The organism is Candidatus Baltobacteraceae bacterium, from assembly GCA_036489885.1.
In the GTDB taxonomy this organism is placed as follows: domain Bacteria; phylum Vulcanimicrobiota; class Vulcanimicrobiia; order Vulcanimicrobiales; family Vulcanimicrobiaceae; genus JAFAMS01.
In genome coordinates, this window is record DASXEW010000003.1 from 1,260,966 (window position 1) to 1,318,636 (window position 57,671).

The 57,671-nt window shown below is 59.4% G+C and carries 54 protein-coding genes (2 of these 54 cut by a window edge); 25 read left to right on the plus strand and 29 right to left on the minus strand.

Annotated features, from left to right (window positions below; genetic code table 11):
- Together VGG22_12125 and VGG22_12130 are read left to right on the plus strand one after the other, a co-directional pair.
- Positions 1-857, plus strand: partial view of a hypothetical protein gene (locus tag VGG22_12125; GenBank protein ID HEY1729115.1) — the 3' portion only. It extends 238 nt beyond the left edge of the window; only the last 857 of its 1,095 coding nucleotides appear in the window; its start codon lies off the left edge, out of view; it ends in the stop codon at positions 855-857.
- 4 nt (positions 858-861) lie between these two features.
- On the plus strand, positions 862-1,254 hold the full coding sequence (locus VGG22_12130; GenBank protein ID HEY1729116.1) for a carboxymuconolactone decarboxylase family protein: 393 nt from the start codon (positions 862-864) through the stop codon (positions 1,252-1,254).
- Positions 1,255-1,660: 406 nt separating this feature from the next.
- Here the strand turns inward: VGG22_12130 and VGG22_12135 are convergent, their stop codons facing one another.
- From VGG22_12135 to VGG22_12150, 4 genes are all read right to left on the minus strand, one after another.
- Entirely contained in the window at positions 1,661-2,263 is a 603-nt protein-coding gene (locus tag VGG22_12135; protein HEY1729117.1) for an N-acyl homoserine lactonase family protein, read from the minus strand.
- Positions 2,264-2,366: 103 nt separating this feature from the next.
- Entirely contained in the window at positions 2,367-3,743 is a 1,377-nt protein-coding gene (locus VGG22_12140) for an MFS transporter (protein HEY1729118.1), read from the minus strand.
- Positions 3,743-4,630 (minus strand): amidohydrolase family protein, encoded by an 888-nt coding sequence (locus tag VGG22_12145; GenBank protein HEY1729119.1) that lies wholly within the window; start codon positions 4,628-4,630, stop codon positions 3,743-3,745. The genes VGG22_12140 and VGG22_12145 overlap by 1 nt, the downstream gene beginning before the upstream one ends.
- Positions 4,627-5,292, minus strand: coding sequence for a GntR family transcriptional regulator (locus VGG22_12150; GenBank protein ID HEY1729120.1), 666 nt, complete (start codon positions 5,290-5,292; stop codon positions 4,627-4,629). The genes VGG22_12145 and VGG22_12150 overlap by 4 nt, the downstream gene beginning before the upstream one ends.
- Positions 5,293-5,389: 97 nt before the next feature.
- Here VGG22_12150 and VGG22_12155 point away from each other — a divergent pair, with 97 nt between their 5' ends.
- From VGG22_12155 to VGG22_12200, 10 genes are all read left to right on the plus strand, one after another.
- The gene (locus VGG22_12155) at positions 5,390-6,271 is read left to right on the plus strand and encodes an NAD(P)-dependent oxidoreductase (protein HEY1729121.1); all 882 of its coding nucleotides are present in this window, start codon (positions 5,390-5,392) and stop codon (positions 6,269-6,271) included.
- Complete coding sequence (locus VGG22_12160) at positions 6,268-7,161, plus strand: NAD(P)-dependent oxidoreductase (GenBank protein ID HEY1729122.1); 894 nt, start codon at positions 6,268-6,270, stop codon at positions 7,159-7,161. Before VGG22_12155 ends, VGG22_12160 begins: the two co-directional genes overlap by 4 nt.
- Positions 7,158-7,673, plus strand: a complete 516-nt coding sequence (locus VGG22_12165) for a MaoC family dehydratase (GenBank protein ID HEY1729123.1) — start codon at positions 7,158-7,160, stop codon at positions 7,671-7,673. The genes VGG22_12160 and VGG22_12165 overlap by 4 nt, the downstream gene beginning before the upstream one ends.
- Positions 7,673-8,089, plus strand: coding sequence for a MaoC family dehydratase (locus VGG22_12170; GenBank protein HEY1729124.1), 417 nt, complete (start codon positions 7,673-7,675; stop codon positions 8,087-8,089). Before VGG22_12165 ends, VGG22_12170 begins: the two co-directional genes overlap by 1 nt.
- Positions 8,086-9,132 (plus strand): CoA transferase, encoded by a 1,047-nt coding sequence (locus VGG22_12175; protein HEY1729125.1) that lies wholly within the window; start codon positions 8,086-8,088, stop codon positions 9,130-9,132. The genes VGG22_12170 and VGG22_12175 overlap by 4 nt, the downstream gene beginning before the upstream one ends.
- Positions 9,129-10,244 (plus strand): CoA transferase, encoded by a 1,116-nt coding sequence (locus VGG22_12180; protein ID HEY1729126.1) that lies wholly within the window; start codon positions 9,129-9,131, stop codon positions 10,242-10,244. Before VGG22_12175 ends, VGG22_12180 begins: the two co-directional genes overlap by 4 nt.
- The gene (locus VGG22_12185; GenBank protein ID HEY1729127.1) at positions 10,241-11,248 is read left to right on the plus strand and encodes a TRAP transporter substrate-binding protein; all 1,008 of its coding nucleotides are present in this window, start codon (positions 10,241-10,243) and stop codon (positions 11,246-11,248) included. Before VGG22_12180 ends, VGG22_12185 begins: the two co-directional genes overlap by 4 nt.
- Positions 11,249-11,259: 11 nt before the next feature.
- Positions 11,260-11,838: an isochorismatase family cysteine hydrolase gene (locus tag VGG22_12190; protein ID HEY1729128.1), complete on the plus strand. Its 579-nt coding sequence runs from the start codon at positions 11,260-11,262 to the stop codon at positions 11,836-11,838.
- Between the two features lie 151 nt (positions 11,839-11,989).
- Complete coding sequence (locus VGG22_12195) at positions 11,990-12,625, plus strand: GntR family transcriptional regulator (GenBank protein HEY1729129.1); 636 nt, start codon at positions 11,990-11,992, stop codon at positions 12,623-12,625.
- Positions 12,622-13,440, plus strand: coding sequence for a MaoC family dehydratase N-terminal domain-containing protein (locus tag VGG22_12200; GenBank protein HEY1729130.1), 819 nt, complete (start codon positions 12,622-12,624; stop codon positions 13,438-13,440). Before VGG22_12195 ends, VGG22_12200 begins: the two co-directional genes overlap by 4 nt.
- Positions 13,441-13,452: 12 nt before the next feature.
- On the opposite strand, the gene VGG22_12205 is transcribed toward VGG22_12200, so the two are convergent.
- The 5 genes from VGG22_12205 to VGG22_12225 are packed head-to-tail and all read right to left on the minus strand — an operon-like array spanning position 13,453 to position 18,926.
- The gene (locus VGG22_12205) at positions 13,453-15,183 is read right to left on the minus strand and encodes a sulfoacetaldehyde acetyltransferase (GenBank protein HEY1729131.1); all 1,731 of its coding nucleotides are present in this window, start codon (positions 15,181-15,183) and stop codon (positions 13,453-13,455) included.
- A 14-nt stretch (positions 15,184-15,197) separates the two neighbouring features.
- The gene (locus VGG22_12210; protein HEY1729132.1) at positions 15,198-16,718 is read right to left on the minus strand and encodes a tripartite tricarboxylate transporter permease; all 1,521 of its coding nucleotides are present in this window, start codon (positions 16,716-16,718) and stop codon (positions 15,198-15,200) included.
- A 1-nt stretch (position 16,719) separates the two neighbouring features.
- Entirely contained in the window at positions 16,720-17,193 is a 474-nt protein-coding gene (locus VGG22_12215; GenBank protein ID HEY1729133.1) for a tripartite tricarboxylate transporter TctB family protein, read from the minus strand.
- Positions 17,193-18,158, minus strand: coding sequence for a tripartite tricarboxylate transporter substrate binding protein (locus VGG22_12220; GenBank protein HEY1729134.1), 966 nt, complete (start codon positions 18,156-18,158; stop codon positions 17,193-17,195). The genes VGG22_12215 and VGG22_12220 overlap by 1 nt, the downstream gene beginning before the upstream one ends.
- Before the next feature lie 27 nt (positions 18,159-18,185).
- Positions 18,186-18,926, minus strand: a complete 741-nt coding sequence (locus VGG22_12225) for a GntR family transcriptional regulator (protein ID HEY1729135.1) — start codon at positions 18,924-18,926, stop codon at positions 18,186-18,188.
- A 103-nt stretch (positions 18,927-19,029) separates the two neighbouring features.
- Here VGG22_12225 and VGG22_12230 point away from each other — a divergent pair, with 103 nt between their 5' ends.
- Both VGG22_12230 and VGG22_12235 read left to right on the plus strand, forming a co-directional pair.
- On the plus strand, positions 19,030-20,412 hold the full coding sequence (locus VGG22_12230) for a radical SAM protein (GenBank protein ID HEY1729136.1): 1,383 nt from the start codon (positions 19,030-19,032) through the stop codon (positions 20,410-20,412).
- Between the two features lie 7 nt (positions 20,413-20,419).
- Positions 20,420-20,755, plus strand: a complete 336-nt coding sequence (locus VGG22_12235; protein ID HEY1729137.1) for a ferredoxin family protein — start codon at positions 20,420-20,422, stop codon at positions 20,753-20,755.
- On the opposite strand, the gene VGG22_12240 is transcribed toward VGG22_12235, so the two are convergent.
- Positions 20,745-21,248, minus strand: a complete 504-nt coding sequence (locus VGG22_12240) for a hypothetical protein (GenBank protein ID HEY1729138.1) — start codon at positions 21,246-21,248, stop codon at positions 20,745-20,747. The two genes, VGG22_12235 and VGG22_12240, sit on opposite strands and share 11 nt — an antisense overlap.
- Positions 21,249-21,254: 6 nt before the next feature.
- Complete coding sequence (locus VGG22_12245; GenBank protein HEY1729139.1) at positions 21,255-22,466, minus strand: CoA transferase; 1,212 nt, start codon at positions 22,464-22,466, stop codon at positions 21,255-21,257.
- A 43-nt stretch (positions 22,467-22,509) separates the two neighbouring features.
- Here VGG22_12245 and VGG22_12250 point away from each other — a divergent pair, with 43 nt between their 5' ends.
- Together VGG22_12250 and VGG22_12255 are read left to right on the plus strand one after the other, a co-directional pair.
- Positions 22,510-23,250 (plus strand): glucose 1-dehydrogenase, encoded by a 741-nt coding sequence (locus tag VGG22_12250; GenBank protein HEY1729140.1) that lies wholly within the window; start codon positions 22,510-22,512, stop codon positions 23,248-23,250.
- Positions 23,251-23,515: 265 nt separating this feature from the next.
- Positions 23,516-24,331, plus strand: coding sequence for a dienelactone hydrolase family protein (locus tag VGG22_12255; GenBank protein HEY1729141.1), 816 nt, complete (start codon positions 23,516-23,518; stop codon positions 24,329-24,331).
- Positions 24,332-24,338: 7 nt separating this feature from the next.
- Here VGG22_12255 and VGG22_12260 read toward each other — a convergent pair whose 3' ends face one another.
- Positions 24,339-25,385, minus strand: coding sequence for a hypothetical protein (locus VGG22_12260; protein ID HEY1729142.1), 1,047 nt, complete (start codon positions 25,383-25,385; stop codon positions 24,339-24,341).
- 74 nt (positions 25,386-25,459) lie between these two features.
- Positions 25,460-25,876: a PIN domain-containing protein gene (locus tag VGG22_12265; GenBank protein HEY1729143.1), complete on the minus strand. Its 417-nt coding sequence runs from the start codon at positions 25,874-25,876 to the stop codon at positions 25,460-25,462.
- Between the two features lie 279 nt (positions 25,877-26,155).
- Here VGG22_12265 and dinB point away from each other — a divergent pair, with 279 nt between their 5' ends.
- Entirely contained in the window at positions 26,156-27,196 is a 1,041-nt protein-coding gene (gene dinB / locus VGG22_12270) for a DNA polymerase IV (protein HEY1729144.1), read from the plus strand.
- Here the strand turns inward: dinB and VGG22_12275 are convergent.
- Positions 27,193-27,423: a hypothetical protein gene (locus VGG22_12275; GenBank protein HEY1729145.1), complete on the minus strand. Its 231-nt coding sequence runs from the start codon at positions 27,421-27,423 to the stop codon at positions 27,193-27,195. The genes dinB and VGG22_12275 overlap by 4 nt on opposite strands.
- 99 nt (positions 27,424-27,522) lie before the next feature.
- On the opposite strand from VGG22_12275, the gene VGG22_12280 reads away from it, so the two are divergent.
- Entirely contained in the window at positions 27,523-29,055 is a 1,533-nt protein-coding gene (locus VGG22_12280) for a hypothetical protein (protein ID HEY1729146.1), read from the plus strand.
- Between the two features lie 61 nt (positions 29,056-29,116).
- On the opposite strand, the gene VGG22_12285 is transcribed toward VGG22_12280, so the two are convergent.
- From VGG22_12285 to VGG22_12295, 3 genes are read right to left on the minus strand one after another with little or no spacing between them, the layout of a single operon-like run.
- Positions 29,117-30,616, minus strand: coding sequence for a class I SAM-dependent DNA methyltransferase (locus VGG22_12285; GenBank protein HEY1729147.1), 1,500 nt, complete (start codon positions 30,614-30,616; stop codon positions 29,117-29,119).
- Entirely contained in the window at positions 30,606-31,922 is a 1,317-nt protein-coding gene (locus VGG22_12290) for a restriction endonuclease subunit S (protein HEY1729148.1), read from the minus strand. The genes VGG22_12285 and VGG22_12290 overlap by 11 nt, the downstream gene beginning before the upstream one ends.
- Positions 31,919-34,654 carry a type I restriction-modification enzyme R subunit C-terminal domain-containing protein gene (locus VGG22_12295; protein HEY1729149.1) on the minus strand — a complete coding sequence of 912 codons (2,736 nt, stop codon included), beginning with the start codon at positions 34,652-34,654 and terminating at the stop codon, positions 31,919-31,921. The genes VGG22_12290 and VGG22_12295 overlap by 4 nt, the downstream gene beginning before the upstream one ends.
- Positions 34,655-36,332: 1,678 nt before the next feature.
- Between VGG22_12295 and VGG22_12300 the strand changes: the two genes are divergently transcribed.
- Both VGG22_12300 and VGG22_12305 read left to right on the plus strand, forming a co-directional pair.
- Positions 36,333-39,260 carry an ATP-binding protein gene (locus VGG22_12300; GenBank protein HEY1729150.1) on the plus strand — a complete coding sequence of 976 codons (2,928 nt, stop codon included), beginning with the start codon at positions 36,333-36,335 and terminating at the stop codon, positions 39,258-39,260.
- Positions 39,257-41,017, plus strand: a complete 1,761-nt coding sequence (locus tag VGG22_12305) for a response regulator receiver domain (GenBank protein ID HEY1729151.1) — start codon at positions 39,257-39,259, stop codon at positions 41,015-41,017. The genes VGG22_12300 and VGG22_12305 overlap by 4 nt, the downstream gene beginning before the upstream one ends.
- 1,636 nt (positions 41,018-42,653) lie before the next feature.
- Here VGG22_12305 and VGG22_12310 read toward each other — a convergent pair.
- Positions 42,654-44,450, minus strand: coding sequence for a restriction endonuclease (locus VGG22_12310; GenBank protein ID HEY1729152.1), 1,797 nt, complete (start codon positions 44,448-44,450; stop codon positions 42,654-42,656).
- Between the two features lie 166 nt (positions 44,451-44,616).
- Here VGG22_12310 and VGG22_12315 point away from each other — a divergent pair, with 166 nt between their 5' ends.
- On the plus strand, positions 44,617-44,928 hold the full coding sequence (locus VGG22_12315) for a hypothetical protein (protein ID HEY1729153.1): 312 nt from the start codon (positions 44,617-44,619) through the stop codon (positions 44,926-44,928).
- Here the strand turns inward: VGG22_12315 and VGG22_12320 are convergent.
- From VGG22_12320 to VGG22_12360, 9 genes are all read right to left on the minus strand, one after another.
- Positions 44,925-46,115 carry a Xaa-Pro peptidase family protein gene (locus VGG22_12320; protein HEY1729154.1) on the minus strand — a complete coding sequence of 397 codons (1,191 nt, stop codon included), beginning with the start codon at positions 46,113-46,115 and terminating at the stop codon, positions 44,925-44,927. The two genes, VGG22_12315 and VGG22_12320, sit on opposite strands and share 4 nt — an antisense overlap.
- On the minus strand, positions 46,105-46,827 hold the full coding sequence (locus VGG22_12325; GenBank protein HEY1729155.1) for an ABC transporter ATP-binding protein: 723 nt from the start codon (positions 46,825-46,827) through the stop codon (positions 46,105-46,107). Before VGG22_12325 ends, VGG22_12320 begins: the two co-directional genes overlap by 11 nt.
- Entirely contained in the window at positions 46,805-47,581 is a 777-nt protein-coding gene (locus VGG22_12330; protein HEY1729156.1) for an ATP-binding cassette domain-containing protein, read from the minus strand. The genes VGG22_12325 and VGG22_12330 overlap by 23 nt, the downstream gene beginning before the upstream one ends.
- Entirely contained in the window at positions 47,578-48,495 is a 918-nt protein-coding gene (locus VGG22_12335) for a branched-chain amino acid ABC transporter permease (protein ID HEY1729157.1), read from the minus strand. The genes VGG22_12330 and VGG22_12335 overlap by 4 nt, the downstream gene beginning before the upstream one ends.
- 3 nt (positions 48,496-48,498) lie before the next feature.
- Positions 48,499-49,356, minus strand: coding sequence for a branched-chain amino acid ABC transporter permease (locus tag VGG22_12340; protein ID HEY1729158.1), 858 nt, complete (start codon positions 49,354-49,356; stop codon positions 48,499-48,501).
- Positions 49,356-50,552, minus strand: a complete 1,197-nt coding sequence (locus VGG22_12345) for an ABC transporter substrate-binding protein (GenBank protein HEY1729159.1) — start codon at positions 50,550-50,552, stop codon at positions 49,356-49,358. Before VGG22_12345 ends, VGG22_12340 begins: the two co-directional genes overlap by 1 nt.
- Before the next feature lie 105 nt (positions 50,553-50,657).
- A complete protein-coding gene (locus VGG22_12350; protein ID HEY1729160.1) occupies positions 50,658-51,167 on the minus strand; it encodes a 3'-5' exonuclease in 510 nt (169 codons plus the stop codon).
- A 47-nt stretch (positions 51,168-51,214) separates the two neighbouring features.
- A complete protein-coding gene (locus VGG22_12355; protein HEY1729161.1) occupies positions 51,215-51,517 on the minus strand; it encodes a hypothetical protein in 303 nt (100 codons plus the stop codon).
- A gap of 24 nt (positions 51,518-51,541) precedes the next feature.
- On the minus strand, positions 51,542-51,880 hold the full coding sequence (locus VGG22_12360; protein HEY1729162.1) for a hypothetical protein: 339 nt from the start codon (positions 51,878-51,880) through the stop codon (positions 51,542-51,544).
- On the opposite strand from VGG22_12360, the gene VGG22_12365 reads away from it, so the two are divergent.
- The gene (locus tag VGG22_12365) at positions 51,872-55,285 is read left to right on the plus strand and encodes a TM0106 family RecB-like putative nuclease (protein ID HEY1729163.1); all 3,414 of its coding nucleotides are present in this window, start codon (positions 51,872-51,874) and stop codon (positions 55,283-55,285) included. The two genes, VGG22_12360 and VGG22_12365, sit on opposite strands and share 9 nt — an antisense overlap.
- Before the next feature lie 139 nt (positions 55,286-55,424).
- Positions 55,425-55,613 carry a PLDc N-terminal domain-containing protein gene (locus tag VGG22_12370; protein ID HEY1729164.1) on the plus strand — a complete coding sequence of 63 codons (189 nt, stop codon included), beginning with the start codon at positions 55,425-55,427 and terminating at the stop codon, positions 55,611-55,613.
- On the opposite strand, the gene VGG22_12375 is transcribed toward VGG22_12370, so the two are convergent.
- Positions 55,587-56,165: a TetR/AcrR family transcriptional regulator gene (locus VGG22_12375; protein ID HEY1729165.1), complete on the minus strand. Its 579-nt coding sequence runs from the start codon at positions 56,163-56,165 to the stop codon at positions 55,587-55,589. The two genes, VGG22_12370 and VGG22_12375, sit on opposite strands and share 27 nt — an antisense overlap.
- 74 nt (positions 56,166-56,239) lie before the next feature.
- Here VGG22_12375 and VGG22_12380 point away from each other — a divergent pair, with 74 nt between their 5' ends.
- Positions 56,240-56,923, plus strand: coding sequence for a hypothetical protein (locus VGG22_12380; GenBank protein HEY1729166.1), 684 nt, complete (start codon positions 56,240-56,242; stop codon positions 56,921-56,923).
- Between the two features lie 9 nt (positions 56,924-56,932).
- Positions 56,933-57,247: an antibiotic biosynthesis monooxygenase gene (locus tag VGG22_12385; protein ID HEY1729167.1), complete on the plus strand. Its 315-nt coding sequence runs from the start codon at positions 56,933-56,935 to the stop codon at positions 57,245-57,247.
- Here the strand turns inward: VGG22_12385 and VGG22_12390 are convergent.
- Positions 57,244-57,671, minus strand: partial view of an amidohydrolase family protein gene (locus VGG22_12390; GenBank protein HEY1729168.1) — the end only. The gene runs 475 nt beyond the window's last position; the window shows 428 of its 903 coding nt (coding positions 476-903); its start codon lies beyond the right edge, outside the window; it ends in the stop codon at positions 57,244-57,246. The genes VGG22_12385 and VGG22_12390 overlap by 4 nt on opposite strands.

Below are 57,671 nucleotides of genomic sequence, written 5' to 3' on the forward strand. Positions count from 1 at the left end.
GGCCCGAGTATATGCCGGTGCTGATCACCGCGATCGAGTGCATGCTCGATCCGAAATACAATCTCTACGGCCGTCAGACGACGACGCATCCCGGCGCGCATCTGTTGATCGTGCACGGCCCGGCGCGGGCGGAGCTCGACGTGAACTGCAAGTTCAACGTGCTCGGTCACGGCTGGCGCGCAAACGCGACGATGGGGCGCGCACTGCGTTTGATGATGATCAACATCGGCGGCAACAAGCCGGGCGTCACCGACATGGCGACGCACGGACATCCCGGCCGCTATTCGTATTGCATCGGCGAAGACGAAGAAGGCAGTCCGTGGACACCGTTCCACGTCGACCGCGGTATCGAAAAGGACGTGTGTGCCGTGACCGTCGTTTGTGCGGAAGCGCCGCACAACGTCAACGATCAGGTCAGCAAGACGCCCGAGCGGTATCTGGGCTCCGCAGCATCCGCGATGGCGCACCTCGGTGCCAACGGCATCTATCGCGGCGGCCTGCAGAGCGAGCAAATTCTCGTGGTCACGTCGGAGAGCGCTAACTGGTTTCAGGGCTTCGGCTGGGGCAAAGCCGACGTGCAAAAGTACATCTTCGAGCACGCGCGGCAGCCGGTTCGCGAGCTGCGCGATCGCGGCGGCTGGAACACGGCGCCACTTCCGTCCTACGTTAATAAGGATGACGACGACGCTATGGTCGGCATCGTCGAGCGTCCGGAAGATATTCTGGTGCTCGTTGCAGGCGGTCATCTGCGCCACATGAACGCGATCTTGACCTCGGCGTACAACCTCAGCGTTACGCGGCCCGTCACGCGCAAAGACGGAACTCCCGTCCATTCCGTGAAAGAGCTTTTCCGCTAAATCGATGGACGAGAACGAGCTCAAGAAGCTGACGCAGGAAACTGCGAAGCGGCTCTTTGGAACGCCGAAAGACGGCGAAGGCGTCTACGCGCTGTGGAAAGAGTTCGATCCCGAGCTGGCGCGGCAGTTCTCGATGTTCGTCACTGGCCGCTTGTACGCGCGCGAGATCCTCACGCAGAAAGAGCGCGAGCTATGCGCGGTTGCGGCGCTCGCTGTGCTGAATTTCTGGGACGAATTGCGCATTCACTGCGGCGCGGCGCTCAACGCCGGTGCGAACGCAAAAGAAGTTGCCGAAGTGATCTTTCAAATGTCGACGTACGGCGGCGTGCCGTGCATGGTCGAGGGCCTGCGCACGCTCAAAAGCGTTCTGCAAGAACGCGGCGAGTGGCCTAGCTAACCGGCGCACGACGCGAGGATTACCGGGCGCGCGACGCGAGGATTACCGGGCGCGCGACGCGAGGATTACCGGGCGCACGACGCGAGGATTACCGGGCGCGCGACGCGAGGATTACCGGGCGCACGTACGATGACCGCAGTTAAGCGATTTGCGCGCAAAGGGCCGCCTCAATACCTGTCATCCCGAGCGTAGCGCTCCGCAGGGGCGCGTAGTCGAGGGACCGCGACAACCTGTGCCCTCGACCTTTTCACATCGTTTCGCCGCCTGCATCATCGGAACGGTCCTTCGACTTCGCGACGCTGCGCGTCGCTACGCTCAGGATGACAAGGGTGGCTGCGAGCGCTACGCTCAGGATGACAAGGGTGGCTGCGAGCGCTACGCTCGGGATGACAAGAAGGGCGGCGTGCTACAGGAGGCTGAGCGCGGCTTCGGGGTCGTGACCGGTGAAAAGTGTCGCTGGTCGAATCATGTCGATGCGCTCGAGCGCGCCGATCGCTTGCAGTAGATTGATGTGGATGCCGGTGGGAATGCGCTCGACGTAGCTGCGGTTCATCGGAATCGCATCGCCCGCGATGACCGATTGGCCGTTGTGTCCGTCGACGACGACCATCTGCGAACCCGGCGTGTGGCCGCCGACTTTGAGCGCTTCGATCCCGGGCACGATCGTCTCGTCGCCGTCGAGCAAACGAAAGCGTCCGGCATCGGCCATCTTCGTAAACGTGTTGATGTCGCTGTAAAAACGGCCGATCGTTTTCTCGCCGAGCAGCGGGCTCGTGAGCCATTCGAGCTCGGCGCGTTGCGCTACGAACGTCGCTTTCGGAAAGCGCACGGCGTTTGAAGCGTGATCCCAGTGCAGATGCGTGAGCACGACCATGCGAACCGCATCCGCGTCGACGCCGATTTCGCTCAGCGCTGCGGCGACGTCTTTCGCATCGGTGATCCCGCGCCGCAAAGCTTCGTCGGGCGGGAGCCCGCTATCGACGACGATCGTCGAATCCCGGCCTCTCACGACCCACAAACGATAGTGGATCGTGAGCTGCTGATGGGGTTCGGTGAGATAGTAGAAGAGCGAGCTGTCCGCGCGACGTGAGCCAACGTGGACGGGAATGACCTCAAACGTAGGCTGCCTGCTCGATCGGAGCGATTTCCGTGAAGCCTTCGAGCGACGTGTCCTTCGATTCGGTTCCGAGGAGCAGCATGAGGATGAACGCGACCGTCGATACCGCCGCGAACACGTACACCGTGATCGAAAGCCCGAATGATGCAAGCAGCGTCGGCAGCATCAGAATGCCCGCGATTGCACCAACCCGTCCCGCAGCCGACCCGAGACCGACGCCGAGCGAACGCAGTCGCGTCGGGAACATCTCGGGCGCAGTGACGACGACGACCGCGCCCGGTCCCCAGAACGCCGCAAACTGGAAGAGACAGAAGAGCGTGAGCAAGAGCGGGAACGCGATCTCTTTTCCGATCGTACCGACGGTCGCGATGATGGCAGCCATGACGAGGAATCCGCCGGCCGCGAGCGTCTTTCGACCCCACTTGTCGACCGTGACCGTCATCAAGAACGCACCGACCGTTGCGCACAATCCGACGAACACGCCGCCCAGAAGTGCGCGTTGATCCGTGTAGCCGAGATGTTTGAACACGATCGGTGTGAAGAAACTTATTCCATATGTTGAAACGGTGACAAGCCCCCACATCGCGACGATATAGAGCGTGCGTTTGGCTTGCACCGGATTGCTGAAGAGATCTTTGAACGCCGGAAGCTGCACTTTCGGCGTGGGTCCGATGACGCGCGTATCGAGCGGTGCTTCGTTCGTCGCGCCGGATAGCGTGTGATCCATCGCCTCTTTCGCTTGCGAGGTGAGTCCGTGCTGGAGCAGCCAGCGTGGCGTCTCCGGAAGTGCCCGCCGTCCGATCAAAACGAGCAGTGCGGGAATCGCAGAGAACGCGAACACGATGCGCCAGGTATTCGGTCCGGCGATCGGCAGCAAGAGATAGCTGATCAGGAACGACGCGAATGCGCCGACGCCCCACAGAATCATCGTCGAGCCGTTCAGCTTGCCGCGTGACTTGCGCGGTGCAAATTCGCCGATGATCGTGAAGCTCAGCGCTTGGTCGGCGCCGATGCCCGCGCCCAGTCCGACGCGCGCAAGAAAGAGCATCGGATAGCTGAACGAAACCGCACTAAGCAATCCGAAGAATGCGTACGCGACCACGTCCCACATATAAAGATGACGGCGGCCGAAGCGATCGGCGAGATATCCCGCGCCAAGCGCCCCGACGACCGTACCGAGGTACGTCGAGATTGCAAGCCACGACGTCGTGAGCGGCGTCAAGTGGTAGTAGGGAATCAGGAAGACGAGCGCTGCACCGATGTTGGTGAAGTCGTAGCCTTCCAAAAAGACGCCCATACCCGAAAGAAACGTCACCAGGACGTGAAAGCGATTGACCTTCGCTTGATCGAGTTCGGCAAAACTTGCAACCACTATTTGCTCCGATCGTCGAGTGTGAGGTTCAAGAGCCTCGCAGGATTGTGCCAATAGGCTTTGTCGAGAACGCCGGGAGCCCAATTGAATGTGGTCGTATCGCGCACGGCTTCAGCGTGTCCGCGACTCGGATACGCCGTCCCCCAAAGCGTGCGCTCGGATAGAAAACAGTTTGCAGCGTCGATGTACGTTTGCGCGCACGGCATGTATGCCGTCGAAATATAGACGTCCGGTGAGACGTAAATGTTCGGGCACGTCAGCGCGATCGAAACCATCTCGGCGGCGAACGGCCACGACGCGTGCGAACAGATGATCGGCAGCTGCGGATATTTGAACGCGACGCGCTGCACCGGAATCGGGCTGCACCAGGTCATGTCGTGGCCCGCTAGCGCGCTGAGCAAGCCGCTCAGCGATATCGAAATCGGAAGCTTCAGCTCGGATGCGAGATCGTAGATCGGCATGAGGGCTTTGTCGTCGGCAAGGCGCGGCGTCTTCGAGGAGCCCGGCTCGATCGAGATGCCTTTGACGCCTTTGTGCCCGGCCAGCTCGCGCACGTGCTTGATCGACTGCGGAATGTTCTCGAGATCCATTCCAAGGAAGCCGAGAAAACGATTCGGCCACTTCTCGAGCGCGTCGATCATCGACGCGTTGTCGAAGCTGCCGAGCGCGCCGGCGCCAAACGAAGCGCGGCCGATGATGACGCCGTAGCGGATGTTGCTTGCATCCATCTCGGCGAGCAGATCGTCCATCGATTCGTTCCAGGCAGAACGCGCGCCCAGAAATCCCGGACCTTTACGCGCGTACCACATCGCACTCTTGAATGCGTCGCTTCCTGCCCACTGCGGCAGCGGCGGACGCAACCGCATGTCGACGATCGGTACACTCATTCCATTCCCCTCCAACCTGAGTGCTCGATGCGCGCTAGTGCGCGCAAAACGGTCGAGCGGCTAAGCGCAGCCGCAAGCTGCGCGTCACGTTCGTAATAGGCGCGAATCAAACGCTTGCGATCGGAGCGCGATTCGTTCATTCCGCCGGGAAGCGAGATGCTGTAGTGGCGCAGCTGCTGCACGCGCAAGCCCAGCGAGTCGAGAATCTGCCGCAGCTGCGAGTTATGGCAGATCCGCGCTTCAATCTCGCGGAACGCGACGTTGGCCGCGAAGAAGCGCTCGAGATCGTGCGCCTCGGCGGCAGTCGCCAGCTCTTCGTAGCAAGCGCTCAGGAGCTTCAGCTCGTCGTCGCTCGAGTTTGCGACGATCTGCTCGGCGACCAGCGCGTACAGCGCAGCGCGGACCAGGTACAGCTCGCGGACCTCGGCCCGGCTCCAGCGCCGCACGCGCGGGCGCCGGCGGGACTCGATTTCGACCAGGCCGGCTTTCTCGAGCATGAGGAGCGCCTCGCGGACCGGCGTGCGGCTCGTATCGAATCGGCGGGCCAGCTCGACGGAGTTCAGGTCGGCCCCGGCACGCAGCCGTCCCGCGACGATCTCTTCGGCGAGCGCTGATGCAATCGAGGCTCTTATGTCGACATTTAGGGAATTTGAGCTAGACAATATTCGCTAAACCCCGTATATTTTGGTTCGGCAGTTCCGACGAAGTGTCGACACTCCTGCTCGGGGCGGTAAGAATTTCGACGAGGAGGCGCTAGGCGTGGAGATTGGGTTCATTGGCCTCGGGGCGATGGGGATGCCGATGGCGCGCAACATCGCGGAGCGCCTGAAGCTTCGGCCCCGCGTCTACGACGCGAACCCGAAAGCGCTGGAAGCTGCGAAGGCCTGGGCCGAGGTCTGCGCCTCACCGCGCGACGTCGCGCGCGAGGGAGGCATCGTGCTTTCGATGCTTCCGGCCGATGCGCACGTCAACGCGGTCGCGCTCGGCGAGAACGGCATCGCCACGTTGACCGGCAACTTCACGTACGCCGATTTCAGCACGATCAGCCCCGACACAATCAAGCTCGTCGGCAAAAAGCTTGCGCAGCGCGGCGTCGCGACGATCGGCGGCGCGTGCACGCTCGGCGTCGCCGCGGCCGAAAAGGGCACGCTGACGATTTACGTCGACGGCGACGAGAAGCTCGTCGACAAATGGCGTCCCGTGTTCTCGGCATTCGCCGAAACGATCGCGTACATCGGCGAGCTCGGTCACGCGAAGCTGATCAAGCTGATGAACAACTATTTTGCAGCCGTCAATGTGGCGCTAACCGCAGAAGCGTTGCAAATCGGGATGAAAGCCGGCATCGATGCCGAGACGCTCGTCATGTCGCTGGAAAAAGGTTCTGCCGACAGCTTCGTGCTGCGCAATCATTTCGAAAAATTCTATTTGAAAGACGACGTCGGGCCGGGACGATTCGGCATCGACTACATGATCAAGGACATCAACATCCTGATCGAATATTGCCGCGCGAATCACGCGCCGCTGATGGTCGGCGCCACGGCCAATGCGCTGTATCGCGGAGCCTCGGCCGCCGGCTACGGCAAGCACTATTATCCGGTCATCTTGCGCTGGCTGCAAGAGACGACGGGAGCCAAAGGATGAAGGTTGGAGTTATCGGCGTCGGCGCGATGGGCACGCCGATCGCGCTCAATCTTGCTCGCAACGGCAACACCGTCTTCACGTACGATCGCAATCATGCGCGCGGCGCCGATCCCGATCTCAAAGCCCACACCACGTTTTGTCCGGACGTTGCGTCCGTCGTTCGCGCCTCCGAGCTGACGATCACGATGACGACCAACGACGACGCCGTATTCGACGTTGCGCAGCAAATCGTCGCCGAACCGAAACGCACCACCTCGATCTACGTCGATTTGAGCAGCACCTCGCTGGATGCGACGCGCAAGCTCGACGCGATGATGCAAAAAGCCGGCATTGCGTTTCTCGATGCTGCAGTCTACGGTCTCGGCGTGCAGGGCGCTAAAGACGGCAAGTCGCCGATCGTGATCAGCGGTCCGCGCGCAACCTACGATAAAATCGCAAGCGTCATCGCGCCGCTCGGGGACGTTGACTACGTCGGCGAGCTCGGACGCGCGAAGATCATCAAGATCCTGAACAACCAGCTGGTCGGCGCATTTTGCGTCGCGGCCGCGGAAATCGTGACGATCGGGCTCGCGGCCGGGATTCCGATGGAGAAGATCATCGAGAGTCTGACCGCAGGCTCGGGGACAAGCTACATTCTCGAACGCTACTATCCCTCATACATTCGCAGCGGATCGTTCGGACTCGGATTGATTCCGATCACCTACATGATCAAGGACATTGCGCTTGCCTGCAGCTTGGCACAAGAAGTCGGCGCGGAGGCGACGGTGACGGAGCTGTGCCGCCAAATCTATCAGGCAGCCGAAAACACGGTCGGCGATTTGCCGTTCCCCGAAGTCTTTTCATTTTACAAGCAGCTTAATAGCAAGAAGCGCGAAGAGGTCCCGGCATGACCGAAGGAGCCAGCAAAACCCGCGTTGAGGCCGACGCTCAGGGAAAACGTGCAACGTACGATGAGATCGTCGTCGGGACGGTCCTCGGCGAGATGGATTGGGTCGTCACCGAGGACATGGTCGAGCTGCAATGCCGATTGGATCTCGACTACGACGAGTTCTATACGCTCGATTCGCCGTATGGCGGACGCATCGCACCGCCGCAAATCACCTATCGTCCGCCGCGTTGGCTGCTTTCGCGCACCTACAACGTGCGCGGGCTCTTCTACAAGTGGCAGATGGAGAACGTCCGCCCGATTCGGATCAACGAGCAGCTGCACGTCATCTGCCGCATTACGGACAAGTACGTGAAGAACGATCGCGAATACATCGTCTACACCGCCGAGGCAACCGATGTAAAAGGTGACGTCGTCTTTCGCACGGAGCGCGTGCACGTGCTCGACGCGCTCGAGCGCACGGCGCCGCGCGCGGGCGAAGGGATCGACACCGGCATCAAGGCGGAGCGCATCTAATGGCGGTCGCAGTTCTGAAATCGAACGTCGCCGCCGGCGACGTGCTCCCCGAGATCGCGCGGCAATTCCGCCTCGACGATTTCAAGCGCAAAGACGAGCAGACGATTCACACCGACATGGCTGCCGCCCAGCGCGAAGGTTTGGCCGCGCCCGTTGCGATCGGTCCGCAAGTTGCATCCCTGATCTTCCGCCAATTGCGCGAAGCCTTCGGACCCGGCTGGCTCGAGGGCGGCACGTGCTCGCTCACGTTTCGGCGTCCCGTACTCGTGACCGATTTCTGCGTTGCACGCGGCAAAGTTACGGGGATGTCGAGCGAAGCCAAGGGTGTGCGCGTTGCGTGTGAAGTCTGGATCGAGAATCAACGCGGTGAGAAAGTGATCGTCGGCTCGGCCTCAGGGATTCTGCCGAAAACGTGAAGCTGGTTGACGCCGGTCGGGGTCTGGCTGCAGGGTATGCATCGCGCATGCTCGCGTCTGCGGGCGCGCGTGTCACACGCGTCATCGACACGAGCACGCCGCCCGATCCCCATCGCGATGCAGATCCCGCCGTGCATGCGTACTTCGATCGATCGCAAAACCACATCGAAGTCAATTTGACGACGGCCGAAGGCAAGCGCGATCTCAAGACGTTGTGTTTGGACGCCGATGCGCTAATCGACGATCGCCGCCCCAAGGATAGTGAACCGCGCGGTCTCGATTTCGCAAGTCTCTCGGCCGTGAACGCGCAAATCGTCGTTGCGAACGTCACGCCGTTCGGCACGACCGGACCGTATCGCAATTACCGCGGCAGCGACGCCGTCGTCGCGTTCATGTCGGGTCTAGGTTACATGAATCCGCGCGACATGCCCAAAGAGGGCGACGGACGCAAGCAGCCGCCGATCAAGCTGCCCGGTTCGCTCGTTTCGATCTACGGCGGCATCAGCACCGCGGGTGCGGTCTTGGCCGGCTTGCGCTTGCGCGAGCAAACCGGCAAAGGCCATCACGTCGACGTCTCGATGGTCGAGACGCTCATTCCGACCATGCGCCGCGAGCTTTCGAAATATTTCTACGAAGGCATAATCTCATCGCGCTTCATGCGCGTCTGGAAGCTGGCGCCGTGGGGAATCAAGAAGTGCCGCGACGGTTACGTCTTCTTGCAAATCGTCGAAGAGCATCATTGGCTTGGGTTCGTCGACATGATGGGCAACCCGGGATGGGCGCTCGACAAACGCTATCTCGACAACGACTATCGCTACGACAATCGCGTCGACATCGAGAAGCGCATTGCGCCGTGGCTCGCCGCGCACCCAAAAGCCGAGATCGCATGGGAAGCTCAAAAGCGATCGGTGCCGTTCGCCGCGGTCAACACGCTGCGGGACCTCGCGCACATGCCGCAGCTGGCTGCGCGTGAATTTTTCGAACCGTACGCCGACGGCGTGCTGCCGCCGCGCTTGATTCCGGGGGAGCCGTATCCCGCATGATGCCGCTCGATGGAATTCGCGTCATCGACTTCGGACACGTGTGGGCGGGACCGTATACCGCTGCGACGCTGGCCGATCTCGGCGCCGACGTCATCAAGATCGAAAGTCCGAAACGCCTCGACGTCCATCGTCGTCAGGGACCGTATCCGGACAACGAAGCCGGAGTCAATCGCAGCGGCGTTTGGAACGCGCAGAACCGCAACAAGAAGAGCGTCGCGCTCAATTTGACCGACGATGCGCAGCGCGAACACGCCAAGGGGCTCGTGCGCCAAGCCGATGTCGTCATCGAAAATTTCTCGCCTGGTGTGATGAAGAAGCTGGGGCTCGACTACGCGACCTTGCGCGAGATCAAACCGGATCTCATCATGGCCTCCCTCTCGGCGTTCGGACAGCAAGGCCCGCAAAGCGCTTACGTCGGCTACGGTCCCTCGCTCGATGCGTGGTCGGGCTTGTGCAGTTTGAACGCATATCCGGACGAGCCGCCGCTTGCGGTCGGCGGAATGTTTCCGGATACGGCATCCGCGCTCTACGCGTCGTTTGCCATCATGTCGGCGCTTCGCCGCCGCGCGCGCACCGGAGAAGGCACGTACATCGATCTCTCCGAGCTCGAAGTCTCAGCGCTCTTGCTCGCCGATCTACTCGTGCAGTTTCCGGGTGAGGATATTCCGCAAGCGTGGGTCGGCAACGCCGATCCGTACATGCGCGTGCAAGGCACGTATCCGTGCAAAGGCGATGACGCCTGGATCATCATTTCGATTGATGACAATGCAGCGTGGCAAGGTTTGTGCACGGTGCTCGGTGGCGAACCGAAGGGCGATGTCGATAACGCGATCCGGAAGTGGACGCGCACGCGCACGGCGGATGAAGCCTTCAAAGAGCTGCAAGCGCACGACGTCCCGGCCGGCGCCGGGCTCAATATCGCGCAGCTCTTGGAAGACGAGCAGCTGCAGTCGCGCGACTTCTTTCGCGTTGTGCAACATCCCGAAGTCGGGCAGCAGACGATCTACGCGCCGATTTGGCGCTTCGACGGCGTTGCGGGCGAAACGCGCGCCGCACCATTACTTGGACAAGACACCGACGCCGTGCTCGCGGCGCTCCACGAGGTACGATGACTACTCGAAAACAGTTCCTTGGTTCGACCGCAGCCTTCGCATCGATCGCCTTTGTTCGAAGCCCGGCACTCGCGGCGCAATTCGAATGGAAGTACGGTAACGATCTGGATGCATCGCATCCGCTCACGGTGCGCGCGGTCGAGGCGTTCCGCAAAGTTTATGCGGAGACGAACGGCGGTCTTTCGATCAAGCCGTTTGCGAATAGCGCTCTCGGCGGCGATCCCGCGATGATCACGCAGCTGCGAAGCGGCGCGCTCGAGATGGTCGGCATGCCTGGCGCGCTGATGGACACGATCGTCCCGGTTGCGGCGATCGAGAGCACGGCGTACGCATTCAAAGATAAGCCGACGGTATTTAAGGCCTTCGACGGCGACCTCGGCACGATCGTGCGCAACGAGATCGCATCCAAGACGGGGATCGTCGCGCTCGATCGCGTTTGGGACGGCGGCTTTCGCGATTTTACGACGAGCACGAAGCCGATTCGCCGCGCCGAAGATCTCGCGGGTTTGAAAGTCCGCTCCGCACCCGGCAAGCTGCGTCTCGATTCGCTGCGTTCAATGGGCGCATCGCCGACGGTGCTCGCGACGCCGGAAGTTTATACTGCGCTGCAGACGCACATCGTCGACGGTCTGGAAGCGCCGCTCGTGACGATCCAGTCGCTGCGCTGGTTCGAGGTTCAAAAATACGCCTCGCTCACGCATCACATGTGGAACGGCTACTGGATCATGATCGGCGGAGAGAAGTGGAAGTCGCTGCCGCCCGAATATCAAGCGAGTTTGCGCAAAAACCTCAACGACGCTGCGCTGTTGGAACGCCACGACGTCGACGTGTTGACGCGTTCGGTGCAAGACAAGCTCTCGCGCCAAGGTCTTAAGTTCAACGCGTGCGATCGCGCCAGCATCAAAGCGACGATCACCGCGAGCGGTTACTATAAACGCTGGCATACGGAATTCGGTGATGCTGCGTGGAGCGCGCTCGAAAAATATGCCGGTAAGCTCGATTAAGCGGAGGATCGATGGATAAGTTCGCGCTCGTATTGATGGATTATCAGAATGCCGTTTGCAAGGGCATGGCGGCAGCCGAAGTCGACAAGCGCGGCGTGCTTGCGAAGGCCAAAGCCTGCCTTGAAGCCGCGCGCAAGCACAACGTTCCGGTCATCCACGTGCACGTCGGATTCGACCCGAAACACTCGGTCCGCACCAGCCGGACGAAGCGCTTTGATTCGTTCGAAACGTCAGGAGGCATGCGCCTCGGCAGCCCGGACACGGAGTTCTGCGACGAGGTCAAACCGATCGACGGCGAGCCCGTGATCCACAAGGGCTGCGTGAATCCGTTCATCGGAACGGCGCTCATGGAGCTCCTCGTCGGACGACGCACGGGAGAACTGTATTTAGCAGGCGTGGCAACGAATATGGTGGTCGAGTCGGCGCTGCGGCACGCGGCGGATTCGGGCTTTGCCTGCAACGTGCTCGAGGATTGCTGCGCGAGCTTCGACGGCTCGATGCACGACTTTGCGATCCAGAAAATCTTCCCGGCTTACGGCGAGATCGTGGCTTCACACGATTTTATCAAAAAGGCCCAGGCGAACTCGTAAAAGTGATGCAGGACTGTCGACAACCGAAAACAATGTTTCGGCAACGCCCTGAGGTGGTCGCGCCTTGCAAAATCTCTCCCACGCGTCTGTCGACACGCCGCCGGAGTTTAGTCGCTCCGAGTCTTTGGCTGTCTCGTGCTGGCCCAACTCTTTGGTTGGGAACATCGCAAAGGAACTCGCAGCCGACATCGTTGCCGGCCGCTTACGCGCCGGTCACGATCTCAATTCCGTTGACCTCGCGCGCCGCTTCGATACGAGCCGCACGCCGGTACGCGAAGCGCTGTTGCTGCTCGAGAAAGAAGGCCTCGTCGAGATCGAGTCGCACCGCCGTCCGCGCGTCAAACGCTGGACGTGGAACGAAATCTGCGAGCTGTATCAGGTCCGAGCGATGCTCAATGCGCTGGCTGCCGAGCTCATCGTCGCAAATGCGACCGACGCACAGCTCGCGATCCTCGATGCGATCTATGCCGATCTTGCGGCCGCAAACGAAAAGTTCGACGTCGAAGCCTACTTTCGCGCGAACGTCGCCTTTCGCGATGCTGAGCTCAACATCAGCGGAAATTCGCAGCTGCGGCAAATCATCGAACATCTTGGACTCCGCGTGCTGCAGCTGAGACACTACAGCGTCTCGCTGCCCGAAGGCATGCTCGAATCGTACACCGATCGCGGCCGCGTGCTGCGCGCCTATCACGAGCGCGACTCGGCGCTCGCCGTCGCGCTGAGCCGTTCCGCCGTCTTGCGTGGTCTCAACCGGATTCAGCGATTTGGGTGGAAAGGCATGGAGTGACCGGCCAAGAGCGCCGTACCGATAGACTCGACCACCATCGCATCGCCGACTTAGCGGCAATCCTCGACACCACGCTCGAGACGATCTCGCCGAACAAGACGCTCCCGCCGCTCGCGCAGTGGTTCTATTTCAATACCTGGGCGCGCGAATCGGAGCTCGGCGAAGACGGACATCCGCGCCGCGGCGGTTTCATGCCGGCGATCGCGTTGCCGCGCCGCATGTTTGCAGGCGGCCGCATCACGTTTCATCGCGAGCTCGAGCTTGGTGAGACGGTGGAACGCGTCGGCACGATTCTTTCCGTCAAGGAAAAGACGGGAACCTCGGGTGAGCTGGTGTTCGTGACGGTGCGCTACGAGATTTCCGGACGTGCGGGACTCGCGATCGAAGAAGAACAGGATATCGTCTATCGCGGTGCTGCGACTCCCGGTGCGAAAGAAGCGCCGAAAGATCCGCCGCTTGCGCTCGAGCCCGGCACCGTTACGCGGCGCGTCAACGTCGATCCGGTGCTGCTGTTTCGCTTCTCGGCATTGACCTCAAACGGCCACCGCATTCACTACGATCGTCCGTATGCGATGAACGTCGAACACTATGCGGGGCTCGTCGTGCACGGCCCGCTGCAAGCCGTGATGCTGGTCGATCTCGTGCGCGAGAAGATCGGAAAGCCGATCAAACGCTTCACGTTTGCGGCTCGCCGGCCGCTGTTTGATATGACGCCCTTCGATTGCGCCGCGCATGCCAAAGACGGCGGTGCCGATTTGATGACGCTTGACCCGGACGGTCAGGTTTGTATGAGGGCCTCGGTCGAGTTTAGCTGACGAGCCGATCTCCTACGCAGGAGTCATTACGTGTGCCGGCTCGCGGTATCGCTCGAGGAGACGCGTCGGCGTTAAGAGCGCGTCGCGACGGTAGGGCTCGCACAAGATCTTCGGGTCGACGTGAATGTCGAGAACTGCAGGCCGTCCCAGCGCCATCGCCTCCTTGATCGCCGGTCCAATCGCGCTCGGGTCGTGGATTGAAACGCCGTGCGCGCCCATTGCACGTGCAATCTCGGCGAAGTCCGGATTTTCCAAATCGGTGAAGAAATAGCGCTCGCCGAAGAAATCGTATTGGTTTCTTCGTTCTGCTCCCCATACGCCGTTGTTCATCACGAGCGAAACGACAGCAATGTTCTCACGAACCGCGGTCATAATCTCCTGGATCGTCATGCTCCAGGCGCCGTCGCCGCTGATTGAGAGCACGGGGACGTCGGGCATCGCGCGCTTGGCTCCAAGCGCCGTCGAATAACCGACTCCGATACCGCCGAGGTTTCCGGGCCCGAGATACTTTCGCGGACTATTGAAGTTGAAATACGAGTTTGCCTGTCCCGTTATGTTGCCGACGTCGAGTGTGACGATCGTATCCGGCGGAATGGCCTGGGAAATTTCCCAAAGTGCGCGGCGAGGCGTCATTGGCAATGCATCGCTCCTCGAAAGGTCGGCGAGCTCTTTTTCCCATTGCATCTTCTCGAGGGCTATCTGATCTAGGCGTTGCTGCGATGATTTGCGGGGTGATTTGTCGATCGCCGCGACGAGTTGACGCGTGACCTCACCTGCATCGCCGAGCAAGCCTGCAGCGAGCGGCCAGTTCATTCCGAGATTCATGGGATTGATCTCGTTTTGGATCAGCGCCGCCGTCTTTGGAAAGTAGTCGAAATCATACTGTGGGATCGTTCCGAAGGGATTCAGGCGGGTTCCGAGTGCGAGGACGACGTCGGCTTGACTGATGAGTCGCATCGCAGCCTTAGAGCCTTGATAACCGATCGGCCCAACTGCGAGCGGATGCTTTATTGGAAATGCGTCGTTGTGCAAATACACGGTACCGACCGGTGCGCCGAGCTTCTCAGCCAACATGGCAACGTCGCCCGCGCACTCCGATTCGATCACACCCCAGCCAACCAAGATAAATGGTGACTTTGCGTTTCTCAGAAGTTCCGCGGCGCGGCCGATTTCCGAATCCGGAGCGCCGCCACGACGTGGCAACACGCGATATTGCGTCGGTTCAAGATCCGCGTGTTCGAATTGTCCATACCAGTAGTCGCGCGCGATGTCGACTTGCGCCGGACCTTGCAGCGCAATTGCAGCTCGAAACGCGTTTCGCATCGCCCATGCAATCTTGTCCGGTCGATTGACTTGCGTTTGATAGACGGTGATCTTCGAGAAGAGCGACATCTGTTCGACTTCCTGCATCGCCGTTTTACCAAGGCCCGCGCTGGTCACCGAGGGCGTGATCACGATGACCGGAACGTGATTCAAGTATGCGCTCGCGATGCCGGTCACGAGATTCGTGACGCCCGGGCCATTTTGGCCGATACATACGCCGGGTCTCCCCGATGCGAGACCATAGCCGGCAGCCATCAACGCTGCGTTTTGTTCGTGTCGTACCGAGACAAAGCGAATTCCGGCTTGTGGAAAGAGATCCAACGGATCCATGAACGCAGATCCCACGATCCCGAAGATGTCGGTGACGCCTTCTTTTCGCAAGACTTCAACGAAGGCTTCACTACCGGTAACGACGCTCATGGAATTCCTCTTTCTTACGCGCGATTTAGCAAATTAACGGAGACGAGTTTCTTGGAGGCTTTTTCTCTGAGCCGCCGCTGTTGCACGATGCCCAATATCACGACGAGTACAGACGCGATGAGAAACACCAACGCAATCGGACTCTGCACGAAAGGCATGAAGCTCCCGTCGCTCACGTACAGTGCCCGCCGAAGGTTCGACTCGATGATCGGCCCGATGATCAGGCCTAATATCATTGCAGGTACTGAAAACCCGAAGCGATCCATGACGTAACCAAGTACGCCGAAGAAGAAGGCCAAGACGATATGGAATGGATTTGATTTTTGGACGAAGCTCCCAAAAATGCAAAGGACCAAAATTCCGATGGCCAGCGGACGACGCGGGATGCTTAACGTTCGAACCCATAGACGCGTTGTGGCTAAGCCGAGGATCCACAATGCGGCCGTCGAGATGATGAGGCCGAAGAAGAGCTCGTAGACGATGTTCGCGTTGTTGGTCATCAAAAGCGGTCCCGGTGCGAGACCACCGATCATCATCGCGCCCATGATTATCGCCGACGTCGGTGTCCCAGGTATGCCCAGCGTCAGCATTGGGATCAAGGTCGAGTGCATCACCGCCGCGTTCGTGGCTTCCGGTGCGACGATTCCCTCAGGGATGCCAGTGCCGAATTCTTCCGGACGCTTTGACGCCGAGCGCGCGATATTGTAGGTGATCCAAGGTGGAACGCTTCCTGATAGACCGGGAAGCAAACCGAAGAAAAAGCCCACTACGGATCCCATGATAGTGGTGGGCAATACGGCGCGAAACTCTTTCCACGATAACCAGACGCGATAGCGCCCCGGATCTTTCGCATCATTTGATACGAGATTCGAACTTTTCGCCGACAGCAAACGCAAAGCTTCAGCGATTGCAAACAGTCCGACGAGCGCCGGCAAGATCGACACTCCGTCGCTCAACGAGACAGATCCGAACGTGAAGCGAGGCGTATTCGTCACGAGATCGAGACCTACGGTGCTGAACAACAGACCCAAGACGGCAGAAGTCAGACCCTCGAGCGGTGCTTTTGCCGTGAGGCTCGAGATTGCCGCCAACGCGAAGACGCCGAGTGCTGCGAACTCCGGCGAGCCGAGTGCAAGCGCCACGGCGCTGATCGGCATTGTTAACGCGAAGAGTCCGGCAATGCCGACATACGAACCGAAGATTGCCGACCAGAGCGAATAGGAAAACGCTTTGCCTGGCTGTCCGCGCTTCGTCATTCCGTAACCATCGGGAATCGTCGCCGCGGAATTCGGCGAACCCGGCGTTGCGAACGCGATCGCCGTGATCGACCCTCCGTATTCAGCTGCTTGGTACAAGCTCACGTAGAACAAGAGCGCGTCGCCAACCGGCAGGTAGAAGCTCAGCGGCAGCAAGAGCGCGATTCCCACTGCGGGGCCGATTCCAGGCAAGGCGCCTAGGAACAATCCCGCGACCGTTCCGAGCAGCAATGCGAGTATGCCGTGAAGGCTTAAGATTTCGTGGAGAATTTGTCCCATGTCATAGGAACCCGAGGTTGAGCCACGGCGGTGTGGGGAATTGCGTCTGCAATACGTTGTGAAGCAAGAAGTAAACGAGCGCAACGAAGGCGACGAGTCCGACGAGCGCCACCCGCCGGTGCTCGCGCACCGTGAAGACGACGAGCAAAACGGAAGCGATCATCGTGTCGAGGAGAAATCCAAGAGGTCGGAAGAGCGCGACGTAGACGATCATGACCAAAATGGCGCTGGCGAATTGTTTTGGATCGTACTCAGTCTCGCTCTGCGTTACTCGTGCAGGGCGAATGAGTCCGGCAATACCGAGCAAAACGAGACCGGCTCCAAGGATAGATGGGAGAAGCGCGGGGCCGTAGGTGCCAAATTGACGCGTTGGATCAAAGGTTTGGCTGGCGGCAAGCGCGCCGGCCCCGATCACTGCAGTGCCGAAATAGCAGGCTCGTTTGAAAACCGAGAGCCTGCGCTCGACGCCCATCATTACTTACCGCAGACGGCGGGATTCGCGCGGCGTGCTTCGTCCACGTCGTTCACGAGCGTCTTCCCGAAGTCAACGGGTCCCGCGTAGGTGCCAACCTGGACCTGACGCTGTTCGTAGTCTTTCCATTCTTGCGTCGTCGTAACGCTCTTGATCGCTTGTGCCATGCGTTGGACGAAATCGTCGGGAGTGCCGCGACGTGCTACGATACCGCGCCAAAAGAAATCCGTGAAGTCGTAACCGTATTGCGAAAGCGTCGGAACGTCGGGAAGAAATGGATAGGGATGGACCGGCGAAGCGACGGCAAGAATGCGAATCTTACCGGCCTTCGTCAAGTTGTAGAAGTTGCTCGTCGTACCGAGGCCCGCGTCCGCGTGTCCTCCCAAGACGGCGGCGACTTGCGCCGGGCCGCCTCCATAGGGTACGCACTTGAGGTCAATTTTTGCGGCGGTCTCGAGCTTTGCAACATCCTGCGCGAGCGCGCTCAACGTGCCAAACGTTGATACGGTTAGCCTTCCGGGATTCTTGCGCGCGTAATCGACGAGGTCGGGAAGCGTCTTGAACGGGCTGTCGCTGCGCACGTAAAACGATGTCGCCTCAGCAGTGAGCTCCGCAATTGCTTGGAAGTCGCTCACGGGATACGACGTCTTCGGATTGGCCCACGGATAGGTCGAGTCTTTCGTCACGAAAAGAAACGAGTAACCGTCGGCCGGCAGCTCCAAGATATCCTTGAGCGATATCTCGGCATTACCACCGGGAACGTCGACGACGACGACAGGCTGTCCTAATATTTTGCGTAGTCCCTGCGCCAACTGTCGCGCTTCAAGGTCTGCCGGCGTGCCTACCGGATAGCCGACATAGATGGAAACGGCTTTCGTCGGCCACGCGTCGCTCGAAGAGACAGGCTTCGGCTGCGTGCCGAGTGTGAAAACGATTGCAGCCGTCAGGAAAACAAGACCAATGCGCATTGACGTCCCCTCGAAGCGCTGGTAGCGCTATGCTCTTGGTGTTTTTGAGTCTATTTCAAATGTTGCGGCGTAAACGAAGCGATCGGGATGATACAAAGAATTTCCAGTCATCACGATTCGGCCGTCTTCCGTTTCTAAGCGAAGGTCGCGATCGAGTACGGGCGCTCCGATAGCGAGACCAAGGAGTTGTGCTTCCTCCTCGGAGACCGTGGAAGCGCGAATCGTAAGCGTAGCCTGACGCAGCCGGCCGGCGAGACGTTGTTGAATCAATCTCATGACACCGGTCTCGAGAATTTCTTCATCGCTGAGATCTGCGTTGATATCTGCAGGAAGATAGCGATTGTCGAGCGCGACGGCATACCCATCGACGAATCGTCGTCTCCGAATATACGCAACGAGCGTTCCGGGTTCGACGCCGAGCTGACTTGCAAGCCACATGTTCGCCGCGACGAGATTCCGCTTCAGGATCTCGACTCTAAAGTCGCGCCCCGGAAACCGCCAGCGCTCGAGATACCGTTCGAGCGAGTTCAAAGAGCCCTGAACCGGTGTGCGCGCGATGAATGTTCCGCGACCGCGTTGGCGCACGAGTAGTCCCTCGGCGACGAGATCCTGAACGGCCTGGCGTACCGTCATCGGGCTCACCTTGAACTCCGCGACGAGCGCCGTATCACTGAAGTCCGTGTCCTGCCCTTGGGCTATGCGTTGCCGAAGGACGCCGGCGATTTGGGCCCAGAGTGGAACTGTTGCGCGCGGCTTCTGTAGCGGCATCTTATCAAACCTCTAGAGAACTCACAGGTTCTTCAATAACATCTAGAGAAATACCCCTTTAACAAGTCCAATGCTCTAGAAGAACCAGGGGGAAGCGATGGCCGTGGCAACGACAACGGAAAGGCCGGCGGAGAAACCAGTTGGGGCCGACGATCCGCGGTTTCAGAAGCGAACGCAGCGCTACCATCCGGTCATCCTCAAGTTCGAGCTGCTCGCGCAAGGCTTACGCGTGGCGCCGAACGCCGCGGAGCGGATCGGGAAAACGCAAAAGCCGGATCACGCTGTCGGCGCGGTCGGTAAGCATCCGCTGGACATGATTTTAGAGCCGGGCAAAGTCTACGTCGGCGTGCCGGTCGGCGAAGCAGTGAACGGGCATTTCACCGCAGGCACTCCCTTTACGCTCGAGCTCGACGGAGATCAATTCTACATCGGCAAGAAGCCGGCGCGTCTCCTCGACGATGGCCGCTGGCAGTGTTTAGACGACAACGCCAAAGCCGAACGCCTCATGAACGCGATCTTACCAGCGCGTCCGCACTACTATGAGATGAAGACGTCGCGCGGTCTACCTATGCGGAACATCATGCCGATGACGGGCGATTTCGGCGGTGCGACAATATTTCCGCATTGCTTGTACTTCGGGCGTTTCCTCGAAGAGTACAAAGGAACGGAATGCCGTTTTTGCGGGATCGATCAGAATCTCGAGTCTGGTCGGGACGCATTTCCGAAGACGCCGGAAGACTTTCTTGAAACGATTGCCGAGGCGCGTAAGCATCCATTCTTTCGCCATGGCCCGGTGTTCGCGGGCGGCTCGACGCCGCCACCGGATCGTGGAGCCAAAGTGCATGCAAAATTCCTGAAGCCTATAAAAGAAGCGTTTCCGGACAACTGGCTTCGCCTGACGATTGCGCCACCCGACGACGAGCGTTACGTCGATATGCTCTTTGAAGCGGGCGCCGACATGGTTGGTTACAACTACGAGATTTTCGATCCGCAATTGTTCGCGCGTCTCTGCCCCGGTAAAGTGAAAGACATCGAGAACGGGATTCCCGGTCACGCAAAATATGACAAGATGATCCGGTACATGGTCCGGACGTTCGGAACCGGACATGCGAATGCGAATCTCTTGGCTGGGCTCGAGCCTGTACAGAGCACGGTGAATGGGATCACGCATCTCGCATCGATGGGCGTCATCCCGACGATCTTCGTCTTCGTTCCGCTCAAGGGAACGGCGCTCGAAGATCAACGGCCGCCCAGCGTACGCGAGATGATCTACATCTTCATGAGGCTCAAGGAAATTACCGAGCGGTTTGGTGTTGATACTTATTGCGCGGGATGCAATCGTTTCGTCATCAACACCAAATATTATGACGGCATCCAGCCGACGATGCCTTCGATTAGCGAGGCCGACATGCGGTACGCCGGCCTTCCCCCCGAGGACCTGAACGAAGCTCCGCCCATTCCGTTTGTCTTGAACGCCAAGTGGTGAGGTAGGCATGTCTTACGTCGTAACGGAGAGCTGCATTCGATGCAAGTACATGGACTGCGTCTCCACCTGCCCGGTGAATTGCTTTCGCGAAGGCGAAAATATGCTCGTCATCGATCAACTGACGTGTATCGATTGCGCGGCATGTGAGACGGCGTGCCCGGTCGATGCAATCGTTTCGGACGCCGTAGCTGGAACCGCTACATGGGTTGAGCTTAACCGTAAGTACGCAGCGGTCTGGCCCGTCATTCTGGAGAGAGGCGAAGCTCCTCATGACGCGGACGCGTACCGTGAGGTGGCGGATAAACTCGCTTTGTTAAATCAGGCGCCCGCGGCTAGGGCGTAATCCGACGATAAATCGACCGAACGAAGCCTGAATCAAACCAAGCATTCTTCGCAAGACGCCCAAACCACGGCGTCGCCCGCGAGCGCTTCCGCTCCGCCGATTCAAGGGCGCTCAAGTCTCGCAGTTGATGTAAGGCGTGGAAAAGCAAGCCGTCATTGACTGGCTCTTCCACGAATCGGCAGCCGTCCCAACCCTTTGCCTCGAGCAGCATCGGCAAGTGTTCGGATTCATACCACGCCAGAAACTCGTTACGATAATCTTCGGGGACGCGCAGCGCGAGATAGAATAGATGGGGCCCTGCTGCCGCGCCATATTCGCCGCGGGTGAATAACGGCGTAACTGCATGCGTCTTGCCGGAGGGCGCGTCGATTGTACGTTCGTTCGTCACGGCGAGAAGCCCATCGCCATCTTCGCGGCTATACCATTCGATCGATCCATTTTTCGCCTCGACGCGGGGCGGTGGGTTTGCTTTTTCGAATTCAACGATCAGCATTCTATCTCAAATCTTGGCGTACACCTGACCGAAAGCACCTTCGCCGCCAAGCTTCGCGATCTTCGTATCGTCGTAATCTAAGAGATCGCGCAAGATCGTCGCAGCGTGCTCGTTGCGCAGCGGCGCGCGATGCGCTTCGGGGACTTCCGCGCCGACTTTGACGGGTGTTCCGACCGAACGCACGCGCCCGAGCGTCGGGTGATCGTATTCGACGATCATGTCGCGCGCGGTCGTGTGCGGCTCGGCCAGCGCTTCGGGGATCGTGTTGACGGGACCGCACGGCACGCCGGCTCCACTCAGGATTGCGAGCCAGTCGGCTGACTTCTTCGCAAGCATAACCGGTGCGATGATCGCTTGTAGCTCGGCGCGGTGCTCGCGGCGTGCGGTGAAATCCGCGTAGCGCGCATTCTGCGCCAGATCGCCGCGTCCGATCGTCTCGGCAAATCGCTCCCAAAACTTTTGCTTGGCGCATGCGATCACGATCCAACCGTCGGCAGTCTGAAAATTCTGGAACGGAAAGATCGAGGGATGCGCCGAGTGTCCGATGCGCTCGGGAACGTCGCCGGCAGAGAGATTCCAGGTTGCGAGATAATTCGTCATCCCGATTGCAACGTCGAACAGACTCGTGTCGCAATCCACGCCTTTGCCGTCGCGTCGCGCGGCGTGAATGCCGATCATCAGCGCGAGCGCGGCGACGTAGCCGCCCGCAAAGTCGACGACGGAGAGTCCGGATTTTGTCGGCGGCCCATCGGGCTCGCCCGTGACGCTCATCCAACCCGCGATGCCTTGCAGAATGTAGTCGTAGGCGGGATCTTTACTGCGCGGTCCGGTCATACCGAAGCCGGAGAGCGAGCAGCACACGATGCGCGGATTCGCGTCTTTGAGATCGTCATACGTGATGCGTAGCTTTTTCGGAATGTCGCCGCGCAAATTCGAGAAGACCGCATCGCTCTTGCGCACAAGATCGAGAAACACGGCGCGTCCGGCGTCGGAGAGTAAATCGAGATCGAGGGTGCGCTTGTTGCGATTGAATGCTTCGAAGAATAGGCTGTCCGAGCCGGTCTGATGCGGCGGGACGTAGCGCGAGACGTCGCCGTTCGTGCGCGGGTCTTCGATCTTGATCACGTCCGCGCCGAGGTCGGCGAGATGGATCGTGCCCCACGGTCCGGCGCCGTACTGCTCGACCGCGAGGATGCGGACGTCTGCAAGCGGTTTCATGCTGCAAGACGTTCGACGTTCGAGCGTCGAAAGACCCCGGTCCATGCGTCTCTCAGGCAAAGTTGCGATCGTGACCGGCGGCGGCTCCGGATTCGGTGCGGAGATCTGCCGGAAATTCAAGGAAGAAGGCGCGCAAGTCGCCGTCCTTGACGTGAATGCGGAGGGCGGCAAGCGCGTCGCGGATGAGATCGGCGGCAAGTTCTTTCGCTGCGACGTGAGCAAACGCGAAGAGATCGCAGCCGCGGTCTACGGCACGCTGGTTGCGTACGATAAGATCGACGTCTACGTGAACAATGCCGGTATCACGCATACCAACAAGCCGGTGCTCGAGATCGAAGAAGAGTGGTTCGACAAGATCTTCGCCGTGAACGTCAAGGCGATTTTTCTTTCGGCGCTCGAGATGGTGCCGATCTATCGCAAGCAAGGCGGCGGCGTGATCATCAATATCTGCTCGACCGCGGGCGTGCGCCCGCGTCCTGGGCTTGTCGTCTACAATTCATCGAAAGGCGCCGCGATTACGATGACGCGCGCGCTTGCGATCGAGCTCGCGCCGGATAACATTCGCGTCACCGCGATCAATCCGGTCGCGGGCGAAACGCCGCTGCTCAAAGAATTCATGGGCGGCGACACGCCCGAACTGCGCGAGAAGTTCCGCAGCACCGTCCCGCTCGGCCGTCTCTCGAAGCCGCGCGATATCGCGAACATGGCAGCGTTTCTCGCATCCGATGAAGCCGAGCTGCTTACCGGCGTCGCCATCGAAGTCGACGGCGGAAGATGTATATGATTTGTCATCCCGAGCGTAGGGCGCGCAGCGCCCGTAGTCGAGGGAGCGCGGTAATGCACGCATTATCGGGCGCACGTACCACGCGCGCGTTACCGGGCGCACGTACGATTGCCGCCAGAGTCCTATTACGCGCAAAGGGCCGCCTCACGCGACGATCGCGAGCAGCGGCGCGATGTGGCATGGCACGGTGTGGAGAGGCACGATAGTGTTGCTTTGTCATTCCGAGCGTAGGGCGCGCAGCGCCCGTAGTCGAGGGACCGCGATAATGTTCGCTCTCTTCCTTATATGCACGTCATACGCGCGCGCCAATAGTCAAGAGATCGTCCACTTCCCGACGATCCCCGCGAGCACGGTAGAACTCGACGGCTACCTGTATCTGCCCTCAACACCGGGACAACACGCCGCCGTTGTTTTCTTGCACGGATGCGGCGGGTTGATGTCGCGCTCCACACACAAACCCGAATCGCGCCAAACTGCGTGGGCGAAAGTCCTGAACAACCTTGGCTACACCGTGCTGATGGTCGACAGCTTCACTCCGCGTGGCGTCAAGAGTGTTTGCTCGCCGAAGACCTGGAGCGACACCGTCTATGCAGCGCGACCGTACGATGCATATGCCGGCCTCGCATATCTCCAGTCGCGTCCCGACATCGCCTCCAAACACATCGGCGTAATGGGTTGGTCGAACGGCGGCGGCGTGACATTGCTGTCGGTCGGCACGCGCGCTCCGCACAATCCCTCGGGTTTTGCGGCCGCAGTAGCATTCTATCCCGGTTCGTGCTCGACTCTGCGTCTCGGTGAGGGTTGGTCGAGTACGATCCCGCTGCTCGTACTCGTTGGCGGAAGCGATGTCTGGACGCCGGCCGGCCCATGTGCAATCGCGCTAAAAGACAGCCCGAACACGCGACTTAAAATTTATCCCGGCGCGTATCACGATTTCGATTGGCCAGGCATGGCCGTCCATTCGTCGCCGGGTTTCACGACGAGCGCGGGCGTTGTACCAATCGAAGGCGAGAACCCCGAGGCCCACGCGGACGCGCTCAAGATCGTCGCCGAGTTCTTCGCGCGCTATCTCCGTAGCTGAAATAATCTTACAGCGACGGTTGATAGCCGTCGGGCACTCCAAAAATGGCATCGTCGACCGGGACAAGGCCCTTGTACGACTCGAGCGCCCCAAGACTTCGAATAGTCATTGTTGTCGACTGAGTAGGATGCGCCGTCGTGAGTCGTAGGACGCTCAAGTTGCCAACTGCAACAGGTAGCCCGCGGAAGGGTTCTTGTTGCTCTCCCATATCTGATCCGGTTATAGGATCGATATACGCAGTCCAGCCGTCTCCCGCCGACGATGCATGCCCCTCCGTAAGGCAGCCTGCTACTCCGGGAAGAAATTCAGACGACGAGATGCCGTGGTGAGCGAGCAGCCCGCCTACGATCTTTGTCCTTCCGTCTGAAAATCGAGCGACTTTTACGCACGGAGGTGATTGATAGGCGGCGTGGCCACTGAACGATGGCTCCCCCACTCGCAACTGCCGTAGCTTGTAGGTTCTTTTGAGGTTGTCGAGTTCGAGAACGACGTTCTTTGCAGGCAAATAGATAATCGAAGTGTTTGCGACGACCTTGCCGTCTCTTTCGGTGATCGTATCTTGACGAGATGCGGCCGCCGAGACAGTGAACGTCTGCGTGCGAAGAAACTCAAGTTTCGGCAAGGTTGTGGTCACTTGCTCCACGTGAGAGCTCGGGGTCGCGCTCGCGCCCGTGCTCGTAGCGTTGGACGGCATCAGCATTCCGGCGTACAGCTCGCCTAACTTTGGCGCAAGAGGAGCAACGGCAGGCCCCATGCTCGCGACCGTAGTGCTGAACTGGTTACCGAGAAACGAGCTTATCAATCCCGATAGTATTCCTCCGATCGCCGGTTGCGCCGATTGCGCCGGTTGATCGTTGATAACTGTTGATGAAACGCTGTTGAATTCGTCAGCTGACGAAGATTGCGTGATGTAGACAATTGCATTGTGCGCGGGCACGGGGGGTGCAATGCCTTGGGCGGGATCGAAGCCACTCGGCGTTGCCGGGCTCACCTCAAGGGGCGCGCACGAAAAAATAAGAGATAGGCATAAGGCGATCCGAACGAGCAGCGCCATCCGGTCCTCCGATCTACGCCGCGCGAATTCGACGCCGGTTCATCCTTTCCCGGATGTCCGTTGCTTCCAAGTAATCAATTCAGAATTTGAAGTTCCGAAAAATAGCGCCGAAAGAATCCACGATCGCGCGTAAGGAGCCGGCCGCCGCGAACGTACGCATGCGCGCCGATCAGGAAGTCCGCAATCAAACGCGTGCGCGCCCCGCCGCTGCGACGATACTCAGACCAATGCTGTCCCGCCACATCAGCACATTGCTGATCGAAAGAGTCGAATTGGATCTGAGCGTCTATGAACGAGCGCTGCATGCGCTCCGCGTCTTCGAAGAAGCCGCGCATCTCTGCCCAAACAACGGGACACACGATCAGGCGACCCGCCTCGAACGCGGAACGCAACGCGGATAGCGAGGAAGCTCGGTGTTTCGGGTCGTCCGTGAGGACGTCCAAGAGCACCGAGCTATCGACCGCGGTTACCACGAGTATCGTCCAGCTCACGGCTCCAGGCCGGGCCTCGCAGCTCCTCGAGTGCGGCGTCGACGTCCATGCGAGGCAACACTCCGACTAGGGCGCTCAGCGGATCGCGCTTAGACACGCGCCGTGCGACAAGCTTGCCGTGCTCTTCCTCGAATTCAAGCTCTGTGCCCGGACCTATGGCCAAGCTGTCCCGAAGGGGCTTGGGAATCGTCACCTGCCCCTTCTCGCTGACGATGCTCTTCATACTTGTATGGTAAGAATTCCTACCTCGAAAGTCAAGCAGCGAACGTTGGCGGTTAAGTGATCGCGCATTTCGACATCGACGCGTTCTACGCGAGCGTCGCGCAGCGCGACGATCCGTCGCTGCGCGGCAAACCGCTCGCGATTGCGTGGAATTCGCGCCGCTCCGTGTGTCTGACGGCATCGTACGAAGCGCGCCCGTTCGGTGTGCGCTCCGCAATGCCGCTGCATCGCGCGCTGCAGCTATGTCCGCAGCTTCTCGTCGTGCCGCCGGATTTCACGAAGTACCGCGCCGCGTCCGACGCAGTCTTCGGCATCTTCGGCGAAGGCGGACGCGCTGTCGAAGGACTGTCGCTCGACGAAGCCTTCGTCGATCCGAAGACCACGGTCGCAGAAGAAGCCGTCGAGTTCGCCAAGCAGATTCGCGCGCGCGTGAAAGCCGAAGTCGGCTTGACGGTGAGCGCCGGCGTTGCCACCGGCAAGATGGTCGCGAAGATCGCGTCCGATTCGTGCAAGCCCGATGGCCTCGCGCTCGTCGAGCCGGGAACCGAAGCATTCTATCTCTCGCAAATGGACGTCGGCCGGCTCTGGGGCGTCGGCCCCAAGACGCGTGCACATTTAAATGAAGCCGGCATCACGACGATCGGTCAGATCGCGGTGCTCGATGATCAGAGCTTGTACGAGCTCTTCGGTCGCGGCGGCAAATCGATGCGCGAGCTGGCGCAAGGCATCGACACGCGCACGGTCGAGAGCGATCGCGAGACGCGCTCGGTCTCAAGCGAAACGACCTTCGAACATGATGTCAGCGAGGAGGCGAAGATGGCCGAAGTGATTCGCGAGCTTGCAACCGACGTCGCCCAGCGCTTGCAAAAGCACGGACTTTCCGGAACGACGATCGGCGTCAAGATCAAGCGTGCGGACTTTTCGATCACCGGTCGCCAAACGAGCCGTGCCGAACCGACCGACGATGCCGGCGTTATCGGTGACACGGCATTGCTGTGTCTGCGGCGCGTCGAGCTTGCCGGCGATCGCGTGCGCTTACTCGGCGTGCGTGTCGCTGGTCTGACGATGGAACCGCAGCGACAGATGCGCTTGGTCTAGCGCTTGACGTTCGTCACGATCAAGTCTTTGAGCTCGCGGATCTCGCCCGTAATGTCGCCGATCTCGGTCCTGAGACCGCCGATCTCGCTCGTAAGTTCAGTCCGCAGCTCGCCGATCTCGCCCTTGAGTTCGCTGCGGAGGTCATCGAAACGGACGTCGACACGATCGAAGCGCCGCGTCATCTCGGTGCGCAGGCGTGACTCGCTGTCCAGGATTCGCCCGGTCACGGCTTCGAATTCTGGGCCAAGCATGTCGCGTAGGCCTTCAGGCGTCAATTCCGGCATATGTGGACGATGCGGCTTCGATATGAATGTGGTGTTTCTTTCATGTGGATAACTCTTGTCGCGCGGACGCTCGTGTGCGCGATGCTCGCGCTCGCGCCTGTTGCGGCTGGTGCGGAGACCGTGCAAAAAGCGCTCGTGCACCATCAAGTGTCGACGGCGAATCCCGCCGCGCAAGAACTGTTCGATGAAGGCCTCACGCTCGTCTACGCCTTCAGTCGCGGCGAAGCGCAGAAACGCTTCCGCGAAGCAGCCGCGGCAGATCCGAAGCTCGCGATCGCCTGGTGGGGCGTAGCGCTTGCAGCCGGACCGAATCTCAATTACGGCATGACTGCGGAAAATTGGAAGACGGTCGCGGAAGCACTCAAGAATGCGAATGCGCTTTCGGCAAACGCGATGCCAGAAGAACAGCGCCTGATTGCGGCTGTTGCCACGCGTTATCCCGCTGGGGCGAAAGAACCAGATGGCAAGAAGTATCGCGACGCGATGGCCGCCGTCTATAAGGATTATCCGAGCGACGACGACGTCGCGACGCTGTACGTCGAGAGTTGCATGGACGTCGACGACTGGGGCTACGACAGTAAAGGCAAGCCGATCGGCAAGACGGCGGAGCTGTCAGATATTCTTAAGACGGTAATTACGCACAACTATCTGCACCCAGGCGCCAATCACTACTTCGTGCACTTGCACGACTACACGAGTGTCGCGAAGGACGCGATCCTAGAGGCCGATCGCCTCGCAAATTTCCCGGCAGAGCCTGCTGCGTCGCATCTCAACCACATGGCCGGTCATACGTATCTCGACGTCGGAGACTATGCGGGAATAGTGGAGACGGGTCGAACCGCCGTTGGAGAAGACCTCGAATACGCGAAGTCAATCGGCGTCACTCCCGGCAAGCTCGACTATTTCTATCACAATCTGGACTTCTATTCGGGTGGCGCGCTCATGATCGGCGATGTCGCCGACGCCGAACGCGGTGCCGATCTCGAATGGGAGAACAATAGCGACGTCGCGCTGCTCATCTACGCCCGGCTCGGCGAATGGTCGAAGGTGCTCTCCATGGGCGCTCCCGATCCGAAGATGCCGCTCTGGCGATCGGCGTGGCCGTACCACTATGCGCGCGGTATCGCGTTTGCATCCGAGCACAATCTCCCCGGAGCCGAAGGCGAGCTCGCCGCACTTCGTGAGAGTGTCGGCAAGGGCGGAAAATGGCCGAACTTGTTGGTGGAGATGCTTTCCGCCCGCGTCGACTATCTACAAGGCAATGTGTCGACAGCGAGTCACGAGCTGCGCGACGTGATCGCGGGTTCGGCGCAATGGCCACCAGAAGTTTTCCCCGCGTGGTACTTCCCAGCCGGCGAATGGCTTGGGTGGATATTGCTGCGAAGCCGTAACACAACCGACGCCGAGGCTGCGTTCCGCGCCGAGCTAGTTCGCACACCGCGTGACGCGCGTGCGCTTTTCGGCCTTGAGCGCACGCTCGGAGCCGAGGGGAAGGCCGCCGATGCCACTGGAGTTGGCGAGCAAATGACCGCAGCCTGGCAAGGCCCCGCGGCGGGGCTGCAGTCGACGTTTTAATTTTCTTAGGGAAACCACTTAGGATTATTGCGTCGCACCGTAATGAAAAAAGGTTCGATCGTCATTTCCCCGGGCTGTCTTCCTCAGACCGTTTCCCTATAGCCACCAGCGAAGCGGCAACTTCCGCAAACTCGGCAACGGCGGCTTGGAGGTCTTCGACGATCTCAGCGGCGAGAACGCGTGGTTCGGGAAGGTTCGCGGCATCTCCGATCGAGTCGTCGCGCAACCAGAAAAGGTCCAGACTCACCTTGTCGCGCGCGATCAGTTCGTCGTAGCTGAAGCAGCGGAAGTGCTCGGATTCCTCGCGCGCAGCGCGGTCATCCGCGCGGTAGTGGCTCACAAAGTCGTCGAGATGCTCACGGCGCAGCGGGTTCTCTTTGAGCGTAACGTGTACGTTCGTACGCAGGTCGTAAACCCAGAGAGCACGTGTCGAGGCTGCTTCCGATGCGGCTTTACGATCGAAAAACAGGACGTTTGCCTTCACGCCTTGCGCATAGAAAATGCCGGTCGGCAAGCGCAGCAAGGTGTGAACGTCGCAGTCGTGTAGAAGGCGGCGGCGGATCGTTTCGCCAGCGCCGCCTTCGAAGAGGACATTATCCGGCACGACAACTGACGCGCGGGCGCCTATCTTTAACAGGGTCTTGACGTGCTGGACGAAGTTAAGCTGCTTGTTTGAGGTCGTCGCCCAGAAATCGTCGCGCACGACAGTTAGGTCGTCTCGGCGCGACTCGCCGTTCTCTCCGACAATCGTCACCGACGATTTGCGTCCGAAAGGGGGGTTGGTCAATACCATATCGAAGCGCAGGCCGGGGTCCGCTTTCAGCGCGTCGTCGACGCGTATCGGACTGTCGGCGTCGGCCGCGGAAATTCCGTGAAGCAACATGTTCATCGCGCACAGGCGCGCGGTGTTGTCGACAATCTCCCAGCCGGAAAACGCTTCGTCGCGGAGTGCCCGCTTCTGATCGGGATCGAGGACACCGCTGCTCGCGATGTATTCGTATGCTGCGAGGAAGAAGCCGCCCGTCCCGCAGGCGGGGTCGCAGATCGTCATTTTTGCCTGCGGCCGCATCACGTCGACGATCGCACGAATAAGCGGACGCGGCGTAAAGTACTGTCCCGCACCCGACTTCGTATCCTCGGCGTTTTTCTGAAGCAGTCCTTCGTAAGCGTCGCCCTTTACGTCCGCGTCAAGCATCATCCATTGCTCGCGATTGATGAGGTCGACAATCAGACGCTTAAGCTTTGCCGGATCCTGGATGCGGTTCTGTGCCTTGCGAAACACGATCCCAAGCATTCCGGGATGGCGGCCGAGTTCAGTAAGAACATGACGATAATGGACTTCAAGTTCGTCGCCATCGAGCCTGAGAAGCGAAGCCCAATCAAGGCCTGCAGGCGTGAACGACTTACGCTGGAACGGCGGCCGCGTTAGCTCGTCGGCCATCTTGAGGAAAAGCAGATACGTGAGCTGCTCGACGTAGTCTCCGTAGGATAGCCCGTCGTCTCGCAGCGTGTGGCAATATGCCCATAACCTACCAACGAGGCCCGTCGATTCAGAGCTCAATCGCTGCGGTCCCCTGAGGCACTGCGATCCAACGGGCGTCGCCTGGGACCGAGGGTTGCTGGAAACGGCGCATGAGCCGACCGGAGAGTGCTGAGCTAAGAATTGCTTTCCGCAACTGTTTTTGCTTCGCTTCACAAATTTTCAGAGCGCTAGAGAGCCGCTCGTAGATGAAGAGTGTATCTTCCACCACGGTTACTATGCGCCGCTGCTCTTCGATGTCGAGAACAGGAAGGTCGAAAGATTTCAGCGTTGTGAGGTTCAGTGACGCAAGGTTTGTCGTTTGCTTGCCTCTGGCCTCAAACCATTTCCGGCCGACCGTGTTCGCGTAGTGGGAAACGAATCGAGGCAGATATCTCTCGGTATCCAGGCGAGCGCGGAACACATGATTTTGATGAATACAAATTGAGATTTGCCCGTCCCATACCCAGCCACGACCAAGCTTGTCTCGATCGCCGCCCTCGTTAAACAGGACGTCACCGGGGAGTAGCTTGAGGTTATTGACCTTTGCCTCCGTAGTCCTGATCGTCGCAATATCGCTCAGATCGAGGTAACCTCGCTGCACATTCGCAACCCGCAGATACGGAACTTCAACGAGACCATCGACAGCCTGCTTTGCGCTGTCTTTGGCTAGGCCGCCAACCACCTCGGCAACGTGAGCAAGTTGCACAGATTTGGACGGATCTACGAAATGAGCCTGGAAGCAAGAACTGATGCCCGCTTCAACGCGGCGTCGGGCCGCTTCGAGTGCTGCTACAGCGCCGTCGAGGCGCGAGAATTGCTCCTCGATGATTTCGACGATCCGCTGCTGTTCGGCCATTGGCGGTAGTGGTAAGGGAATATCTAGGATTGTCTTTGAGGATAAGTGTTTCACCGTAACTGACGACGTGCGCTCGTTGATGGCTGCCAGATAACCCGGAAGTGCGAGGAACAGAAAGCGCTCGTCCAATATGGCCGACTCTCTGACGCGTATTGTACAGACGCGCTGGTTTAGGAGCGCTTCCTGACCAGCCCAGCGGGCAACGCGAAATTCGCCATCCATTCCAACTACGATCTCACCATGACGAACGCGTGGCACTCCGTCGCTTGGCCCGACATACCAAGTCGATGGAGAAGTCTTTCCGACGTCTCGGATGCGTATAACGGGTTCGCCATTTGCATTTGAATTGAAACCAACGGCAGGGAACGGAAAGCCATTAATTACCTCGGCGATATCGCCGAGCCGGATTCTGCTCCAGCCACTTGCTATCGCGAGAAGCGGTGAGTTGCTCTCCGCGACGATTTGCTTCGGACTAATGCTGAGGCTCAAGCCGCCAGCGCTTCATTTAGTTCCGCCATAATTGCACTAAAATTCTCGCCGAACACCTCATTGGCCCTACCAAGTCCGCCGTGCTCGATGAATGGCGTATACTCGAAGTCGTCCTTCGAGACACCGAGGCTACCAGCAATGTGATCGCGGATTCGTTCGAGCCACTGCATCTGATCGGGAGTGAAGGTTCGTCCTGCTTGACGCTGTTGGTCGAGCCAATTCGCGAAGTTTCCCTTCACTCGCTCCGGGTACGCAACGAGTTGCGAGTCGTCACCGATCGCGTATCGCACAATCTGCACGATGTCGGCAAGCACCCGCGGACCGGAGCCACGCACTTTTGATTTGTCGAGGATCTCGTAGGCGTTCCAAAGGATCTCGGGCGTCCAACGTTGCGGAGAACGGCCGATGGTGATCGCGAGTTCCTTCACGTCCTTCCACGTCAGACGCTGCTTATAAGGGCGACTGTAGAGAATCTGCAGGGCAGTAATCTCGTCTTTGTGCTCATCCAGGTAGGCGCTGAATGACGCGACCGTTGCGCGGGCGCGGTCGGCAGCGTCCTTCGAATAGCTGGCGCGCGTCACCTCATCGACCGAAGTCGCGTCGATCACCTGATCGTAGCTTCGTCGCATTTCCACGAGCTTTTCGCGGAACGTCGGATTGTCGGCCAGCGGGATCACCGCCGCTGCAATCATTCGGTCGGCGGCCGCATGGATCTCCGCGTCTCCCGGTTCGAATGCACCCGTCGCGAGTTTCGCCGCTTCGATATGCCGGTCGGAGTCAATTGCATCCACGAGTGACTCTGCAAGCGTGGTGATCGGAATGTTCGCAACCGCTTCGAGTTCTTCGCGGTCTGGCTTCGAAAGTCGAACGTTGAGTCGTGCGAGACGCGAGGCTATTGATGACAACAGATCGGGATCACGCGACCCGAGGGCCAAATTGTGCAGCAGTTTCTCGAAGGCGACATTTGGCTTGCGGTCCATAGGTGCCGTGTCCTGAAGGTCGTGCTCAGTATCCGTGACGCCGACGGTATCCACAAGAACGAAATGATCTTTTACCTTTGCATCCGGTGTGACGGCTTGCAGGTCGGTCGGATCAATTACGCGCACTCCGCGGCCTTTCATCTGCTCGAAGAACTGCCTTGAGCGAACCATCCGCATGAATACGACGCACTCGATTGGCTTGACGTCTGTCCCCGTCGCGATCATATCGACAGTCACTGCGATTCGTGGGTTATAACTGTTGCGAAAGGCCTGAAGGAGGTCTTCTGGCTTCTGTCCTTGCGAACCGGACTTGTAAGTGATCTTCGCGGCGAATTCGTTACCCTTGCCGAACTCCTCACGCACGATTTGCACGATGTCGTCGGCGTGGCTGTCGTCTTTCGCGAAGATTAATGTCTTCGGTACTTCAGTACGATCGGGAAAGAGATCGACCTTAAGCGCGTCGTGGAAACTTCTAACAATCGTGCGAATCTGATCCTTTGCAACGACCTTGCGGTCGAGCGCCCTCGCATCGTAGGCAATGTCATCGTCAAGATGTTCAAGGCGTCTTGCGCGTGTCTGACGATCACGAAACTCGGTCACAATGCCAGCTTCGACTGTCGAACCTTGCTCGGTGATGCGTGTCGAGATGCGGTACACATCGAAATCGACGTTGACCCGGTCGGTCACAGCGCGCTCATGGCTGTACTCCATCACGAGATTCTGATTGAAAAATCCAAGCGTCTGCTTGCCAGGCGTCGCGGTTAGACCGATGACGAATGCATCGAAGTATTCAAGGACTTGACGCCAGAGGCCGTAGATCGAGCGGTGCGCCTCGTCGACGATGATGACGTCAAAAGTTTCAATCGGCACCGCCGGATTGTATACGACCTCTACCGGTTTCGCCGGCTCCAGATCATAGAGCGACTCCTCATCGAGGTCTTCTGCGAATTCGGACTCGCCTTTGAGGATGGAGTAGAGTCGCTGAATCGTAGAGATAACGACTTTCGAAACTCCATCGATGTGGTTACTCGAAAGGGATTGGACGTTATAGAGTTCGGTAACCTTGCGTCCATCGCCAGGCGTCGAAAATCCCTGAAACTCTTTAACTGTCTGACGCCCGAGGTTCGCGCGATCAACAAGAAAGAGGATACGCCGTGCGCCTCCATGTTTGATCAGGCGGTAGGCGATGTTCGCGGCCGTGAATGTCTTGCCCGAACCGGTCGCCATCTGAATGAGCGCCCGCGGACGGCCATGCGCGAGTGACTCCTCCAGATTGCGAATAGCCTCGAATTGTGCGGGCCACAAACCTTCATTAGTCAGAGGTGGAAGCTCTCGGAGACGTCCTCTCAATGTCGTTCGTTGACCAAGGATCTCCACTAGCGTCTCGGGACGGTAGAACGTAAATACACCGCGGCTCGAAGGATCCGGGTCGAATCCATTCGTGAAACGTGTCTCGACGCCAGTAGACTCGAACGCGAATGGAGGTGGCTTCACGAAAGCCGAAACTGTGGGCGGCAATCCGTCGATGTATTTTCTCGACTGGGCCTCGACACCGGTTAAAGTAGAACCCGCTTTCTTCGCTTCGATCACTCCGACGGCGTTCCGGTCAACGAATAGGAGGTAGTCAGCAGTGTCATATCCGCTGCCCATTACAAACTCGCGAACAGCAATTCCACGCGCTGCGCCCAGGTTAATGCGCTTGTAGTCCTGCACGGTCCAGCCGCACGCGACTAGCTGCCGGTCGATCTCCATCCGCGCTTTGGCTTCGGGGCCTAAGTAGTCCTCAGCGCTCAAAAAGCGGGTATCTCTCGGTAGAGCTTATCACGCGAATGTTCTTCGACGCGTGGGAGTCGTCGCCTTATGTTTCGGTGGCGGTTCTGGGTCGAGCGTCGATATGAAGCCCTCGTTTCACATTGCGGCTTGCAATCCGATTCTACGATTACCGATTCCGCGTCGACCATAATTAGGCAAGTCGTTGCCGGTGACCATCAAGTGTCGACAGTTAGATACCGCTTCTCGGCGCGACAAGGGAAGCGTTGCATCGAGCGTCGAGAGCAATAGGCTTGTCAACGCATTGGGCTCGTTACCTGCCGCATGTTGGGGACGTGCCTCACCTAAGACTCAGACGGATGCAAAATAACTGAGATAGCTGCAACATAGAAGATGGGGCGACATGGAAGCCGTTGAGCTGCTACATAAAGTTCGTCGGTTCGTGTGCGCGCCGTTTTCGGAAGCGATTCACCCGGTGTCGCATACACCTGAAACCAATGCGGGGCATCTTTGTGGAGTGTTGGAACGGTCGGACGCGGCGTGCAGCTGAGATCCTGGCTACGCGAGGATGATCGAAGATTTGATTCTCGGGATAGGACTTCGCGCGTTCGGTTGCGATACGTTCAGCAAACCTCCGCAAGTGTGTGCTTCCTGCTCTCGGCCTTGTGAGCCAAAGAGGTATTTATGGGGGAATCGGCGCTCCTCGGCAACTCAGCGTTCGTCGCGCAAGCGCCAAGGAAGGACAGCGAAGACGATCCTCGATTCCGGCGATGTGAGCGTCGCGCGTTCCGAGGTCCTTTTGGATGCGATAGCGCGCGCCTCGATCGCGGCAAGCAACGACATGGAAGATCCTCGCGTTCGGGCCGGTCTGATTCTTCTGACTACGATTCTTGAACCTATCGTCGTTGTCGAGCTCCCCGCCGCTTCTGGCCCATCGCGCTGTCCGAATTGCGATGTCCACACGGGGCCGAAGAGGTTGTTTTGCAACGAACTCTGCACCCAAGAGGCTGCCTTGGTGCGGTACGTTCGACGTGCGATCGGAGATGGGCGAATCGCCGATCTCGCCGTCCTCCGTGACGTATCGGAACGAATGTGCTCATGGTGCGCGCGGGCGGGTATCCCACGAGAAAAAGGACGGTACCGTACGATGTCCGAGCTTTTGTTTTCAAGCGCGACGGAGGTAAATGCCGCGTGTGTGGAGCTCCTGGAAGCGAGATCGATCACCTGAGAGATTCCAACGATCCGAAAGACCTGCGGCCCAACTGTAAGACATGTAACGGCGAAGCCATGGCGGCACGCGTCGTTCGCATCGACGATCCGACGATAATCGAAAAGATTATTGCTCAGAACTCTCGGCTGGCACAACGCATCGCGGCGGATCAACCTCTCCGCGTCTGTGACAACGAAGTTGAGTGCAAAACGCATGGCGACGCTTCAAGAGAACAGCGCAAACGGCGAATATCGATTCGAGAATTGGTTGATTGGTTTCTACACGGGATTCGGAGGAGTGATCTACGCCCCAGGGATGGAAAGGCGCTCTCACATATTCCGGTCGAATAATGTATGAGATGATGGGAGCGTTGGCCCGTATCGCCGAGGCGCCGTTCTGATCGACGCCGATCGCGTCGCACGGTTCCGGACGCGGGCGCGTGCGATCGAGATGTTGGGTCGCCAGCAGATTGCCGGTATTCCCACCGCGATCAGCGAGTTGTTCAAGAATTCGTATGATGCCTACGCCCACAACGCGGTTGTCGATTTCTATCGCGGGGACAACCTCTTCGTCTTGCGCGACGACGGCATCGGGATGAGCAGGACGGACTTCGAGCAGCGATGGCTCACGATCGGCACGGAGAGCAAGTTGGACATTTCGGGAGGCCTCACGCCGCCGAAAATTCCAAAGGGTGAACCCATCCGTCCGGTTCTTGGCGAGAAGGGCATCGGCCGTTTGGCCATAGCGACAATCGGTGAGATGCTGTTGATTCTCACCAGAAGCCGTTTCCCCGAATCGAAGGACCGGATTGTGACGGCATTTCTTCATTGGGGAGTCTTCGCGCTGCCCGGAATCGATCTGGACGAGCTGTCCATCCCACTACGCGAATTCGATCCCGACAGCTTGCCGGATGGAGTAGCAGTATCCGAGATGACGTCCTTCCTCGCGTCAAGCATCGAACCGCTTTCGAAACGAACCGACAAGGACGCCGTGGCCCGCATCGTGTCCTCGGCGCTTGCGTTCAATGTGGATCCGGCGGCGTTGGATCGAATCCTGGACGGACCACGTCTTCGTGGTCATGGTGGTTTCGGCACGCATTTCTTCGTTGCTCCCACCGACGAGATGTTCATCGCCGCTCTCGACACGAGTACCGACAGCGACCGCGCATCAAACCTTCAGCGCGCTCTGTTGGGCTTCACGAACACGATGACGCCCGAACACGAGCAGCCGCCGATCGTTACAGCCTTCCGTGACCACTTCACCGCCTCCGACGTGGAAGACCTAATCGCCGAAAGTGCGTTTTTCACGCCTGAGGAATTCCTCAACGCCGACCATCGCATCAAGGGTCGTTTCGACGAATTCGGCCAGTTCAACGGGACGATCTGGATCTACGGCGAGGCTGTCGAGAACCACGTCATACCGTACAGCGCGCGCGGAGAAGCCTCGAAGTGCGGACCGTTTACGATCGACGTCGCCATCGTGCAGGGCCGCGAGATGGATTCGACGCTTCCACCCACGGATTGGGTGGCACTCACGAAGAAGATGGACAGGCTCGGCGGCCTGTACGTCTACAAGGACGACATTCGTGTACTGCCATACGGCAACAACGACTACGACTTTCTCGAAATCGAGAAACGCCGTACCCTGAGCGCAATGTACTACTATTTCTCGTTCCGTCGGATGTTCGGAGCGATTCAGCTCACGCGAGAACAGAATTCCGCTCTGCAAGAGAAGGCGGGTCGCGAAGGATTCCGCGAGAATCGCGCCTATCAGGATTTTCGGGCTGTTCTCATAAATTTTTTTATACAACTCGCTGTGGATTTCTTCCGCGAAGGTGCCCGTTCGAGCAAGTTTCACGAACGACGTACCGACATCAATCGTCGCAACAAAGCCGCTCAGCTCAGAGAGAAGCGCGTCCGAGTCCGGAGATCGCGTTTCGAGGAGCAGCTGCAAAACGCGGTCAGAGCTATCGAGGACGGAACGGCCAGCCTGGCGGTCGAGGAGACAGCGCGGTCTCTGCGTGACCGACTGAACGCGGCGATACTGCTCGGCGACAGCGCGGACGCCGAGCGTGCTCTGATCGCAGCGGAACGAGACGCACGCGAGCAACTACGCGACATCCGCACGCGGTATCGCGTTGTTCCACCTCGCGGAATCGGTTTGCCGAGAGCTCTGCGACGCGATCTCGAGATACATCGTTCCGCGTACGAACGCTTCATCGCCGAGATCGTCGTCAATGCCGAGTACGATGTGGAACTCGCGCTCGCCGAAGCCACAAGCAGAGCGGATGTCCGCCTGGATCGTCGCTTGGTCTTCTACAACTCGATCGAACAACTCAGCACCGATTCGAGGTCAGCTACGACGCGCGAAGTAAAGGCTGCGATAGAGGCCAGCAACGATGTCGAAGAGCGCGTGGCGGCTCTCACGAAGTCGACGACCGAGGCGGTCGAACGTACCATCCGTGAAGTGCTCAGCCTCGCACAGAGCGTCGATGTTGCTTCTCTGAAGGACGCCGATTTCGTCGAGCAACGTTCGAACCTCGAGCGACAATTGGAAGACGTCGTGGAGCAGCAACAAGAAACGCTCAAGGGTGTGATGGAACAGATCCGATCGATCCGGTGGGTGGCGGACGAGAGCGGTGACGTGATCACAGAATCGGACGAGACCGAGGCTCTCGAAGAGGAGGTTTTCGCGCTACGCGACCGGGCAGAGGTCGATCTCGAGCTCGCGCAACTGGGTATGTCCGTCCAGATCATCAACCACGAGTTCGAGGCGAGCATCAGGTCCGTACGCAGGCGCATTCGCGATCTTAAGGCCTGGGCCGACATCAACAAGTCGCTGGTTCCGGTCTATGACGGAATCCGCGCGAGCTTCGATCATCTCGACGGATATCTCACTTTGTTCGCACCGTTGCAGCGCCGCCTCTACCGGAAACCCGTTTCCCTACGCGGTACGGAGATCGCCAAGTATGTCTCCGACCTCTTCACCGAACGCCTACGCCGACATGAGATCTCACTGGAAACCAGCGCGCAGTTCAGAACACACGTTCTGAAGGGGTATCCGTCCACACTGTTTCCCGTTGCAGTCAATCTCGTCGACAACGCCTTGTTTTGGCTGGACGAGAGACGCGAGGGAAGGCGAATCCTCTTTTCATCCGACGACAATGCAATACTGGTCTCGAACAACGGTCCGGCGATCAACCCTGCCGACTACGAAAGCATCTTCGAGCTCGGATTTACTCGAAGGCCCGGCGGTCGTGGACTCGGATTGGCGATAGCCCGCGAAGCACTGCGACGCGACGGCTTCGACATAGCTCTGCGAGAGCCGCCCGAAGGAATGAACGTCTGTTTTGCGATCGTCGAGCGAGCGACCACATGAACAACATCGACCCCGTCGCCGTCGAATTTCCACCTTTGCCGACGGCTGCCGAGAAGACCGTTCAGGTTGTCCGCGATTTCTTGCAGTCCGTGCTGGTCGTTGACGACCGCGCAGCGTTTCCTCCAGCGGAGCAACCGTCGGCCGCGCCCCCGGGGCAACTCCCCCACGATGCACTGCCAGATCGAGCAGAACGGCACGAGTCATCCGAACACGCCGAAGCAGCGAATGGCGTCGGAATCCTGAAGACGCCGCAGGTTCCGCAGGAAGTGTCCGACCCTGATCGTGCGCTCGTCGCGCCTGAATTGGTCGAGGCGTTCGCTCGCCAGGGACTGGTGTGCGGAGTCCTCACGCCTCGGACTGCGGCCGAGACCGTAGATCAGGCTCCGCCTGCCGCGCGACGTGCCGATATCCTCGTGCTCGACTGGAGCATCGACACGGACAACGGTGAAGCTGCGCTGGAGCTCATTGGCAGATTGGCTACCGACGAGGACAGGCATCGGCTGCGATACATCGCCATCTACACGAGAGAGCCGGTGCTGCACGAATTGACCGACAGGATCCTCGAGCGTTTGAAAGCGATCCCTGGCCCGGAGGCGAGGAAGCGCACGGCTTACATCGTCGAGAAAGGCTCGATGAAGATTTCCGTGTTCGGGAAACTTCGGACCGCGCGCATTCCTGACGAAGAACACGAAGATCGACGAGTAGCCGAGAAAGATCTTCCCGGAAAGCTGATCACGGAATTCAGCCAGCTTCAACCGGGAATTGTCTCAACCGCAGCTCTTGCAGCAGTGAGCGCGTTGCGAAGAAAGACCAACCAGCTCCTCGGGCGCTTCGAGGCAGATCTCGATCCTGCTTTCCTCTGGCATCGTGCCGTACTCAGATTTCCCGAGGATGCGGAACAGCACATCGTCGATATTCTGACGGCCGAGATCGGTGCCGTCGTCGAGGATTCCGATGTACGGGACTTCGTGGATCTCGAGTCGTGCACGACGTGGATCGCACAATATGGTATCGAGAAGTTCAACGGGCATTTCGGCGATCGGAATCCCACGCTGGACGACATGAAACTGCTTCTCGGAAAAGGGATCAACGACGAAACGAACAAGTCGCGTTTTCAGAAACTCAGCGCGACACAGAGAATGAAAGGCGACGCTGCACTTTTCGCCGCGTCTGCCGAAGCAATGAGACGTTCGAACGAAACGTTCGCCGAACTTATGCTGCTGCGGACGCGGTACGACGATCACGAACCGGTGCTGAGCAGCGGAACCATCGTCCGGTCAGAAGACGGGAAATACTGGTTGTGCATTTTACCGGCCTGTGACGCGGTGCGTCTCAAGGGCGTCCGGAACTTCGCATTCATACCACTCGTGGAAGTGCCGGACGAAGCCGAACATTTCGACTTGCTTGTCTCGACACAACCGGGAGGTGTGCGATTGAGGACGTCGGACAAAGTATACGATCTTCGGATGATCAACTTCGAACCGAACGAGGCCGAACGGGTGAAGGCTGAGCGGAGCGATGAAAGCCTGATCTTCACCTCGGCATCGGATGGTCCGTTTTCGTGGATCGGCGAGTTGAAGGCGCTGAAGGCACAAAGCCTCACGCAGGCGGTTGCCGAGAACCTCGCACGCCCGGGGCTCGACGACCCCGAATGGTTGCGCTCGATGTCAGGCCGGCAAAAACCGCGGCCTGCGCAGTCGGCCGTTCTGCATCCGCAGCCGGAAGCAGCGCAACCCCTCGGCGCTGAGCCTGGGTAGTCGAAGATCGAGAAGACTTCAATACTCTACTGATTTCAGCACAGATACGAGCCGTCTCGACGTGCTCCCAGAACCTGAGAACAGTCCAACCACATGCTTCATAACGGCTGTTCGTGTCTCGATCGCGGTCGACATTGGTGGAAAGCTTCGCGTCCCACCATTCCCGATTATGTTTGGGTTTCGAGCCGTGTTCGGGGCAGACGTGCCAGAAACAGCCGTCGATGAATATTGCCAATCGCGCTCGCGGAAACGCAATGTCAGCATAACGGCAGTCCACCCCAGGAAAATGGATACGGAACCGAAGCCCCATGGCGTGGAGCCCTTTGCGAACGTCCAGTTCGAGCTTCGTGTCCTTCGCCCGCTGACGCGACATTCTTTCGGCGAGGGCACGATCGCGTGGTCGCGGTGTTTTCATCGCGACTTGGCGTGCCGCACGATCTGTCGGGCAAATCGTTCTGCAAGCAGAACGGGAACGGCGTTGCCGACTTGGCGGGCCGTTTGAATAAGTGTCCCGTCGAAAACGAAACTATCGTCGAACGTCTGCAGCCGCGCTGCCTCTCGGACGCTTATAGCGCGGTCCTGCGTAGGGTGGCCAAACCTCCCGTTCGAGAGACTGATGCAGCGGGTCGTGAGGCCGGGCGCTGGAGCGTGTTTTCTCATGCGTCCGTAGACATCGGTGTGTCCCCCGTAGTCGCGGTGGCACCTCAGTCTGAGTCTCCCTGGCCAATCGCGTCGACCGCCCCCTTCAGGGGTCGCCCTTATTCTTTTCTGGTTGAGCGTCGATAGATTGGCGGCCCAATGATTCGGGACGGACCGGTGATGCTCTCCGGCGTGGATCTTCGGTAGACCCCGAATCCATGTCCACACGGTACTGTACGCTCGTGCGCGATCGGGACCATGGGTTTTCCGCGGAAAAGCGATCCGGCCGACGCGGCTTGCCATCACGACGAGGCGGTCCCTCTTCTGTGGCACGCCGTAATGTCGCGCTTGAACCGTTTGCATCTCGACCTCGTAGCCCAATCTCTCCAAGACTCCCACGAATTTTTCGAAGTCGTTTTTCTGACGAGCCATCTTCTGTATTCCTGGTACGTTCTCGACGAAGATGTAGTGCGGTTTCCAGAATCTTACAAACCGCACGAACGAGAATAGAAGCGTAGCGCGGTCATCGAGCCTTCGCTTAACGCGTCGCTGCTTGGAAAATGGTTGACACGGCGCGCACGCGCTGAAAATCAATCGATCTCCCGATTTAGGTCGAATCGCATCGGCGATAGCACTGGGCCGAAGGCGCCGTATATCCGCGCACATCACCGACGCTCGCGGAAAATTTCGCTCAAATGTCTTACACGCTACTTTGTCGTTGTCGATGCCAAGAACAACGTCGATTCCCGCGCGCTCGAAACCTGCGCTGGTGCCACCGCAGCCCGAAAAGAAATCCACCATCTTCAGGCGCTGGCGACGCCTCGCTGATCTCAGACGAATATCCTCCCCGAAGCTCAAGTGCTCCAGTCGGTACCGTCCGGAAGATGCGCGCAATCTTCCTGCCTCTCAGAGAAGAATTTTGCATGCGTGGCGCGGAGTGGTCCACCGAAGAATCGATCTCCGCTGGTCGTAGTGACCAGGCACTTTCCCCAGTGATTTACTGCACGATTACAATCGCGCCATCGACTCCGTCCAACCGTCGCGCCACATTCACGAGCGGATCGCAAAGATGCGCGAATGCCGCCTCGACCTCAGCTCGCGTGGCAGCTGTTGCCGATCCGGCGACCTGAAGGCGCGCGTCCGCCAAGAACATCGCCGCTTCGACGGTCAGCCGCGGCGCATCACCGACAGCGCTTGCGGAAGCGTATTGCGCGTGCCATCCTTCGCTCGCGATGATGTCGGCAAGTGTGCGGATGCGGCGTGTCGCGCCATGTTCGAGCTCCCACGTCAGCTCCTCGAGATGATCGTCGACGATCCCCGGCTCGAATAGCGCGCGCATCGTCCACAAATCGAGAGCACGTTTGGCGGCGGTTTCGAGATTGTCGATGCTCCAGATCGAGACGCCGTGTGTCTTGGCTTCTTGCTCGCCACGCGTCGTTCCGGCAAGCTCCGGATAGATCAGCATGCAGTAGTCCGCTTTGTATTCGGTCTTGTGCTCGCTGGCTTCCCAAACGTCGGGCGTCTGCGACGGCTTCCTCGCACTCTTGCACTCGACGAGCACGCGATAGTGCGCAGGTCCGAGCGGAGCATCGAGTTGACCATCGGGCATTCCCGAACCGCCGAGATGCGTCGCGACGAATCCCATCCAACCAAAGACGTCGACCACGGCCTTTTCGAATGCTTCGGAAGGGCCGTCCTGAAATTTGCGCAGGTTCTCGAGCACTGGTTCGAGCGGCGGACGCGGCGCCGGCTGGAGCACCGGCCAATCGTCTGCGGGATGATTGGCGCGCCACCGGTGGTCGAGATCTTGAACCACGCGCGGCCGGCGCCCATCCGCAAGCATGTGTCGCAGGTAAGTCCGCAGTTGAATGTCCATGTTGTTTTTGTTGATGCCGGCCGGAAGCAGATCACGCTTCACAGCCTCATAGTAGATATCGCCTGCCGACCGCGGACGTCCGTCGGAAAGAACCTCGAACGCGGCGATCAGCCAGCGTCCACGCGTTACGTATCCGCGCAGCTCGAAAAATTCCGGTGCTGGCTTCGACTTCGGGAGGCGCTGTTGGCCAATCGCCGAGAGCGCCTCCGCGAAGCGATCGCCCACACCGGCGAGTCGTTGCTCGAAGTTGTCGGGACGAAACTGGCCGTTGGCGCATGTCTCGAGCTCGTCCCACGCGATCGGCGTCACGACGAGAAGATCGTCGGAGATGAGCAGGCTGTAAGGGAGATTGCATCCTTGATTGGTCGCATTCGAGCTCACCCAAACATGAATGCGTCCCTTGCTTTCGCTCACCGGCCGCGTCGAGAAGAGCTTTGACTGCGCTTCCATCGCGCGCGCGACGACCGCATGCAACCAACCGCGGACGTTCGCATACGGCGGGCCGCCCGCGAGTGGAATCCAGAGCGTGATGCCGGTCCCGTTCAACACCGGTATCGACTGCACGCGGTCGCGCAGCAGCGCATCACGCATCGTGCGTGCAGCCTCACGAACCATCGTTTCGGTTGCATCGCGGATCGGCCGCATAAGAACGTGCGCGAGTCGCGCGCGCAGCGGATCGCCCTCGATCGGCGTCCAGCTCTCGAACGCCACCGCGTACCGGTGCAAACACCATCGGGCCTTCTTGATATCGAACGGTTCGATGGTATGCCCGCGGACGATGTCGCCGCCCAGACCGTTCGGGCAATAGATCGGCTTGAACGGGACGCGTCCGATCGCTGCGGCAATGAGCGGGGCCGTCGCCGTATAGTACGCGAGCACCATCGCTTGTGTCGGCGGATCGAGCTTCTCGAGATCCATGCGCCGATGGTATGGCGCTTTTAGACCTACGACTAGCCCGCAGTATTCGCTATCAATAAACGAGTGTGCGCCGCGCTAGGCAGGAGGCCAGGCTCCTCTCTTGTCGTCCGCGAAGTTTTGCGACATCAGGTAGCTTGATATGAGTGCGCAGCCGTTGGAAATCCGCATGGCCCATCTCGAGGGCGCCTACGAGCAGATCAGTGAGCGACTGAACGGCATCGATGGCCGGTTAACGGCGCTCGATCAGAAGATCGACATGCGCTTCGATGCCTTCGCGCTAAAAATGGACGCCAAATTCGATCACCGGTTCGCCGCTATAGATCACCGGTTCGAGAAGGTCGACACGCGGTTCGACGCGATCGACCGCCGCTTCGGCAGCCTGGACAAAAAGCTCATGAATGGCTTCATTGCAGGGTTAACTGTAAACGCTGCTTCGATTGCCGCGGTCATCGGAGCGATCCTCACCATACATCGCTAATTCTCTCCTAGAACGAATAGCTTCGGCGCGATGTGTGTTAGCGGCTCGACACCACGCTCGCTAATTCGTATGGGCATACTGCAGCACACGCACCCGAGATCAGCTTTGTATAACGCCGGCACCAAATGAAAGCACATATTGGGCTCGAGCACGCGCTCATCGCCGGGCCTAATGTTCATGACGTTGTTCTCCCCCCAACCCGGCGGGAAGCCAACACCGATACCGTAGGCGGCTCGGACCGTGAAATAATCGCCGTAGCCCACTTTGGTAATTGCATTTCGCACGACCGAGTCGGCCTCGTGCGAGGTCATGCCCGGTTTGATGTTTTGCAAACCCGCGTGCAGCCCAGCGAGCGATGCCTCGTGAAAGGCCTCGACCTCCTTACTCGGCTTGCCCATTACCGACACACGGAACACGGGAGTGTTGTAGCGGGCGACAACAGTCGCCATTTCCGTGTTGACGAGCTCTCCCGGCCGAATCGGTTCGTGAACCCAAGAGCTGTGCGCGCGAAAGCTCCGTAGGCCGCACGTCACGAACGGGCCCATCGACATCGGCCCGCTGCCCAGGCGAATCGCACGCGCGATGAGGTCAGCAGCGAGATCGGAATCACGCGTTCCCGGCAGCACGGCCTCGAGCGCTTCCTGCATGGCAGTCCCGGTTATGTTCCCGGCGCGTCGCATGTATGCAAGTTCCGTTTCCGACTTGATCGCACGCAATGACTCGACGAGGCCCGAAATGTTTTTCACCTGCACGTTGGGTAGCGCGGATTGGATCTTCGTATAGGCATCCGCCGTCATCTGCGGCGAGGCAAACTCAATGCCGACGCTTCCCTTCGGCGTGATGAGCGGCTTTAATACCTCGCTAAGCTTGAGGTAAGGATCCTCGGAGTCATCGACGGGAACGCCGTCCTTCACCCACGACGCAGGAGCAGCTGCATGCACATTACTCATCTCCGTGCGGCGTACGACCCAAAGCCCCTCGCCGTTCGCCCGCAAGACAAGGACGAAGAGATAGTGCGTCACCCCCGTGTGCATACCGGTGAGGTAATAGAAGTTCACCGGGGAACTAATGACCGCGACATCTACTCCGAATTTGTCAAAGAGCTGGACAACGCGATCGCGGCGCGACTCAAACTCCTCGCGTGTGAAGGGCAATGTCGTGGCATTGAGGCTACTTTTAATCGACATTTCCAAGGAACGATCTCCTGACGGCTGGATCTTTCAACATTTCATTAGCCGGCCCACTGAGCGCATTGCGCCCATCAACGAACACATATCCGCGATCGGCAATGCTTAGCGCTTCGATTGCGTTCTGCTCGACGAGCACGATGCACCGTTGATCCTTGGCAAGTGCGCGTATTTCGCGAAAGACACTCGAGCGAGCGACGGGAGATAGGCCCGCCGTCGGCTCATCGAGTAGCAGCAGCTTTGGATCGTTCATCAATGCCATCGCGAGTGCGAGCAGCTGACGCTGGCCTCCGGATAAACTGCCGGCATGAAGTTTCGATTTTTCACGAAGGACCGGGTAGCGATCCAAGGCTGCGCGTACCTTATTGCGGGCCGCTTTCCCGGTGGTCGCGCACGCGAGCTCGATATTCTCCACGATTGAAAGGCCCGCGAACACATTGCGTTCCTGCGGCACGTAGGCGACGCCGGCGCGCGTCAGGGCCGACGGGCTCGAGTGAAGCAAATCCGTCGTGTTGAACTGGGCGCGCCCGGTGATCCAGGTCAGCTCACCATAGAGCGATTTGAGGAACGTTGACTTGCCAGCGCCATTGGGCCCAATGATGGCGCAGATTTCGCCGTCGTACGCTTCGAGCGACACGCCTTTGAGCACGTCGCTTTCATGCGCGTAGGCGGCGCGCAGATCGTTTACTCTAAGCGCGGGCGACGTTGCCAAGGTAGGCCTCCTGCACTTGCGTGTTATTCAAGATGTCTTCGAACGAGCCGCGCGCTAAAAGTTGGCCTTCAGCGAGCACGATCACGTGATCGCTGATGGCGCGCACGAAGCTCATGTTGTGCTCGACGATGACGAATCGGTAACCATGAGCCGCGAGAGTCTTTATTGCAGTCGCGATCTCCCCGCTAAGCGCCGGATTCACGCCGGAGACCGGCTCGTCGAGCAGGATTAGCTGTGGATCGCACATCAGCGCGCGTCCCAGATCGAGCAGTTTCTTCTGTCCGCCTGAGAGTTCCGTCGATGGTGCAAGCAGCAGCGGAGTAAGTCGCAAATCGTCTGCGATGCGGTTCGCAGTCTCTATCAGATCAGATTCTCGATGGCGCGCCTTACGTGTGCCAAAGAGAGCCCGCCACGCGTGCTCTCCCGGCTGGTCCGCACCGAAGGCGAGCAGATTCTCGAGCAGCGATAATGATTCAAAGGGACGTGCGGCCTGGAAGGTACGTACGATACCGAGCGCGCTGATCTGATCGGGGCGGAGCGAACACAGGTTGCGCCCTTGGTACAACACTTCTCCGGTGTCGGGACGAATGAATCCGCTGAGAATATTCAGCAGCGTGCTCTTCCCCGCGCCGTTCGGCCCGATGATGCACTCGATCGCGCTATTGCCGACGTCGATACTCAGATTTGCGATCGCCCTGACACCGCCGAACGTCTTGGACAAGCTCCGAACCTGCAACGCTTCCGCTGTCGTCATTGCATCGGCTTCCCTGCAAAGCGCCAAGAGAGCATGCGTTCGGGGAAGATGCCGCGCGGCAAGTAGATCAGGATCAGCAGAAACGAGAGTGCAACCGTCATCTCGCGCAATGCCGCGCCCTGCACCGGTTGCAGAAACGTTAGGTAGTTCACGAGGAATCGCGTGCCTTCGGTAAACGCGACGATAAGCACGGTACCGACGATTGCGCCCAGCATATTCCCACGGCCACCGATCGTCACCGCAAAGACGATGTAGAGGCTGAGGAGCGGCAGAAAACTGTCGGGCGCGATATACGAGTTGAAGTGTGCGTAGAGCGCGCCGGCGACCGCGCTGCAGAATCCGCCGATTGCGAATGCCTTAGCCTTCATCGCGCGTGAATTCTTGCCGGCGGTCCAGGCGACTTCTTCGTCGTCGCGGATTGCCCGGAGGGCGCGACCGAATGGCGAGTAACACAATCGCTGAAATGCAAGAAGCGCAACCAAGAGGCAGGCGCCGGCGACCGAAAACGCTGCGACGCTGAACGCGACCGGCGACAAGCTCGAGCGAAACGGCGCGGTAATGTTCGAGATCCCGTCCGTGCCGTTCGTAAGCCAGATTTCGTTAGATGCGATCAGCCGAATGAATTCCGAGAAGCCGAGCGTGACGACCGCTAAATAGTCCCCGCGTAAGCGCCATGTGATGTAGCCGATGAACCCGGCCATGAGCGCGACCGCAATCCCGGAGGCGAGCACGCCTTGCAAGAAACCGGCATGTAGTTTCGTGGTAAGGAGTGCGGCAATATAAGCCCCGGACGCAAAGAACCCGATCATGCCGAGGTTGATCATGCCGGCCATGCCCCACATCAGATTCAAAGAAAGGCCGACGATCGCCATCAGTGCAACGTAGGTTCCGACATCGAGCAAATAGTGAATCATCGTCTACTGCCGCGAGAAGATGCCGCTCGGACGGATCATGAGTGTGATGACAATGGCGATGAAGCCGACGCCGGTTCGATACGCCGGCGACCACAGCACGGCAGCCATCTCTTCGCCGATGCCGATAATCGCCGCTCCGACGACAGCGCCGGGAAAGCTGCCGATACCGCCGATCACGCAGGCTGCGAATAACGGAAGCAAGATGCGAAAGCCGAGCAATGGATCGACGGACGTATCGAGGGCGAGCAGTGAGCCGCCGATACCGGCAAGGCCCATCGCGATGAACGTCGTTATGTTACCGACCAGCAGTGCGTCGATCCGCTGAATGCGCGCGAGCACCGGGTTGTCGGCAACGGCGCGCATTTGCTTGCCGATGCGTGAATTCTTGAGCAGAAGGAAGAGAACGACAGCTGCGGTTGCTGCCCACGCGACGTTGAAGACCTGCTGCCGTCCCACGTGCAACCCAAGAAACACGACGTCGCGCATGATCGGAACATTAAGCCCACGCAGATCATTTCCGAATGAAAAGCGAACGAGGTTCTCGAGAAAAATGTTCAGTGCAAGCGAACCAATGGCGGCGGCGACGATGCCGGCCTTTCGCAAAGGCCGCAACAACAGAAAATCAGATCCAACGCCGATCAGTCCTGCGATGAGAAATGCGAACGCAATAGAGACCGGCAACGGCCAATGGAGGAGAACGTTTGCAACATAGGCGGAAAAGCCGCCGATCGTCGCGATCGAGGCAACGGCGAAATTGGGGAAGCGCAGCACACCGTAAATGAGCGAGAAACCGATGGCGGGCAGCATCAGGAGGCTACCAGACATCAAACCGTTGACTGCGAGCTGCGCAGCCTCAGACATTAGGTGATTTTGAAAAGCGTCGGTTTGCCGTTATGAACTTGTTCGAAACGAGCCTTCACGTCAACGATGTCGCCAATCTGATTGAAGATGCAGGGACCGCTGACGCCCGAATACTTGATCTTGCGTGTCCCCGAGCGGAGTGCTTTGATACCGTCGACGGCGCCGTACACGACGGTTCCACCCGGGTCAGAAACGGCGTGAATTGCATCGCGGATCCCAGTCCCCGTCGGTTGTGATGCTTTCTGCAGCGCAAGACACACCAAGTTGGCCTGATCGAACGCTTCGCACGTGTAGGGATCGACCTCGGAAACGTTGAGGTGCTGCGCGAGACTTTTGTATGTTGGCGAGCCGACTTCAGGCGAAGGAACGACGGTAAAAACGCCCTCAGTTACATTGGGCGGTAGCGAAGAGAGCAGCTTTTCGTTGACGGCATATCCGCGCGCAATCTTCTTGCCGTCATAACCCGCGCGATAGAGATCGCCTAAAAGTATCGTGACGTCAGGCGTGTAGCCGTCCAAAAAGATAAGGTCGGGCTTGTCTTTCATCGCGAGATCGATTTCAGACCGGAAGCTGGTCTTGTCCCGATCGTAGACGACTTGTCCCAACAACGTGCCGCCGCGGCTCGCGAGTACTTTGCCAAGAACGGCCTTTGCAGGCGCGGCAAACGGTGTTTGCGCGGAGATCAGAAACGCTTTCTTGACGCCGATGTCGGCGAGAAAATTACCGATCTTCGTCATGATGAGCGTCGTCGTCGGTTCAGTGCGGATCAGATAGCCTTGGTGCGGGAGCTGCGTGATGCTGTCGGCACCGGAGTCGGTGGTGAGGAAGGTGTGGCTCTCCCAACACAGCGGCGCAACTGCCGTCGTCACCGAGGAAGCCCATGTCGCCATAATGGCGACGACTTTATTGACATCGATCAGCTTGCGTGCAGCGCGCACACCGCTGTCCGGATTGGTCTGATCGTCCTCAACAGTGAGGTTGAGCTTGCGGCCATTGATACCACTCGCATCATTGACATTCTGGAGGACCCATTTGATCGATTCCGCCATCATCGGTCCGTACGATCCGCCGCTCCCCGTTAATGGCACGAGCGCACCGAGCTCGATAGTGCTGCTTTGCGCAAGCGACGCGTGCGGGATTGCTGCCGCGAACAATGCGCCCAACGACGAAATAGCTTGGCGTCGATCTACTAGCATGTGGCCTTCCTCGCCGACTCAGGTCCGGCTAAGCGTTTTGGCGTTTTTGGCGCTTAGCCGAGCCGCCACCTTGCAAGTGTCGACACTTCGAACGCGTGAGTTTTCCTATGCCGCTCTGAGACTCTCCAAGCACGCTGTCAGCAAATACGCAGTTGCTTCGGCGTCGGGCAGTGCGCGATGCAAGCGTTCGGATGTGAGCTGCTGGCGTAGCCCGAGATATTCGACGAGCCTGCCGAGCCGGTGACTCGGCGCGTGCGGATATGCTTTACGCGCAAGTTCGAGCGTACAGATCCACGGCTCGCGCAGCGTCCACAGAAAATTGCGATCGAACGTTGCATGGTGCGCAACGAGCGTGCGACCCTCGACAAGGTCTTCGATTTGCGGAAGAAGTGCCCACAGTTCGGGCGCGTCCTCGACGTCTTCATCGCTGATCCCGTGCGTCGCAAACGCCATCGGCGGGATGGCGCGGCCCGGGTTCACGAGCGAGCTCCACCGGTTTTCGATCACGTAGCCGTCAGTTTGGACGATAGCGACTTCGACGATCCGATCGCGTAGCGTATCGAATCCGGTCGTCTCGAGATCGATGACGGCATAGCCGCCAGATCGCCGTTCCACTGTCGGCAGTTTGCGGGGTCAACCTGCCAGGTGTATGGCACTCAGCGCTAGTGGTTGTCCTTGATGAGCCCCTTGATCTCGCTGATATCGCCTTTGAGCCCCACGATTTCGCCCTTGACCTCGTCGAATTGCCTGTCCATGCCCGCGAAGCGCTCATTCACACCCTTGAAGTGCTCGTTGATCTCATCGAAGTGCGTCCCGACGACGTCGAAGCGCCTGTTTATGTCGGCACGCAGCGTACCCACCTCAATTTGCAGGCGCTTCTCAGCGTGATCCTGGGCATCCAAAATGCGCTTCGTTACGTGCTCGAGTTCAATCGCGAGCATATCTTTGAGTCCTTTGACGGTCAAGCGCTGACGTTCCACAGTTGAAGGCTAGTGCTTCGATTTTGCCGAGAGGTTTCTTTTCTCTGGATAAATCACGACGCGCTCTGCCGGGCGCCGATCCTCTTGGACCATGCGCCGAAGATCTCGAATCTCCTGAGTCAGCATGTCGAGCCTCTGCGTGATGTGGTCGTAGCGCCGGTCCATGACCTCGCGCACGGAGTCCACGGGGCCCACCGACCTCGCCAGTTTATCGCAGGCCAGTTCGAGTTCTTCCCGCAGAGCAAACAGCTTCGAATTCTTCATCCGCGGCAGTTCGCGGTCCACCCGTAAACTCTGCCGTGCCAGGGAGCTGGCACATCTCCGTGCGATCATAATCTCGTGCAGCACGTCGACGGCCGTTTCGTTTACGGCGCCACCGATCTCAACAATTTTCTCGAATGCCGGCGCCTCACCGAGCTCGACGGTCTTGCCGTGCGCGGCGAGCTCAAGCGCCCCGAAGTTGAGGACGAGCAGCTCGAGCTGATCAAGCGCAAAGGCTCGGAGCACGAGCAGCGCTACCTCGAGGCGATGGAAGCGCGCTACGGCGGCATCACAAAATTCGAGCGCACCGAAAAGGGCATCGCCGCTTACGCCGCCGCCGAAGCCGAGACGCTCGCCGCGATGCGCGCGGGGATGCCGTGCATCTATCAAGCCACGTTCTTCGACGGCACGTTCGTCGGGCACACCGATTTCTTGCGGCGCATCGAGAAACCGTCGCTCCTCGGCGCGTGGAGCTACGAAGTCATCGACACAAAACTCTCGCTCTCCGCGAAGCCGTACTTTCTCATCCAGCTCTGCAACTACAGCGAGCATCTCGCGCGTCTGCAAGGCACGCTGCCGGAGTTCGGCTACATCGTCCTCGGCGACGAAAACGAAGAACACTTTCGGTTGCACGATTATTTCGCGTACTACCGTCATCTGAAAACCGCGTTTCTCGCCTACGTTGCGGAGCCGGTCGCCGAATATCCGTACTCGCGCAAGCACTGCGGGATCTGTTCGTGGGATAGCCTGTGCACGAAGAAGCGCCGCGACGACGATCATCTCAGTCTCGTCGCATGGATGCGGCGCGATCAAGTCGGCAAGCTGGAAGACGGCGGCGTCGCGACGGTCGCCGAGCTCGCGTATGCGCCCGAGACGTCGCGTCCGACCGGCATGGTTCTCGAATCATTCGGGAAGCTGCGCCGTCAAGCCGAGCTGCAAGTCCGTGGACGCGCATCCAAGACGCCGCTCTACGAAATTCTTCCGCCGGAGCCGGCGACTGGTTTTGCGCTCATGCCCGAGCCCGCGCGCGGCGACATTTTCTTTGATATCGAGGGTGACCCGCTCTTCGAGCCGGGCCGCGGGCTCGAATATCTCTTCGGTTTTTGGGTGCCGGGCGAAGATGCGAAGTATCTCGCGTTTTGGGGCTGCGATCGCGTGCAAGAGAAGAAGGCCTTCGAAAACGTCGTCGATTTTCTGATCGAGCAGCGCAAGCAGTTTCCGACGATGCACGTCTACCATTACGCCGATTACGAAAAATCGGCGCTACGGAAGCTTGCGCAATTGCACGGTACACGCGAAGACGAAGTCGACGATCTGTTGCGCGGCGAGGTCTTCGTCGATCTGTATGCCGTCGTGCGTCAGGCGCTCGTGATCTCCGAAGAGAGCTACGGCCTCAAAGCGATCGAGAAGTTCTACAACGTCAACCGCACGACCGACGTGAAGGCCGGCGGCGATTCGATCGTGCAATTCGAGCGCTGGCTGCTCGACGGCACGCCCTCGATCCTCACCGACATCGAGAACTACAACCGCGACGATTGCCGCTCCACGTATCTGCTGCGTGAGTGGCTGCTGGCTCGCCGCACGGAGGCGATCGAGAAAACCGGCGTCGCGATCGACTTCCGGCCGGTCAGGGAACCCGACGCGCCGTGCCATCTCGAGTACGTCGTGACATGCAAGAAGTGCCAGACGCGCCAGAAAGAAGAACGCGAAGAAAAGCGCCGCGGCGAGCTGGAGCGCGCGCTGCTGGCGCGCGAAGACGCGAGCGCGCAACTGCTGGCGCACGTCGTCGCCTATCACCGGCGCGAAGACAAGCCGGTTTGGTGGGCGTATTTCGATCGCTGCGAAAACGTCGACCAGCTCTTCGAGTTCGACAAAGAAGCGATTGCGCACCTGATGCTGCGCCACGATATCGAGCCTTACAAGCTCAAGAGCGGCGATCGCAATCTCGTCTACGCGTACGGCTTCCCGGATCAGCAGCATAAGATGAAGCCGGGCGACGCGCACGATCCGCGCACGAAAGCCTCCGGCGAGATCATCGAGATCGACGACGAGCGGAATCTGCTCTATCTCAAGCGCAGCGGCTCGCTCGATGAGGCGCGCGCGACGACCGAGCTGATTCCGACTGGTCCGCGTCGCACCGATGCGCAGCGCGAAGCGCTCGTCCGCATCGGCTCGCTATTCCAAGCCGGGCACTTGGCCGATGTGCATCCCGCCACGCTCGATTTGCTCACAGGCGGCGATCCGCGGACCGCGCCGCGGCGCCGCACGCTGCAGCCGGCAGAAATCAGCGCGCAAAGCCTTCTCGACGTCGTGCGCGCGCTCGATTCGAGCTATCTGTTCATTCAAGGTCCGCCCGGCAGCGGCAAGACGACGTACGGTTCGCAAGTCGTCTGCGATTTGCTCGCCGAGGGCAAGCGCGTCGCGGTGATGAGCACCGGCCACAAAGCCAATCACAACATGCTGCAAAAAGTCGAAGAGTGCATGCAGAAGCGCGGGCGGCGGTTCAAGGGACTCTACAAACATAGCGGCGAGGAATCCGCGTATCAGTCGCTGCTCGATTCGCCGATGATCACGTCGGTCGACAAGAACGATCTCTTCGAAGGCGGCGACTACGAGCTGGCCGGCGGAACGTCGTGGCTCTTCGCGCGCGAGAAACTCGTCGGCACGTTCGATTATCTGTTCATTGACGAAGCCGGACAAGTCTCACTCGCGAACGCGCTCGCAGCTTCAAGCTGCGCGAAAAACGTTGTGTTGCTTGGCGATCCCAATCAGCTGGCGCAAGTCAGCCAAGGTTCGCATCCACTCGAAGCGGGCGCGTCTATCTTGCAACATCTCCTCGGCGAAGCGCAAACCGTCGCGCCGAATCGCGGGATCTTTCTCGACGTCTCGTACCGCATGCAGCCGCAGATCTGTAGCTTCATCTCGGATGCGATGTACGAAGGCCGCCTCAAGCCCGGGCCGGACACCGCGCTTCACCATGTCACGAGCGGCCTCACGCGGCGTGCCGGACTCGAATTCATCGGAGTCGAGCACGAAGGCAACAGCTCGAGCTCGGCCCAGGAAGCCAATCGCATCGTCGGCGAGATCGCGCTCTTACGCGAAGGCGGCGTCCCGGAAAACGAGATTATCGTCGTCACGCCGTACAACGCGCAACGCAAGCTGATCGCTACAAAGCTGAAAGACGCCGGGCTCAACGTGCGCGTCGGCACCGTCGACAAATTCCAAGGCCAGGAAGCCGACGTCGTGTTCTATTCGATGGCCGCGTCGAGCGGCGAGGACGTGCCGCGCGGCACGGAGTTCTTGTTCGAACGCAATCGCTTCAACGTCGCGGTCTCGCGTGCCAAGGCGCTTAGCGTACTCGTTTGCAGCCCACGGTTGCTCGATATTCCCTGCAACACTCCGGAACAAATGGCGTTGGTCAACCTGCTCTGCAGTTTTGTGGAATTGGGGCGGCCCCTCGACTACGGCGCTTCGCGCCTACGCTCGGGGTGACAAAGCAGCAACCACCTCACCACCGCGCACCCTAACATCGCGCACCCCGCCATCCCGCACCCCGCCATCGCGCACCCCGCCATCGCGCACCCACCCATGGTACGAAACACCCCACTCACTACACGGGTACCATGAACGCATGAAGATCTTCCTCGAAATCGTGGTCTCGATCATCCTGCACCCGGTAGCGTTCATTCTGGCGCTGATCAATATCGTCAGCCGCACAGATTTGAACGACGCGCAGAAGATCATCTGGGGCGTTGTTTGCCTGGTGTGGGGAATCGGTCCGATTCTATACTTCTTAGTCGGTGGTGGAACGCTCTGGTGATTCGAGTGCGTCGCGTAAGAAAGCACGGCACTCTGCCAGAATTTCCTCGCCGCGTTCTCCGCCCAAGCCGCGCGCAAGGATCATCCCGCCTACCATACACGCGAGCGTCCCTATAGCCTGACGTTCGCGTTTCTCGCGCGAGCGTGCCGTGACGAGCGACGAGAGTCGCTCGAGACGTTTGTGAATGACGCCGCCGAGCGTCCGTCGTAGGCGCGCACTGCCGCGCGAGAGTTCGGGGCCAAGTGCCGCAATCGCGCACCCGTGCGCGCGATCCGCAAAATGCACGGTGCTCAGATACATGTTCACGAGCGCGAGCAGACTCTTCGAATCCCAAAGCCGTTCGCGCATCTCACTTCCGGCGCCGGAGAGTGCCTCCGCGACCAACTCGTCTTTCGACTTGAAGTGCGCGTAGAAGCCACCGTGCGTTAAGCCCGCACGATCCATGATCTCGCCGACGCTCACGTCGTCGACTCCACGTTCGCGGAATGCGGCGGCTGCCGCATCGAGCACGCGCTCGCGCGTTTCTTTCTTATGCGCTTTGGGCCAGGGCATTGCCACCTCTTGACAAAAATATGATGATCGTCATATTATAGGGCGCTTTCACTTTCCCTGCACGGAGCTCGACCATGCTGCTCGATCTTCTCGACTCTCTTGCCATCGGAGCCACCCTCGCGGCCGTCATCGTCGGCATACTAACGGGGGTTCCGATGAAGAACGGAGCACGCATCGGCGTTGCCGCACTCATCGGTGCCTGGGCCGGCTTTGCCGCGCAAGCGACTGCCGCCGGATGGCTCGCGCGCTCCGCGGTGCTGCTCGTATTCTTCGCTGTCCCATTCGCGGTGGCGGTCGTTTTCCGCACGGCGCTCAAACAGCTCTCGCCCGAGATGATCATCCGGCTCAACGCGTTCCGTTTGCTCGGTGGGCTGATTCTCGCCTTAGGACTCACGCATCGTCTTGCGGGTCCGTTTCCGTATTCCGCCGGAATCGGCGACGTCATCACCGGCATCGCTGCGCTCTCGATCGCGCGCATTGCAGCCAGCGAATCCGTGAGCCACTGGCGCGTCATCGCATGGAACGCGTTCGGGTTGCTCGACCTGGTGCTGGCCGTGTTCTTTGCCCTCACGTCCCGGCCCGGTTCGCCGCTACAGCTCTTCGACTATGGGGTCGGCTCGACCGCAATCACCACGTTGCCGTGGTCAATGATCCCGCTCGTGCTCGTTCCGATCTATATGATCGGACACGCCCTCGTCTTCGCACACGTTCGCTGGGCCGGCGCGCACCGGCAGGGATACGCCGCCTCGACGACCTAGCCGTGCGCGATGATCGTCCGCCGATTTCGCGCGAAGGCTACAACCGCAAACGCCAAAGCCTACGCCGTCTTTTTCCGCGACGTGCTGACGCCGCAGCTGCGCGAGATTCCGGGCCACCGTGGCGCGCTGGTGCTGAGCGAAGAGCGCGCCAAGAGCACGCGCATCACGGTGCTGACGTTTTGGGATTCGATGGACGCGATTCAAAAATTCGCGGGCGAGAATGTGAATTACGCGGTCATCGAGCCGGAAGCGCGCGAGCTGCTCGGCTCTTTCGATCTGGAAGTCACGCATCACACCGTCGAGGTCGATACGCTCGGCCGTTAGGCGGTCGTGACTCCAACCGACGCGAGCAGCGCTTTCGCGTTCTTATAAAAGACTTTCTCGATGACGTCTTCCTCGAAGCCCTCGGCGCGCCAGTCGCGCCGCAGCCGTTCGTATGAGAGCATCGGATAGTCGGCGCCGAACATGATTTTGTTCTGCAGACGCTTACCGATCTCGCGCTTGAGCTCGGGCGGATAATATTTAGGCGACCAGCCGTGCAGCTCGTTCCACACATTGCCCTTGTGCAGCAGCATTGCGATCGCTTCTTGCTGCCACGGCCATGCTGGTCGCGCTGCAATGATCGTAAGCTCCGGATAACGCGCCGCAAGGCGGTCGATGTGACGCGGATGCGTATCGTCGAGCACGTAACCGAAACCACCGCGCTCGCCTGCGCCTGCGCCCGTCATGCCAGTCGTTATCAGCGTCG

What these genes read in the sequence shown, in the direction of transcription:
- VGG22_12130 (HEY1729116.1), top strand. Translation starts at nt 862, where the DNA reads ATGGACGAGAACGAGCTCAAGAAGCTGACGCAGGAAACTGCGAAGCGG.
- VGG22_12145 (HEY1729119.1), bottom strand. Translation starts at nt 4,630, where the DNA reads ATGAGTGTACCGATCGTCGACATGCGGTTGCGTCCGCCGCTGCCGCAG.
- VGG22_12160 (HEY1729122.1), top strand. Translation starts at nt 6,268, where the DNA reads ATGAAGGTTGGAGTTATCGGCGTCGGCGCGATGGGCACGCCGATCGCG.
- VGG22_12165 (HEY1729123.1), top strand. Translation starts at nt 7,158, where the DNA reads ATGACCGAAGGAGCCAGCAAAACCCGCGTTGAGGCCGACGCTCAGGGA.
- VGG22_12170 (HEY1729124.1), top strand. Translation starts at nt 7,673, where the DNA reads ATGGCGGTCGCAGTTCTGAAATCGAACGTCGCCGCCGGCGACGTGCTC.
- VGG22_12180 (HEY1729126.1), top strand. Translation starts at nt 9,129, where the DNA reads ATGATGCCGCTCGATGGAATTCGCGTCATCGACTTCGGACACGTGTGG.
- VGG22_12185 (HEY1729127.1), top strand. Translation starts at nt 10,241, where the DNA reads ATGACTACTCGAAAACAGTTCCTTGGTTCGACCGCAGCCTTCGCATCG.
- VGG22_12190 (HEY1729128.1), top strand. Translation starts at nt 11,260, where the DNA reads ATGGATAAGTTCGCGCTCGTATTGATGGATTATCAGAATGCCGTTTGC.
- VGG22_12205 (HEY1729131.1), bottom strand. Translation starts at nt 15,183, where the DNA reads ATGAGCGTCGTTACCGGTAGTGAAGCCTTCGTTGAAGTCTTGCGAAAA.
- VGG22_12210 (HEY1729132.1), bottom strand. Translation starts at nt 16,718, where the DNA reads ATGGGACAAATTCTCCACGAAATCTTAAGCCTTCACGGCATACTCGCA.
- VGG22_12215 (HEY1729133.1), bottom strand. Translation starts at nt 17,193, where the DNA reads ATGATGGGCGTCGAGCGCAGGCTCTCGGTTTTCAAACGAGCCTGCTAT.
- VGG22_12220 (HEY1729134.1), bottom strand. Translation starts at nt 18,158, where the DNA reads ATGCGCATTGGTCTTGTTTTCCTGACGGCTGCAATCGTTTTCACACTC.
- VGG22_12225 (HEY1729135.1), bottom strand. Translation starts at nt 18,926, where the DNA reads ATGCCGCTACAGAAGCCGCGCGCAACAGTTCCACTCTGGGCCCAAATC.
- VGG22_12235 (HEY1729137.1), top strand. Translation starts at nt 20,420, where the DNA reads ATGTCTTACGTCGTAACGGAGAGCTGCATTCGATGCAAGTACATGGAC.
- VGG22_12240 (HEY1729138.1), bottom strand. Translation starts at nt 21,248, where the DNA reads ATGCTGATCGTTGAATTCGAAAAAGCAAACCCACCGCCCCGCGTCGAG.
- VGG22_12245 (HEY1729139.1), bottom strand. Translation starts at nt 22,466, where the DNA reads ATGAAACCGCTTGCAGACGTCCGCATCCTCGCGGTCGAGCAGTACGGC.
- VGG22_12250 (HEY1729140.1), top strand. Translation starts at nt 22,510, where the DNA reads ATGCGTCTCTCAGGCAAAGTTGCGATCGTGACCGGCGGCGGCTCCGGA.
- VGG22_12255 (HEY1729141.1), top strand. Translation starts at nt 23,516, where the DNA reads ATGTTCGCTCTCTTCCTTATATGCACGTCATACGCGCGCGCCAATAGT.
- VGG22_12260 (HEY1729142.1), bottom strand. Translation starts at nt 25,385, where the DNA reads ATGGCGCTGCTCGTTCGGATCGCCTTATGCCTATCTCTTATTTTTTCG.
- VGG22_12280 (HEY1729146.1), top strand. Translation starts at nt 27,523, where the DNA reads ATGTGGATAACTCTTGTCGCGCGGACGCTCGTGTGCGCGATGCTCGCG.
- VGG22_12295 (HEY1729149.1), bottom strand. Translation starts at nt 34,654, where the DNA reads ATGGAGATCGACCGGCAGCTAGTCGCGTGCGGCTGGACCGTGCAGGAC.
- VGG22_12300 (HEY1729150.1), top strand. Translation starts at nt 36,333, where the DNA reads ATGTTGGGTCGCCAGCAGATTGCCGGTATTCCCACCGCGATCAGCGAG.
- VGG22_12305 (HEY1729151.1), top strand. Translation starts at nt 39,257, where the DNA reads ATGAACAACATCGACCCCGTCGCCGTCGAATTTCCACCTTTGCCGACG.
- VGG22_12310 (HEY1729152.1), bottom strand. Translation starts at nt 44,450, where the DNA reads ATGGATCTCGAGAAGCTCGATCCGCCGACACAAGCGATGGTGCTCGCG.
- VGG22_12315 (HEY1729153.1), top strand. Translation starts at nt 44,617, where the DNA reads ATGGCCCATCTCGAGGGCGCCTACGAGCAGATCAGTGAGCGACTGAAC.
- VGG22_12320 (HEY1729154.1), bottom strand. Translation starts at nt 46,115, where the DNA reads ATGTCGATTAAAAGTAGCCTCAATGCCACGACATTGCCCTTCACACGC.
- VGG22_12330 (HEY1729156.1), bottom strand. Translation starts at nt 47,581, where the DNA reads ATGACGACAGCGGAAGCGTTGCAGGTTCGGAGCTTGTCCAAGACGTTC.
- VGG22_12335 (HEY1729157.1), bottom strand. Translation starts at nt 48,495, where the DNA reads ATGATTCACTATTTGCTCGATGTCGGAACCTACGTTGCACTGATGGCG.
- VGG22_12340 (HEY1729158.1), bottom strand. Translation starts at nt 49,356, where the DNA reads ATGTCTGAGGCTGCGCAGCTCGCAGTCAACGGTTTGATGTCTGGTAGC.
- VGG22_12345 (HEY1729159.1), bottom strand. Translation starts at nt 50,552, where the DNA reads ATGCTAGTAGATCGACGCCAAGCTATTTCGTCGTTGGGCGCATTGTTC.
- VGG22_12370 (HEY1729164.1), top strand. Translation starts at nt 55,425, where the DNA reads ATGAAGATCTTCCTCGAAATCGTGGTCTCGATCATCCTGCACCCGGTA.
- VGG22_12375 (HEY1729165.1), bottom strand. Translation starts at nt 56,165, where the DNA reads ATGCCCTGGCCCAAAGCGCATAAGAAAGAAACGCGCGAGCGCGTGCTC.
- VGG22_12380 (HEY1729166.1), top strand. Translation starts at nt 56,240, where the DNA reads ATGCTGCTCGATCTTCTCGACTCTCTTGCCATCGGAGCCACCCTCGCG.
- VGG22_12385 (HEY1729167.1), top strand. Translation starts at nt 56,933, where the DNA reads ATGATCGTCCGCCGATTTCGCGCGAAGGCTACAACCGCAAACGCCAAA.